This window comes from Arcobacter sp. L (assembly GCF_000284235.1).
Classification (GTDB): Bacteria; Campylobacterota; Campylobacteria; order Campylobacterales; family Arcobacteraceae; genus Aliarcobacter; species Aliarcobacter defluvii.
The window spans coordinates 2,133,847-2,191,517 of the sequence record NC_017192.1 but is presented as its reverse complement, the minus strand read 5'-3'; the positions used below and the strand labels follow the sequence as shown (position 1 = coordinate 2,191,517).

The following is a 57,671-nucleotide window of genomic DNA, read 5'->3' as shown; positions in this document are numbered from 1 at the left end:
GATATTATGAATATAAAAAATATGTAATTTTAACTCAAAAAGAACAGACAGAAATGTCTTTATATGAGATTGTTAATAATGATTACAAATTAGTTTTAAGAAATAGTGTGATAGTTGGAGAAAATTCTGGTGATAAATATACAGAAGGTGACAAGAAAACACCTGAAGGAGCTTATGAATTAATCGAGAAGAAAAGCCAAGTTGATCAATTTTATGGTCCATTTGCATTAGTTACTTCATATCCAAATTCATTTGATAAAAGTTTAGATAAAAAAGGTTCAGGAATTTGGATTCATGGTATGCCATTTGATGGGGATAGAGAAAAATTTACAAAAGGATGTATAGCTTTAGATAATACTGAATTAGAAAATTTAGAAAAAAACATTGATTATAAAAAAACAATTTTATTAACAAGTGAAGGTGATTTTCCAAAAGCTTCAAAAGATGATGTTGCTTTGATTTTAAGTTCAATATATAAATGGAAAGATGCATGGAAATATTCAAAAATTGAAGATTATTTATCTTTTTATTCTAAAGATTTTAAAAGAGCTGATAAATCAAATTTTAATCAATTTAGAGATTATAAAGAGCAAATATTTGCAAAAAATGAAAGTAAAACAATAAATTTCTCAAATATAGATATATCACCTTATCCTAACTCTTTAGGTAAAAAAATGTATAAAGTTTTAATGGATGAAGAGTATCTAAGCCCAAGTGTTAGATTTTACGGAAAAAAAGAGTTGTTTTTTGAAGTTGCAAATAATGAGCTAAAAATTCTATCAGAAGATTAAAAAAATATTTAACTCTTTTTAGATATAATCGCCATTAACTTAACAACCATATTTTAAGGCGAAAGATGCAAAAACAAGAGATGAACCTTCAAGAGATAGCACTTGCTCACTCTTTAACACTTGAAGAATTTGAAAATATCAAAGAAATTTTAGGAAGAGAACCAAACTATGTAGAAATTGGTATCTTCTCTGCTATGTGGTCTGAGCATTGCTCATATAAATCAAGTAAAAAATATTTAAATGGTTTCCCAACAAAAGCTCCTTGGGTTATTCAAGGTCCAGGTGAAAATGCTGGTGTTATTGACATTGGTGATGGATATGCTGCTGTATTTAAAATGGAATCACATAATCATCCATCATTTATTGAGCCTTATCAAGGTGCAGCAACAGGTGTTGGAGGAATTTTAAGAGATGTATTTACAATGGGAGCAAGGCCAATTGCAAATATGAACTCAATTAGATTTGCTTCAATTGAAGGAAATAGTGAAACTGCACAAAAACACAGATTTTTATTAAGAGGTGTTGTTGCTGGAATTGGTGGATATGGGAATTGTATGGGAGTTCCAACAATTGGTGGAGAAACTACATTTGAAGAGTGTTATGCTGGGAACAACCTTGTAAATGCCTTTACTTTAGGTTTAGCAAAAGCAGATGAAATTTTCTATGGAAAAGCTGAGGGTATTGGAAACCCAGTAATGTATGTTGGGAGCAAAACAGGACGAGATGGTCTAGGTGGTGCAGTAATGTCAAGTGCAGCTTTTGATGAAGATTCTGAGTCAAAAAGACCAACAGTTCAAGTTGGAGATCCATTTACTGAAAAATTATTACTTGAAGCTTGTTTAGAACTGTTTAAAGCAGATTTAATCGTTGGTATTCAAGATATGGGAGCTGCTGGTCTTACTTCAAGTTCTTTTGAAATGGCTGGAAGATCTGGTTCTGGAATGATTATGCATTTAGATAAAGTTCCAGCACGTGAAGAGGGAATGACTCCTTATGACTTTATGCTTTCTGAGTCTCAAGAAAGAATGCTTATTTGTGCTAAAAAAGGTTGTGAACAAGCAATTATTGATATTTTTGAAAAATGGGAATTAGATGTTGCTGTTATTGGTGAAGTAACTGCAACTGGAAATATGGAATTATTCTGGCATGGTGAAAAATGTGCAGAAGTTCCTGTTCAACCTGTAAGTGAACAAGCACCAGTTTTAGATAGACCAACAAAAAAACCAGCTTATTTAGATGGCATTGAAAATATTAAATTAGATAAAGAAATTTCAAATCAAGTTGCATTTGATGATTTATTCTCAGATATGGAAGTTGTTGATAAATCTTGGGTTTATTCTCAATATGATTCAATGGTTCAAACAAACACTATTAAAGGTCCAGGTAAACTTGATGGTTCAAGTATAAGAATCAAAGAGACTGGAAAAGCTCTTTCTATGAGTGCAGATTGTAATACAAGACTTTGTTATATTAATCCAGAATTAGGAGCAGCAGCAGCTGTTATGGAATCAGGAAGAAATGTTGCTATGACAGGTGCTGTTCCAAAAGCAATCACAGATTGTTTAAATTTTGGAAATCCAACGAATCCAGAAGTTATGTGGCAATTTGCTGCTTCTTGTGAAGGTATTAAAAAAGCTTGTAAAGAATTAAATACTCCTGTAATTGGTGGAAATGTTTCACTTTATAATGAAACAAATGGAGTTGGGGTTTTCCCAACACCTTCAATTGCAATGGTTGGAGTAAATGAAGATGCAAATAAAGTATTACCATCAAGTGTGCAAGAAAATGGAAATATTTTATATATTTTAGGTGAAACAAAATCAGAATTTGGTGCATCACTTTATATGAAAAAAATGTATGGAAAAGTTGCTGGAATTCACCCTGAAGTAAACTTTGAAAAAGAGTTAGCTCTATGGAATACAGTAATTGAAGCAAATAAATTAGGTTTATTAAAATCTGCAAAAGATGTAAATATTGGTGGTATTGCAATTAGTGCAGCTAAAATGGCAGTTGTGGGTAATAAAGGAATTGAAATCTCTATTTCATTAAATGATTCAAAAGATATTTTCTCTGAATCATTAAGTAGAGCTATCGTTGAAGTAAGACCTGAAAACTGTGAAGCATTTGAAAAAGTAGCAAAATCATTTAATATTGAATGTAGCAAAATAGGTCAAGTTGGTGGAGATAAAATTTCTATCAATGATATCTATAAAGATTTAGATAAAGCTAGTTTTATCTATTTTAATAGATTCAAACAAGTAATTGAGCAAGATTTATAATAAATAAAGTCTATTCGGAAAGTAAAATTTCCTAATAGACATAAACTTTATTTCTTCCAGTAGATTTTGCTTGATATAAGGCTTGATCCGCTTTTTTAAATATATCCTCGAATGTATCATTTTTATTTTTAAATTCGCTTATTCCAATTGAAATGGTTACTTTGTTAACAGTTTTAAATTTAAAAATTTCAACTTCTTTTCTTATGTTATCAGCAATGTTTTGAGCTTGAAGTAAATCAGCTGTATCTAAAATTAATACAAACTCTTCTCCTCCCCATCTAGCAAAAATATCTGTACTTCTAATTTTGCTTGAAATTAATGCTGCTAAATCTTTTAATACATAATCTCCAACATCATGTCCATAATTATCATTAATTAATTTAAATTTATCTATATCTATTATTGCAAGAGTATATTTATTATTTTTTTCCATAAGTTTTTTTAAAAGTCCATTTCTATTTAAAATTTTTGTTAAATTATCATGGTATGCTTTGACACTTAAATTTTTATTTGAATTTCTAAGTTCCGCATTTTTTTCTCTTAAAATATTTAATAAATAATTGAAAAATTTTGAAACTATTCCAATTTCTGTATCTCTTTCTTCATAAATTTTTTTATCAATATTACCTGTTTTCATTATTTGTATAATACTTTGTATAGTGTCAACCCAAGGTAATTTTGCATTATGTTCACTTCTATTTAATCCTAAAACTTCATGTCTTTTTTTAACTCTTAATAGATTAATTTTATATAGAAAAAAGAAAATTAATAAACCAAAAGTGAAAGCAAAACAAAAAGCAATAATTACTCCTAATGTTTGAACATATATAAAATGAAATCTAGTGAAATTTTCTGGTAAATCAGCAAAAATTCCAACTGCAATAGTTCCCCAAGCGCCAACAAAGCCATGAATACTTACTACGCTTAATGGATCATCTATTTTTAATTTTTTTGTTAAAAAAATATCAGAAAAATGCATTATAAATGAAGAAATAAAACCAATAAATGCAGATTGTATTGCATTTAGTTCATAACAACCAGCTGTAATTCCTACAAGTCCTGCAATTATTCCAAAACTAAAAATTTCTACGCCAACTTTATCTTTACTAAATAAAGTGATAATCCAAGCACTAAATCCACCAAATACACCAGCAAGTAGGGTATTTAATAAAATAGAAGTTACAATAGTTTCAAAAGACAACAAACTTCCAGCATTAAAACCAAACCATGCAAAAAATAGTATAAATACTCCAAAAACTATAAAATTATGATTACTTGGAGCAAAATATGTTGTTTTCCCTTTTCTAAATTTTCCAAGTCTAGGACCTAAAACTATTGCACCTGCAAGTCCAATCCACGCACCAATTGAATGAACAACAGTTGAACCTGCAAAATCAATAAAACCTAAATTATTTAACCAACCATTATCATTCCAAGCCCAGTGACCAAAAATAGGATAAATAATGGAACTTACAATAATAGAGATTATGATGTAACCATTAAACTTAATTCTTTCAGCAACTGCACCAGATACAATAGTTATTGCAGTTGCAGCAAACATAGCTTGAAAGAAAAAAAATCCATTTATATTAAAATTCTTTCCATCTATTAAAAAATTTGTTGTTCCAAATAATCCAAACTTATCTAATCCAAACATAATTCCAAAACCAAATAACCAGAAAAAGATAATACTAAAAACAGTATCAATAAGATTTTTCATAGCTACATTAATAGTATTTTTACTTCTAACAACACCTGTTTCAATTAAAGCAAAACCTAGTTGCATCATAAAAACTAAAAATGCACAAACTAATATCCACAGAAGATTCAAATCTTTAAAATTTTCCAATATTAAACTCCTCTTATAATAGCTAGAAATACCATTTTATCACAGAAAATAATTTATTGGTAAATAAAAAATATACAATTTTTGATGAAGCAAGTCCTAATTGGTTTTTTTGTATAATCACAAAAAATTATAAGACTTGGGGAAAAAAATTGAGAGCATTAATTAGTGTAAGTGACAAAAGTGGTGTTGAAAATTTTGCCAAAGAATTAGTATCATTGGGTTATGAAATTATTTCAACAGGTGGAACATATAATAAGTTAAAAGATGCAGGAATAGCTGTAATTGAAGCAAATGAAGTTACAAAATTTCCAGAATGTTTTGAAGGAAGAGTTAAAACATTAAATCCGTATATTCACGGGGGTATTTTACACAGACGTGATAAACAATCTCATCTTGATCAAGCAAAAGAACTAGGAGTTGAAGGTATTGATTTAGTTTGTGTAAATTTGTATCCATTTAAAGCAACTATTGAAAAAACTGATGATTTTGAAGAAATAATTGAAAACATTGATATTGGTGGACCAGCAATGGTGAGAAGTGCTGCTAAAAACTTTGATTCAGTAATTATTGTTACTGATGTTGCTGATTATGATTTAGTTTTACAAAATTTAAAAAATGAGACAAACACAGTTGAGTTTAGAAGAGATTTAATGATTAAAGCATATGAGCATACAGCTGCTTATGATTCTATGATTGCAAACTATATGAATAAAAGATTCAACAACGGTTTTGGAAATAAACAATTTATTGTTGGTTCTAAAGTATTTGATACTAGATATGGTGAAAATCCACATCAAAAAGGTGCTTTATATGAGTTTGATTCACAATTTACAAACAAGTTTAAAACTATAAAAGGAGAAGCAAGTTTCAATAATATGGGTGATATTAGTGGAGCTGCTAGAATTGCTGCTGCTTTTGGAAAAGAAAAAGCTATTTGCATAGTTAAACATGGAAATCCTTGTGGATTTGCAATTAAAGATACATTATTAGAATCTTATGTTGAAGCATTAAAATGTGACCCAGTTTCTGCTTTTGGTGGAGTAGTTGCTGTTAATGGTTGTGTTGATAAAGAATTAGCAGAAAAAATGAATGAAATTTTCTTAGAAGTTATTTTTGCTGCAAGTTTTACTGAAGATGCAATTAAAGTATTTGAAGCTAAAAAAAGAATCAAATTATTTGAACAAGGAACACAATATTTAGAACTTGCAAATGATAAAGTTGACTTCAAAAGAGTTGATGGTGGATTTGTATTTCAAGATGCAGATAAAGTACAAGAAGATGAAGTAAGAAATTCAAAACTTATGTCAAAAAGAATTGCAACTGAACAAGAAGTAAAAGATATGGAAATTGCTTATAAAATTGCTTCTTTAACAAAATCAAATTGTGTAGTTTATGTAAAAAATTCTGCAATGGTTGCTGTTGGTATGGGTATGACTTCAAGAGTTGATGCATCAAAAGCAGCTTTAAGAAAAGCAGAAGATATGGGACTTGATGTAACTGGTGCAGTGTTGGCATCTGAAGCATTTTTCCCATTTAGAGATAGTATAGATGCAGCTGCAACTGCTGGTGTTAAATGTGTAATTGAACCAGGTGGAAGTATCAGAGATGATGAGATTATTGCTGCTGCTGATGAATATGACATGGCTTTATATTTCTCAGGAATTAGACACTTCTTACACTAAAAATAAATTTTAATTTAAATTGCTTATAAGAGAAAATTGATAAATTATTTTTCAATTTTCTCTTTTTTTATTAATTAGTTATTTATATATGATAATCAGTTTTATTTTGGATAATTACTTTTCTTATTTTGTCATAATTTAGACATTTTTTATTTACTTTATAAATTATTTTTTGATATACTCAATAACAATTATATTGAGGTTAAACTTGAAATTTATAAAATTCTTAAAATCTTTTTTCTATATATTATTATTTATTTCTACAATATCTTATTCGCAAGAATTAAAAAAAGTAACATTGCAACTTTCTTGGTTTGATCAGTTTCAATTTGCTGGTTATTATATGGCGAAAGAAAAAGGTTTTTATAAAGAAGTTGGTTTAGATGTTGAAATAAAACCTTTTGAGTTTGGAATAGATATTCCTAAAGAAGTTAGTGATGGAAAAATTGATTTTGCAGTTGGTCGTGAAACTTTAATACTAGAACGAACTAAAAATAGAAATATAGTTGCTTTATATGCTCTTTTTCAGGCAACTCCTTTGATTTTAATAAGCACAATGGATTCGGGAATAAATAGTATAAATGATTTTTCTAATAAAAAAATTATGACAACTATTGATGATGCTAGTGAAGTATCTTTAAAAGCAATGATAATTTCAAATAAAATAAAAATCGATAATTTAAAGTTTATGAAACATACTCATAATATTAATGATTTAATAAACAAAAAAACAGACATTATTTCAGGATATATTTCTAAAGCACCATATGAACTCCAAAAAGAAGGTATAAAATATAATATTTTTGATCCTAAAAGATATGGTTTTGATATGTATAGTGATATGTTATATACAAGTGAGAATCTAATAAATAGTGATTTAAACACAGTTTTATTATTTAAAAAAGCCTCTTTAAAAGGTTGGGAATACGCATATTCAAATATTGAAGAGAGTTCAAATGTTATTATAAATAAATATGATACTCAAAATTTAAAAAAAGATGAACTTATTTATGAAGCTAAAGAGTTAAGAAAACTCTCTTATTTTAATACAGTAAATTTAGGAGAAATAAAAAAAGATAAAATACAAAGAATATATGATTTATATAATCTTATGGGATTAATTCCAAAACCAATTGATTTAGATAAATTTGTTTTTGATTTAAATAATTTAAGAAATTTAACTTTTTCTGAATCTGAATTAAAGTATTTAGAACAAAGAGATATTATTAATATGTGTGTTGTTCCTAATTCTATGCCTTATAGTGATATAAAAGATGGAAAATTTGTTGGTTTTGTTGCTGATTATATCTCTTTAATTGAAAGTAGAATAAAAAAACCTATAAAATTGATTGAAACTGAAACTTGGCATGATTCTTTAGAATTGGCTAAAAATAAGAAATGTGATATCTTATCATCTGCTATTTGGACTAAAGATAGAGAAAAGTTTTTTAATTTTACGAAATCCTATTTGAGTATTCCATTGGTTCTTTTGACAAAGAGTGATGTTTCTTTTATAAATAATTTATCTTCTTTAAAAAAGAAAAAAATATCAATTGTTGAAGATTTTGCACTTATTAATACTTTTAAAGAAAAATATAAAAATATAGATTTTGTAACTGTTAAAAATATAGATGAAGGAATAAAAAAGCTTTTAAATGAAGAAACATTTGGTCATATAGATACTATTTCCACATCTTGGTATAAAATACAAACAAAATATCTTACAAAAATTGCCATTTCAGCAAAATTAGATGAGACAATGGATGTTTCAATTGCAATTAATAGCAGTGACAATATTTTGTATGGAATAATTCAAAAAGCTGTTTTAAGTATTGATGATTTAGTTAAAAATGAAATTTTAAATAAATGGATTTTTACTGAACATAAAAAAGAGTTTGATTATTCTATTATTTGGAAAGTATCATTTGTTTTATTTATACTTTTTTTAGGAATTTTATATAGACAAAGACTTCTAAAAAAATTAAATGAAAAATTACAAAATGTTGTTAATGAAAAAACAAAAAAATTAAAAGAAATAAATAATCAATTAGAAGATAGAATCAAAGAAGAAGTTGAAAAAAATCTAAAAAAAGATAGGATTTTATCTCAACAACAAAAAATGATTTCTATGGGACAAATGATAGAAAATATTGCCCATCAATGGAGACAACCATTATCTTTAATAACAACAAATGCAAGTGGAATTAAATTAAAAAAAGAAGTTAATGACTTAGATGATGAGTTCTTTTATAAAACAATTGATTCAATTTTAAATACATCAAAATATTTGTCAAATACAATAGATGATTTTAGATATTTTTTTAAACCACAAAAGGAAAAAGAGGATTTTTATTTAGAAAAATGTTGTAAAAAAACAATTGATTTATTAAGTGCAAATTTCATAGAAAATAAGATAAAAATAATTTATAATATAAATGATATAAAAGTAAATGGATATGAAACAGAATTAATACAAGTATTGATAAATATTTTTAATAATGCAAAAGATGCATTATTATCAGTAGAAAATGGAAATAGATTAATATTTATTGATATTACAAGAGAAAATGGAAAAGCTTTGATAAAAATAAGGGATAATGCAGGAGGAATTCCTCCTGCAATTATAGAAAAAGTTTTTGAACCATATTTCACTACAAAACACCAGCATCAAGGTACAGGAATTGGACTTTATATGTGTCAAGAAATAATTCATAAACATATGGATGGGTATATTGATATTTCAAATACTGAGTTTGAATATAATAATGAAAAATATAAAGGTACATTACTTTTAATTATCTTAGATTGCGTAGTGTAAAAGATTTATCAATTTTGTAATAATCTTTAGATATAATTTAACCAATTAAAATATAGGAAAACTATTTGAATTGGTTAGATATAGATAATATACACGTTTGGCATCCTTATAATGCTCTTCCTAGCAAAACAAAAATTCTTCCAGTAAAAAAAACAAATAATACAACAATTTTTTTAGAAACAGGTGTTGAATTAATTGATGGTATGAGTTCTTGGTGGAGTGCAATTCATGGTTATAATCATCCAAAATTAAACGAAGCGATAAAAAAACAAGTTGATATTATGCCTCATATAATGTTTGGAGGATTAGCTCATGAACAAGCTTCAATCTTATGTGAGAAATTGGTAAAATTAACAGGATTAAATTCAGTTTTTTTATGTGATAGTGGTTCAGTTTCTGTTGAAGTTTCATTAAAAACGGCAATTTTATATCAAAAAGCAAAAGGTTTAAATAAGTATAAATTTTTGGCATTGGAACATTCTTATCATGGAGATACTTTAGGGGCGATGAGTGTTTGTGATCCTTTAAATTCAATGCATTCTATATATGGTTCATATTTGAGTAAAAATATTTTTACAACTGCTCCTGCTCTTGGATTTGATAGTGATTGTTCAAAAGAGATTAAAGATTTAGAAAATATTTTAGAAAAACATCATCAGGAAATTGCAGGATTTATTCTTGAACCAATTGTACAAGGTGCAGGTGGAATGAGAATTTATAATCCTAGTTATTTAGAAAAAGCAAGAGAACTTTGCGATAAATATAATATTTTATTGATTTTCGATGAAATTGCAACAGGTTTTGGTCATACTGGGCGTATGTTTGCATTTGAATGGACAAATATTAAACCAGATATTATCACCGTTGGAAAAGGTTTAACAGGTGGTTATATGACAATGGCTGCTATGATTACTTCAAAAGAGATAAGTGGTACTATCTCTGATAGTGAAATTGGTGTTTTAATGCATGGTCCAACGTTTATGGCAAATCCACTTGCTTGTAGTGTTGCAAATGCTAGCATTGATTTACTTCTAAGTTCTTCTTGGCAAAAAAAAGTAAACAAAATAGAAGAAATTTTTAAAAAAGAATTAGAAACAATTAAAGGTTTAGATTTAGTAAAAGATGTAAGAAATATAGGTGCAATAGGAATAATAGAATTAAAAGAGGATTGTTTTGCACAAGAAATTCAAGATTATTGCGTAAAAAATGGTGTTTGGATAAGACCTTTTGGAACACTTGTTTATTCAATAGTTGCATATACAATAGAAGAAAAAAATTTAATAAAAATAATTAGAACAATGTGTGATGCTATAAAATCTATAAAGAAAAAATAAATGAAAAAAAATAATTTAAAAAAATTAGTATCAAAACTTCCAAAACATCCAAATGTTTTGGGAAGGGATAGATTTTTTAATAGTGCTGTATTAATACCACTTGTAAAAATAGATGGTGAATATCATTTGATATTTCAAAAAAGAGCTGCACATATTAGACAAGGTGGAGATATTTGTTTCCCTGGTGGTGGTTTTGAATCAGATGTTGATAAAGATTTTAAAGATACAGCTTTAAGAGAGACTTATGAAGAGTTAGGAATTCCTAAAAAAGATATAAAAATTTTAGGACAACTTGATACTTATGTAGCTCCAATTGGTGCAATAATTGAATCTTTTGTTGCAAGAGTTAAGAAAAAAGCTTATAATAATATGAAGATTGATCATAATGAAGTTGAAAAAACGATAGTTATTCCTATCTCTTTTTTTAAAGATAATGAACCAAAAGAGTATACTTTAGCTCATGAAATTCAGCCATATAAAATAGATGAAAATGGAAATAAAGAGATATTTTTCCCTGTTGAAGAACTTGGGCTTCCTGATACTTATAAAAAACCTTGGGGAAATAAAAGACATAAAATTTGGGTTTATGAGTATGAAGGAGAAGTAATTTGGGGAATTACTTCAGTTTTAATAAAAGATGTTATTGATAAATATTAAATAGTCATAACAGCATAAGTATCATCTTTTAATGCACTTGTTAAAAGTTCACCTGTATGAGTAATTTCTATATTTAATTCTTCCAAAATAGAAGTTGCTTCATAGTCTTCTACACAGACAATACAAGCGCTCATTTTTACACCTGTTTTTTGTATTTTTTTTAGTTGTTCTTGGATTTGTGGATTGTTTTTTGCTAATAAAATAGATGGTCCCCATAGCATTAAATGGGCTGTTTCCCAATATCCTCTATCTAATATAACAGAAGAGTATAAAAGTGGAAATTTATTTGCAACTTCAATATCACCATTTGTCCAAACAATTAATAAATTATTTTTCATTTTTTAACCTTATAATAGATTTTTTTAATTATATAATAATCAGTATATTTTTTATATATAAGTTATAACATAATAATACAGTGTTATAATTTCTATCAATATATATTATATTTTAGGTATTTAAATGTTTGGATTAGAATTTTTAATTGCTTATGCTTTATTAGGTATTATAGTAGGGATAGCAGCAGGTTTATTAGGAATAGGTGGAGGTGGAATAATAGTTCCAGTATTGACATCTTTATTTTTAGCACAAGGGATTTCTAGTGAAAATGTTGTACATTTAGCACTAGGAACTTCAATGGCAACTATTGTTATTACTTCAATCTCTAGTTTAAGAGCACATAATAAAAAACAAGGTGTTCTTTGGGATGTTGTTAAGATGATGGCACCTGGAGTTTTAATAGGAACATTTTTAGCTACCTTTTTAGCTTCAATTTTAAGTTCGTTATTTTTGGCCATATTCTTTTCAGTTTTTATGGCATATGTTTCTATTCAAATGTTTTTAAATAAAAAGCCAAAACCAAGTAGAACTCTTTTCTCTCCTATTATTCAGTTTTTTTCTGGTTCTTTAATTGGAGCAATTTCAGCAATGGTTTCTATTGGTGGAGGTTCTCTTAGTGTTCCCTATTTATTATGGCAAAATGTAGAACTTAAAAAAGCTATAGGTACAAGTGCTGCTATTGGTTTACCAATAGCAATAAGTGGAACATTAGGTTATATGATAAATGGTTGGTCTCACACAAATTTGGATGATTTAATTTTAGGTTATGTATCTTTGCCTGCATTTGCAATAGTTGCTTTTTTTAGTTTTCTAACTGCACCAATTGGTGTTAAATTGGTACATATTTTACCAGTTGGAATTGTAAAAAAAGTATTTGCTTGTTTATTAATGCTTTTAAGTATTAAAATGTTACTTACATTTATTTAAAAGAAGAGAAAATTATGAATAAAATATTTTTAGATGATATTGAAATAATTCCATCAAAAGTTGTTTGTATTGGAAGGAATTATATGGATCATATAAATGAACTTAATAACGAAGTTCCAGAAGATATGGTATTTTTTATTAAACCAAATTCAGCAGTTTCAAATAGATTAATTTTTCCTAAAAATCAAAATTCTTGTCATTATGAAGCTGAGATTTCATTTTTAATTGAAGATGATAAAATAAGCGCTGTTGGATTTGGTTTAGATTTAACACTAAGAGAAGTTCAAAGTAAATTAAAAGCAAAAGGTTTACCTTGGGAAAGAGCAAAGGCTTTTGATGGAGCTGCTGTTTTTTCAAAATTTATTAGTTTTGATAAAGATATTTCAAAATTAGAAATTGAACTTTACATAAATGGTGAATTAAAACAAAAAGGTGATTATTCTTTGATGATAAATAAACCAAATGAGATTATAAATGAAGCAAAAACATTTTTAAGTTTTGAAGATGGTGATATTTTAATGAGCGGAACACCTAAAGGTGTTGGTTCATTTAAAGTTGGAGATGTTTTTCTTGGAAGAATACTTTTTGATAATAAAATAATTTTAGAAGAAGAGTTTATAGTTTTTTAAAAAATATTTTTTTATGTTATAATATTTTGTTTTAACTTTTAAAGAAAGGCTTAAAATGAAATATATAACTTTTTTACTACTATTTGTTTCTGTGCTTTTCTGTAATGTTGAAAGAGATAATAATTTAATTTTTACAAAAGAAGAATTAACTTGGATAAAAAATAATCCCAAAATAAAAGTAGGGGTAGATGCAAATTGGCCTCCTTTTGACTACATAGATATAACTGGTCAACATCAAGGAGTCTCTTCTGAATATTTAAATCTTATAACTAAATATACAGGTTTAAGATTTGATATATATTCTGATGCTTGGATAAATGTATTAGATAAAATTCAAAAAAAAGAGCTAGATTTATTAGCTTGTGCTGCAAAAACTTCTCAAAGAGAAAGTTATCTTAATTTTACAGATTCTTATTTAGATGTTGAAATCGTTGTTGTTGGAAGAAAAGATTTAAAACTTAATACTTTTGATGAAATAAAAAATTATAAAGTAGCTGTTCAAAAAAACAATTATATATATGAAGATTTATCTAGAATGTTTCCTAATATGAAGTTTTATTTTGTTAAGTCAAATGAAGAAGCTTTTAAAGCTATTTCTTATGGAAAAGCAGATTTTTATTTAGGAAATTTGGCTGTTGTTACATATTTTATAGAAAAAGATTTACTTACAAATTTAGAAATAAAGATGAAATCAGATTTTGAAAGTGCAAAGTTATCAATAGCAGTTTTAAAAGAGAATAAAATTTTATTTGACATAATTCAAAAAGTTCTTGATAGTATTAGCGAAGAAGAAAAAGATAAAATAAATAAAAAATGGATATTAGAAAATGAATCAAAAGAAAGATTAATAAATTTTTCAAAAGAAGAATTGGATTGGTTAAAACAAAATCCAATAATATATTTATCTGGTGATCCCAAATGGCCACCTTTTTCTTTTTATGAAGATGGCAAATATGTTGGAATTATTCCTGATATGTTAAATTTATTAAAAGAAGTTAGTGGAATTAATTTTTCACATCTTGATACAAATAGTTGGCAAGATTCTGTTAATTTACTAAAAAATAAAGAAATAAAAATACTTGATGCTGTCACAATAACTCCTTCAATGTCAAAAATCTTAGATTTTACTTCAAAATATTTTTCTTCTCAAATTGTAATTATTGGAAATAAAAAAAATGAAAGATATATAAGTTCTATAAAAGATTTAGAAAATATAAAAAATAAAACACTAGGTTTGGTTGAAGGGCATTTTATAACTGAAATGATAAAAAGAGATAATCCTGATTTAGAAATTTTTGGTACTTTTAAAGATATACCAGAAGGATTAAAAGCATTATCTACAGGTATGATAGATTATTTTATATTAGATATTCCAACTTTTGATTATTACAGCAAAATATATAGTTTAAGTAATTTAAAAATAGTTGGAATTACTGGATACAACACTGAATATAGATTTGGTGTTGAAAAAGATAATATTATTTTAGTATCAATTATGAATAAAATTTTAAAACATATTCCTCAAGATAGAAAAGATGAAATTTATAGAAAATGGATAAAAATTGATAGTGGAAAAAATATTGATTATGATTTAATCTGGAAAATAAGTGTTATATCTTTTATTATTCTAAGCATAATTTTTTATTGGAATAGAAAACTAAAACAAGAGATAAAAGAAAAAGAAAAAATCCAAAAAGAGCTAGAAAAAGAGAGAAATAATATAAATTCTTTAAATGAAGAATTAAAAAAAGCAAAAGACGTAGCTGAAAATATTGCTAGACAAAAGAGTGAGTTTTTGGCAAATATGAGCCATGAAATAAGAACTCCTATGAATTCTGTTATTGGATTTACAGAAATTCTAGATAAAGAGATACAAAATCCTTTACATAAAGAATATTTGAGTTCTATAAAAAAAGGAGGAGATTCTTTATTAAGAATTATAAATGATATTTTAGATCTTTCAAAAATTGAAGCAGGAAAACTTGAAATAAAACAAGAATCAATAAATCCTACAAATATGTTTTTAGAAATTGAATCTATTTTTCATTCAAAAATTATAAGCAAAAATATAACTTTTATTGTAGAAATTGATAAAACAATTCCAAAGTATATAATAATGGATGGGGTAAGAATAAGACAAATACTCTTTAATTTAATTGGAAATGCAATTAAATTTACAGAAAAAGGTCATATAAAACTAAAAGTTGAGAATGTATATAAAGATAATATAAAAAGTAAAATAGATTTAATTTTTAGTGTTGAAGATACAGGAATTGGTATAGATGCAAATAATTTAAAATCAATTTTTAATGCTTTTGAACAAGTGAAAAATCAAGATGTTGCAAAATATGGTGGTACAGGTTTAGGTCTTGCAATTTGTGCCAAACTTGTTCATATGATGAATGGTGAAATAGAAGTTCAAAGTGAAAAAAATAAAGGTTCTATTTTTAGAGTAATTTTGCGAGATATTCCTGTTAGTTCTATGGAAGAAGAAATAATTTCAAATAAATTATCAGCTTCAAATATTGCTTTTGAAAAAGCTCAAATATTAGTTGTTGATGATGTAGAAGAGAATAGAAAATTAGTACAAGCAAGTCTGAAAGATTATGATATAGATTTGATAATGGCTAATAATGGACAAGAAGCTTTAAATAAATTAAAAAATATAAGTGTTGATTTAATACTTATGGATTTAAGAATGCCTGTAATGGATGGGTATGAAGCTGCTATGATAATAAAAAATGATGAAAGATTAAAAAATACTCCTTTGATTGCTCTTACAGCTTCTGTAATGGGAAAAGATTTAGAAAAAGTATCAAAATATGGTTTTGATGGATATTTAAGAAAACCTGTTATTTTAGATGATTTAATAGAAGAATTAGGTAAATATCTAAAATATTATTTTGTAAACGAAGATTTCTTAGAAAAAGATATATATAAAGTTATTGATATTAAAAAACTACAAGAGGTTATTGAAAAATTAGAAAATGAGTTAAGAGATGAATGGAAAGAGATTAAAGATGGAGGAGATTTTTCTTTAATTGAAGAATTTGCACAGAAATTATATGATTTATCTATACAAAAAGATATCTATTTATTAAAAGATTATTCTTCAGAATTATTAAAAAATATTGAAGCTTTTGATATTGAAAAAGTTGATTATTTAATGAATACTTATATAGAATTAATTGATAACTTAAAGGTAAAACTTGAAAATGGAAAGTAAAATATTGATAGTTGATGATGTACCTAAAAATATTCAAATGGCAATGAATATTTTAAAAAATGAAGGTCATAAAATGTATTATGCAAAAAGTGGAGAAATGGCATTGAAACTTGTAAATGAACATGATTTTGACTTAATTTTACTTGATATTATGATGCCTGATATGAATGGTTTTGCTGTTTGCTCAAAACTAAAAAGTGATGAAAAAACAAAAAATATTCCAGTAATTTTTTTATCAGGAAAAGATTCGACACAAGATATAGAACAAGCCTATGAAAGTGGTGGACTTGATTATGTAGTAAAACCTTTTATCAACATAGAGTTAATTACAAAGGCAAATTCATATGTAAAACTTAAACAATTAGAAGATAAATTTAATAGATTATAAAAGGTAAAAGATGCATAAAAAGTATGAAAATAAGATTTTATTAGTAGATGACGACCCTAAAAATTTACAAGTTGCTATGAGTATTTTAAGAGATTATAATGTAATTTATGCGCAAAATGGAGATAAAGCTTTAGAATTATTGGAAAAAAATCAATTTGATTTGATTTTGCTTGATGTTGTAATGCCAATTATGGATGGTTATCAAGTATGTTCAAAAATTAAATCTAATGAAAATACAAAAAAAATACCAGTTATTTTCTTAACAGTAAAAGATGATGAAAAAGATATAGTAAAAGGTTTTGAATTAGGTGCAGTTGACTATATAACAAAACCGTTTTATAGTGAAGTTTTACTTAAAAGAGTTGAGGTTCACCTAAAATTAGCAAGTGTTATGCAAGAATTAGAACATATGAATAAAAATCTAAATCAAAAGGTAAAAGAGCAAGTTCAAGAGCTAAGGCATAAAGATGAAATAATAGTCCAACATTCAAAAATAGATGCAATGGCAGCAATTATTGATGTGATTTCTTTACAATGGAAAGAACCAGTTGATAAAATAAGGCTTTATTTACAATCTTTAGATTTTAAATTTTCGGATAATGAAGATTTTAAATCAGATAACATTTTCAATAAAACATTAGTAGAAGTAAAAAAGTTAGATGAAATTATGGGTGATTTTCATAAGTTCTTTAATAATCATAAAAATAAAGAAGATGTGAATTTAAAAGTATCTTTAGATAATGCACTTTTTTTACACAGAGATGAAATAAATAATTTGAATATAAAAATAAATATAAAAGGCGATAATTTAATATCATTAAATATTGTATTTGATGAAATAAAACATATTTTTACTAAATTAATTTCAAAATCAATTGATAGTTTTAAATCTGCAAATTTAGTTACAAATAAAATAATAGATATTTCTTTTGAAAATATTGATGAATCAGTTTATATAACTTATGAAGATAATTCAAATAATTACGATGAACTTCAAATAAAAAAGTTTTTTGCATCTCCAAATTTATTTAAATATGATAATTTTGATTTAGGTTTTTATTTAGTAAAAGTATTTATTGAAAAAAATTTTGGATTATTAAATATAGAAAAAACTCAAGATGGAATAAAATATAGTATAAGATTTGATAAATAAAAAGGAAAATATAATGAAATATAATGAATTAACTCAAGAAGAAAAATATGTAATTGAAAATAAAGGAACAGAATATCCATTTACTGGAATTTATAATGATTTTTATGAAGAAGGTATTTTTACATGTAAAAAATGTAACGCACCTTTGTATAAAAGTGAAGATAAATTTAAATCAGGTTGTGGTTGGCCTAGTTTTGATGATGAAATAAAAGGTGCAGTAAAAAGAATTTTAGATAAAGATGGAAGAAGAATAGAAATAGTTTGTGCTTCTTGTGGAGGACATTTAGGTCATGTTTTTGAAGGAGAAGGATTTACATCTAAGAATACTAGACATTGTGTAAATTCAATTTCTTTAAATTTTGAAGCAAAAGCTTAAAATTTTGTATATTTCTTAAAAAAAAGAGTAAAAGCTTGCTTTTATTTTTTTTTTCAGATAAAGTACTAAACTTAAAGATAACCAATTGTAATAAATTCTTTGACTTGATTTTTAGTAACCATACAAAACTCTCAAAAATTAATAACTCAATTTTAGCTTTATATATATTAACTTTATACTTTTTAATAAAAGAAGTATAATAAACAAGGAAAATCTATGAACGATAGATATAACGGAACTGTAAAATGGTTCAACAATGAAAAAGGTTTTGGATTTATTCAATTAGATGATAGTGATAAAGATTTATTCGTACATCATAGTGAAGTAAAAAAAAGTGGATTTGGTAGAGTTTCATTAGAAGATGGTCAAAAAGTTACTTTCTCAATTGGAACAGGTGTTAAAGGTGAACAAGCTAAAAGTGTAGAAACAATCTAATCAACTTTTGATTTTTCGCATATTCATATAAATAACATCTAAATGTTATTTATATGATGATTTAAAATTAATTTAATTCGTAGTTAAAAGGGATGGTTAAAGTAACATCTTTTTGTGGAGCTACAAACTCTTTAGAAGCTTTCGTTAAAATTTCTATACTATTCTCATCCAACAAATTATGTTTTGAGCCTTCTAATATTTTTATATTTATAAGTTTTCCACTTGTAGTAATTGTACATTGAATTAAGGTTTTTCCTGTCATTCCTCTTTTTTTAGCTTGTAGAGGATATTTTTTATATTTTTTTATAGCTTTAATAATACTAGCAAGATTGTCATCTAGATATTTTTGTTGATAGTTTGGTTCTGTTTTAACTTTTTCAATCTTTTTTATTTCTTCTTTTGTTATAACTTTTTCTGTGATTTCTTCCATTTTTTTAGATTCTTCTATTTTTTTTAGAGGTTTAATTTTTGGTTTTTCAGTCTTTTTTTCTATTTTTTTAGGAATCTCTTTTTTTATTGGAGTTGGTTCTTTTATAGGTTCAGGTTCTATAACTTTTTCTTCAATTTTCTTTTCAATTTCTGGTATTTGTTGAATCTCTTGTTTTTGAACTTGGGATATATTTTGAATCATATTCATATTTAAGATTATAAGCTCTTTCTTTTCTGGCTTTGGTTCTTCAAAATTGAATATCATTGCAAATAGTGAGGCATGAATTAACAAAGAAATTATAAAAGCTTTTAGTGAATTATTCATCGTTGTAACTCTGTAATTATAGATATTTTATCCATTTTTAACTCTTTAAAAATATCTATTATTTGTACAAAAGTTTTAAAAGGAGTATTTTCATCAGCTTTTAAAGATATAGGTGTATCTTTTGGAAGAGTTTGTAGTAATTGTTTTAATTGTTTTATTTCAAGATTTTCTTTTTCAAATACTAATTGACCATTTGCATCAATAATTAACTCTTTAAATTTTAAATCAGTTTGTTCATTTGTAGATGCTTTTGGTAGAGTTATTTCTATTCTACCTTGTGCAATAAAGGTAGAAAAAATTAAAACAATAGCTAATAAAACAAGAATAATATCTATAAATGGGATTACATTCATAGAGTCAAATTTTTTAACTTTCATTTAAATCTCTCCATCTTGCCATTAAAACATCGATTTTTCTAGCTATTGCGTTATAAATGATTGTTGTAAAAATAGCAACTAAAATACCTAAAGCCGTTGCTTTTAAAGCTAAAGCTAATCCCATCATCACACTATTTGTATCAAAATTAGAACTTTCAGAAATTTTATAAAAAGTTATCATTATTCCACAAACAGTTCCAAAAAGTCCAATATAAGGAGCATTTGAAGCAATAGTATATAAAGTAGTGATATTTTTTGTTAAATCATTTTCTAATTCACCAACTTTTTTATAATCTTCTAGTTTTATTTTTGAAAGAAAAAAGTATCTTTCAAAAGCAAACCATAGAGTTAAAAAACTCATAAGTGCTAAAACACCAATAATGCTATACTCAATATAAATTTTTAGTGTATCTATCATAATATTTCTTCCTTTTTTATTTCTATTGTTGCTTTAATATCTTTTAAATTAATCTGTTCTGAAATAGGTCGTAAAATAATCTCTTCAATTCCTAGATTTTTAAAAAACTCAATTTTTTCTTTTATCTCTTTTGAAGAACCAATCAAACTCTCATCAAAAATTGTTTCATCCAAAATTTTTGTTTCATGATTTTTATTAAATTTTTTTACAAGTTCTTTTTGCTTTTGCATCTTTTTTTTGATTGAACTGATAATATTTTGCTTATCATTTGTTGGGCAAAACATTCTTGAAAGAATGATTTTTGGTTTTTGATTTTTTTTGTGAAAAGATTGATAAGTGTAAATTAAATCTTCAATTTTTTTTATACTCCATTTATGTCCAGCCATCAAAGGTAAATCATTTTGTGCAGTAAATTTAATCAATTTATCATGTAAAGAAGCAACAGAAAATTCAATTTTATTAGTTACTTTAGGAGAGATAAAAAATTCTTTTTTCTTAAATGAAATAGTTTTATTATCAAGTAAAGGTTTCACAACTTTATATTTTTTTATAAGATTTTTTCTTGCAAGTTTTTCATTTAAATTTAAATGAGAATTTTTTACTTCACTTCTTCCACCTTTTGCGATTCCTATGAAAAGTTTTCTATTTGTTAAATTACCAAGCATTGATATATTTTCACTAATGTAAACAGGATCATATAAACCTAAAAGTAGGGTTGCAACTCCTAAGTTTTTATTTGTATGAGTTGCAAGATGATTAAGTAACATCAAAGGAGTTGAATTAATCCTCAATGGATTATAATGATGCTCGGTTACCCAAATAGTATCTATAAAATCATCATATAGTTTTATTAATTCAAGCTGTTTTTTTAAACTATTTTGAAAATCTTCTTCATATTCAAATAGTAATAATAATCCAAATTTCATCTAAAATCCTTTTTTTATTTTTTCATATAGAGCCAAAATCCACTCTCATTATCTATAATTTCAAAATATGTTGGTTTTAAATCTTTTATGATTTTTGGAAGAGTCTCTTTTTTTTCTTCCAATCTATCTTTAAAAGAGTTTCTCCAATTTGGTTCTTTTTCTTCCATTTTTTTTCGTATTTGATTTCTTAGATTTTTGTTTCCAAAACCACCACCAATATAAGCTTGACCTCCAATTTTTAAGATTCTAAAAATTTCATCATAAGCTTTAGACCAATCATCCCAAAATGGAGTTGAGCCACGACTTATAACTAAATCAAAGCTTTCATTTTCACAAGGAATATCATGAATATCACCAAATAGAAATGAACTACGATTAGATAGATTTTCATCATTTACATACTGTTTTGAAAGATTTAACATCTCATGTGATTTATCAAAAAATGTGATTTGCATTTTTGTTTTTTTCGCAAAAGCTCTTCCTAATGCTCCAGTTCCACAACCTGCATCAAGGCATTTACCTTCAACTAAAGAGGTTTTTTCTATAATTTGTTGTGAAATAACTGGATATATTGGTGCGAAAATTTCTTTTACAATATTGTCAAAACCTTTAGGATCTTTTGCTCCTTTTATATGTGCATTCATTATTTTCCTTTTATAAATCATTTAAGATGTTTGATATTTGTTCATCTGTAATTGATACATTTAAAAATAGTTTATAAAACTTTTTGATTTCTTCATTTTTATTAAATATGTAATACTCTGGATATAAGTTTGCCATTAGCCATTGAAGTCCCAAAATTCTCATAAATGAAGGTGGTCTATCAAACCAATTAAATGGTTTTTTAGGAATTAAAAATACTTTATTATTTTTTACAGCTTTTATATCTTTCCATAGTTCAGAATTTTTTATATTTTCAAAAAATATTTTTTCTTGAATTAGTATTACATCGGGATTGTATTGAATAACTTTTTCCATAGAAATTTTTTCAAAACCTTTATGGCTTGAAGTTTGACATCTATGAATATTTACGTCTCCTACAATTTGTAAAAGTTCCACATGAATTGAATCATTACATTCTGTTGCAAGTCCATCTACACCTTGGGCATAATAAACTTTTGGACGTTTTTCATTGGGAATTTTCTTTAAGGTTTTTTCAACTTTATTAAAAACATTTTGTGTATAAGAAGCTAATTCTTCACCTCTTTTTTCTAAATTGAGAGTATCTCCTAAAAATTTAAAAATATTTGGATAATCAAATAGATTTTTTTCCTTTACATAAATAATTGGGGAGTTTAAAAGTTTTAGTTGTTCCTCTTCTTTTTGTGAAATTTCATCATTATGCGACCACATAAGTATTAAATCAGGATGTTGGGATAATAAAACTTCTAAATTTGCTCTTTGTCCTGTTCCAAAAACTCTTCCAATAACTGGAAGAGTTTTCATATTTTCACTTAAATACGGATAGTTTTTTGAATCAATTTCAAAAATCCATCCTGCAAGTAAAGATGAATCCATCGCATATAATGCAAGTGAGCCATAAGGTGATGGAGCATAAATCTTTTTTACTGTTGAGGGAATTTCAACCTCTTTATTGAACATATCAATAACTGTTTTTATTTGAGCTACTAACATAATTTGAAAAACCACACTTATAATAAAAATACGTAACATTATAAAGCCTTAAAATAATAGGCTTAATTCAGCACCTATTACTCTTCCTCTATCATAGTAATAACCTGTTGTATATCTAGTTGCATAGTTTTCATCAGTAATATTTCTTCCATAAAGTTTAAATATAGAATCAAAATTAAAGATTTTAAAATCTTTTGAAACATTTGCATCAACTCTTATATAATCTCCTAAGTCACCATTTGTAGAAGTTCCCATTGCACTAGATGAACTTGTATAATCACTAACTTTTTTAGCTGAAACATTAAATGTATAACTATCCCAAGTATGACTTATCATAGCTGTGTAAAGATCTCTTGGTGTATCAATACCAATACTATCTTCATTATCTGTTGTGTTATCTAACATTCTTGTATAAGAGAGTTTATATGTTGTTGCGCCATTTATTGTACCTTTTATGGCAAATTCTAAACCTTTTCTTCTTGAGTCTTCTTCGTTATAATAATAGTATTCATTTCCACTTGAATCAGTGTAATATAGTGTATTACCACTAGAATCTGTTGCAACACTTTTTTCATTTTTTATATCAACATCAAAATAAGTTATCATTGGATTAAAAGCTTTTGAATATTTCCCTTCTATTCCAACTTCAAACCTATCTTGTTTCTCTTCATGAAGTTCTGAACCATCATTTGTAATTAAATCAAAATCTCCTCCACCTTCATTTGCTTTTAAATATCTAACACTAAGTGAATGTATATTGTCAAAGTTATACATCGCTCCTAAAGCTAGAACTTTTGCTTCAGGAAGGTCACTATTGTTATTAGCATCTTTTAAATTATTGTAGGAAGTTTGATTTTTTGCTGATGTTGAATGATCAATCTTTTTTTGATCAATTCTATATCCAGCATTTAAAATTAAGGAGTTATCAAATAATCCTTGCTCTATAGATATTGCACCACCATATACACTTGTATCATATGAATTATAGGTATATGATAAATTAGAACCATCTCCTTTACTATTTGTTATTTGTCCTCCAAGTTGTATTAAAGTATCATCAAAAGTCATATTATGTCTTAAACTATATGTTTTTGTTTTTTCTTCATAATCTTTTGCATTTGGAGTATATTCTGTATGTTTATATTCACTATTTGATAAACTAAATAGAGTTATTTGATTTTCATTCCAAGCATAATTACCATCAAGTGAAAGAATAGTTGTTTTTAAAGGGTCATAATACCATTCAACTGTGCTAATAGCTCCTGTTTTATCCACACCTTTTTGAAATTCAAACATCCCTTCATCTTTATAACCCATAAGATTCATTTTTAATTTATTATAAGTAAATCCTGCATTTATCATACCTGATTTTGCATCACTACCATCAAACCATTCATTATTACTAGGTCTATCATATCTTGATACCATCCCTCCAACAAATCCACTTAAATCATCAGATTTAGCAAAAGTTGTCCCTGCATATATATTTTGACCATTTGCACTTGGATGACTTTCGCTTTTTTCATAGTATGTAGAAATAACACCTTCAGTTTTTTTAGGTTGTTTTGTTCTGATTATAATAAATCCAATACTATTTCCTGAACCACTATTTGATGCACCAATATCTATTGAAGGAGCTAAAGTTAAAGATGTTGAACTTTTTACTATTTGGATCTCTTCAATTGCACTCATAGGAAGTTTTACTAAAATTCTATCAGCAGTACCAGTTAAAATTGCTCCATCTAAAATATAAGTGATATTCCCTCCACCTCTCATATTTACAAAATATGGATGTTTTCTTCCTTGATAAGTAACATCTAATCCAGCAGTTTTATTTAATAAATCAAAAATATCTTTTGGATTTTGAGCTTTTATCTCTTCTTGTGTTATTACTTCTGTACCAAATTGTGCAGTTTTTTCAACCCTATAAAGATTTTTTGTACTTGATAGTTTTAAATCTTCTCTAGATTCATAATCACTGTAACTACTATCTTCTATATTGATTTGATCTATTGCAATATTTGTTTCATCTGCTTGTAAAGTTGTTACATTATTAGCTAATAAAATTGCAGTTGTTGCAACTAAATTAAAAGTCTTATTTCTTAAATAATTGGTTTTCATTTTTTCCCTTTTTTTCAATCTAAATTGTTAGAAGCTATATTTCATATTGAAAAAGTATTCTCTACCTGGTTCATAAAATCCTAAATCATAGTAATAATTTTCATCAAATAAGTTTTTCACACCAGCTTCAAAAGTTATATCTTTATATTCATATGAAAGTTTTGTGTTAACAGTTGTAAAATTACTTTTATCGTAAGTATTATTTCTATATTGAAGATATATATCTTTTTCATTTTTCAAATTTGCATAAATATACAAATCTTTTAGGATGTCATATTTAGCATAAAGAAAGGTTGCATGTTTAGCTATTCCAGTTCTTTTATATTCGCTATCATCTCTATCTTCAATATCTATATATGTGTAGTTGATTCCTGATGAGAACTTATCAAAGTAACTGTTTAATTCTAGTTCAACTCCTTTGTGTCTAAAATCTCCAATATTTTGATTTTGAGTTAAACTACCAACATTTACTGATTGTATTGCATCTTTATAATCTGATAAAAATAGATTTGTTTTAACATCAAAGTTTGAAGTAAGCATATTTGAATAAGAAATTTCATAATGAGTAGCTTTTTCTGCATCTAAATCAGGATTAGCTAAACCTTCTCCCATTTTTTCAGAATATCTCTCTTTCATTGTTGGTAGATGAGTTTTTCTTGAAATTGTAAAGCTTACTTTTTGTTGTTCGTTTATGTCATAGAAAAGACCAATTTGTGGATTAAAACTATCCATACTTCCTATGTTGAAAGTTCCATCTTCATCCCAGATTTTATCATCATCTAATCTATCATAACTAATTCCTGTAACAAGTGCCAATGAATCAGTTAAAGAGTATGTATCTTCAAGTGCTAGAGAAACTGTTTTGTCTGCATAATCTTCATTTTTTACATCATTTTCATCATAACCTTTATGAGAATCATATTTATAACTAACAGAAGATACTAATTCATGATTTTTAAATGGCATACCAAATTCTACAGATGTTCCATAACTATAATCTTCATATCTACTTCCCCAAGTTACTTTTTTCCAATCTGTGTTATAATTTTCTAAATAATTATCAAATTTATCATAGAACCATCTAGTTTTTAGATAATTATCTCCCAATTTATTATCTGTAAAAGCATAAAATCCTTCTTTATCCCATTGTGGCCAATTCCAATATCTTGAACGGCTTAATGAATTGTCATCTATTGTAGTATTTTGTTGTTCTTTTTCACCATCAATTTTAGAATACATAATTGCATATTCACTCTCATCAGTTGGTGTCCAACCAGCTTTTAAACTATATTTTTTATCATTTGTACTTGAGTGAAGTCTTTCACCTTCTGGTTGATTTGAAGTTGCTTTATAATCATCAGATAAATCAAAATGGTCTCTATCTTTTATACTTCCAGAAAATTGTAAATAATACTTATCTTGTTTTGTCCCTAAGTTTAGAGCAGTTGTATATTGACTTAATCCAAAATCATTATCAAAAGTTGTACCAAGACTTATATCTCCTTCAAACTCTTTTGTAGGTTTTTTTGATACAAGATTTATAACTCCAGCCATTGTATTTGCACCATATTTAACAGATGAAAAACCTTTTGAGATATCAATTTTAGATAAATCAGCAGTTGTAAATCTTCCATAGTCAAAATTACCATCATAAGGAACATACATAGGAATACCATCCATAAATACAGCAACTCTTGTAGAATTAAAACCTCTAATAGAGATTGTTTTTTCAGCTCTTGCTCCTGTATTTGATAAATAAACACCTGATGTGTTACTTAATGCTTCTGAGATATCAGTATAGTTATGTAACTGAATATCTTCACTAAGAATTTCAGTTGAATTATTTACATCTTTTTGTTCACTGATGTCAATTTGTCCTAGTGTAAATTGTTCATTTTCACTAGCACATAAAATAGATGCTATTAGTGTTGAGTAGATAATTGTTTTTTTCATATTTTTCCCTTTTTTTAAAATTTAAGATTTATTGCTAAAGCACCATTTATTCCCGCTTCATTTGGTAAATAATAAGCAGTAGAAGAGGCTTTACTTAAGTGTTCTCTATAATTTTTATCTAAAATGTTATTTAATTCAAAAGAGATATTTGCTGTTTTAAAAATCCCAAAATTAGTAAAACCATAACCAATTGAAGCATTTGTAAGTCCATAACCTGAAGTTGCTTTTTCTCCATTAATACTTGAAATTTTGTCTTGATTATCAACTAATTCTTCTTCTATTCTCCAACTTAAACCTTTTGCTTTTTTTTGTGATAGACTTAAAGTTACTTTTTGTGGAGTTATATAAGCTAATGGAGTGTTATCATCTTTATTTTTTCCTCTTGTATATGTGTAAGAAGCTTCTGCATAAATATCATCAAATAGTTCATATCCAAGCATTAATTCAGCTCCATAAATAGAAGCTTCATCTAAATTTACAAATTGTTTTATAGGTAAATTAGCAGTTGTTTTATATCCTGTATTTACTAATTCAATATAATCTTTATATTCTTGATAATATAAAGCACTCGTATAATAAGCCTTACCAATTTGACCATCAGCTCCAATATCAATACCATATACTTTTTCATTCTCTAAATCTTGATTTGGTATTTGAGAACCATTACTTGGATTATTTCCATATTGTTCATTGAAATAAGGAGTTCTTGTTGCATTTGATAATTTCAAATAAGGTATAAACGCAGTTGAAACTTCATAACCAACAGTTGCACTAAGAGATACTAAGTTGTCTTTCTCATTTGTATTTTCTTTTACAATTTCACCTAAAAGTGCAGTTGGAATTAGTCCATCATTGATATATTTATTTGTATTTATATTAGAAGTTACATCTCTTTTAGCATATTCATAACCAGCAGCTAAGTTAAAAAATAATTTGTCATAATGAATATCATCTGCTAAAGATAGATTATAAGTCTCTATTCCACCACCAGTTATTCCAAATGCACTCATCCAACTACCCCAAGTTTTAGTATTGTAGTTGTAACTTCTTACTCCATTTGTAATGTCCATATCAGAGTAAGTTCCTGCAAGACTTAAATAGTGATTTCCTAACTCTTTATCAACAGAAATTTTGATTCCTTCTGTTGTGCTATTTCTAAATAATTCTTGTTGTTCAGATATAGTAGCTTCTCTTTTTGTATTTAAATCATAATGAGATCTATTATTAAAATATTGAACATCAAAATTAGTAAAACCACCAGCAATTTCATCCTCTCTATAACCTATAAAATAAGTTTTTGCTTCATCATTTGGTCTATCTGTATATGTCCAAAATCCATTTGTAGCATTAAACCATCTTGTATATGGATCTTGTGAATCTGCTTTATCTTTTGTATATCTTGTGTAGATATAACTATCATCTCCTGTTTTTATTGCAAAACTTCCATTATAATTTTGCGTTTCATATTCAGAGTGTAATATCTCATCTGAATTTCCATCTTCATAATTATCAAAATCACTCATTCCTGCACTTAATGAAACGTTGATTAAGTTGTTATATAAACTAGTACCTATTGAGCTTGTATAACCATCATTTGATAAAAATTCATATTTTCCATTTAAAAATCCAGATACTTTAAAATCTTGTGTTGAGTTAAATTCAGGTTCTTTATATTTTACAACAACAGCTCCACTCATAGCTCCCATACCTAATTTTGCACCATTTGCACCTCTATAGACTTCAATTTCGGATACATCAGTCATACTAAATAAATTTGTTGAATCATCATGTCCTGCATTTAATCTCATACCTTCAATGAAAACAGGAACACCTTTATTTCCTCTACCTCTTATATATGGTTCTGATGCATAAGAACTTGATTTTTTAAACTCAACATAAAACTCTTTATCTAAAGCATCATTCATTGAACTAACAACTTTCTCTTCAACATTAATAGTTGATTTTGAACTACTTAGTGATTCTTCTAATAGTGCAGAATCCTTGATTTTAATCTCTTCAATTTTTGTATCTTGTGCTGCAAAAGCAACAAAAGCACACATTTGAATAGTGATTAATGATAATTTCATTTTCATATTTTTCCTTTTAACTTTAATATTTCATTAATTTGTTGTGAACTTAATTTTGTTCCCATAAATTCTTCATAAAATTGTGAAGTCTCTTTTTTCATATCTATATCTTCAAATTTCTCTGGATACATTTTTTTTGCTACCCATAAAATACATAATATTTGTTCAGGTGTATAATGTGTCCAAAAATGTGCTCCCATAGGAATAGAATAAACTTGTTTGTTTTTTACTGCTTTTAAATCTTTGAATTTTGGATTTTCTAAAGCTAATTTCACATCATTTTCTCCCCACACAAATAGGAAATCTGGATTTAAAACATAAAGTTTTTCCATATCTATTGAGATATGTTCTTTTGTTATATTTGAAGTTGCAGATATTCCTCCAGCTTTTTCAAATATAGTATTTGCAGTTGTAACCATAGGAAGAGATAAGTTATTCATTCGAATATAAAGAGCTGTTTTTTTATCTTTTATTGATGAGGTTTTTTCATTTATAAGATTTAGAACTTTGTTATAATATTCATCATAAGCCTTTGATACTTCTTGCATATTAAATAGTTCACCCAAAAAATTCATAGTTCTTTTGATACTATCTTCTCCTTGCCAGTTTATAATTGCAGTTTTATAAGCTCTTTTTTCAAGTAAAGAAGCACCTAAAGTATCATTTACAAGTGCTATATCAAATTTTGTAAGGGCAAGTTTTTCAAATTCTGGTGTCCAACTTGGAGGATTTGATGATACTTGAGGAAGTGAAAAAAGTTTTGGCATAAACCATTGTTGATGTTTCCAAAAAGGCATATTTTTCAGATTTTCATCTTCAACACCATTTTGTATGATATCGGCTTTTTTAAATGCAAATAAAAAAGCATTTAGTGCAGGAGTTCCTCCCACACTTACCACTCCTGAAATTTTATCAGGAACAGTTATCTCTCTATTTTCCATATCAATAATCTTATGTTCTGCAAAAAGATTAACACCTAAAAGTGTAAAGATTAAAAATAGTAGTTTAATTGTTTTCATAATTAAAACTTAACAATCATACTAAACACTGCAGAAAAAGGTGCTCCTTGATAATAATCAGTTGCTCCTGTTCTTGTATCATCTAAACTATTTTTTACAATACCTATATATTTTTTATCAAATATATTTTGTAACGCTAAAGACAATTCAACTTTATCTTTTTGAACTACATATTTTGTGTTAAGATCAAACACTGTATACCCATTTACTTTTTCAGTATTTTCTGCATCTCCATAACGTTTTCCAATATATCTAGCTATTGGTGTAACACTAAATTTATCAAAATCTAAATTTACCCCTAATTTTGCCCCAAATTTTGCAACATCAGGAATTTGATTTCCTTTTGATTTTAAGTATGTATTTGTTGCAAGTAAAATATCATCATCAAATTCAAATTTATTGTAATAAGTAGAAGCAAATAGAGTTGCAGTTTGATTTAAGTTATAACTTCCTTCGATTTCAGCTCCCATAGATGTTGCATTTGAATCACTTTTATAATAACTTAAATCTAAATTTGGATCATATACTGTAACTTGTTTATTTTTGTAATCACCATAAAATAGGGTGTTTTTTAATAAGAAATTTTCATAAGAGTATTTTGCAAATAGCTCAAAATTGTTTGAAGTTTCTAGTTTTAGTTCATCCCATAAATCTTGTAATGTTATCCCAGCAGCTTGAAATTTTGAAGTATTTGAATTATAAACTGACCATAATGGACCTTGCCAAGGATTTGCAAAGTTTTTTGCATAACCTCCACCAACTTTCCAGTTTGGATTTAGTTTTTGTTCAATAACTAAACTTGGTAATAAAACATCTGATGAACTTTCATCAACTTTCATCCCACTTTTTATACCACTTGAAGCAGCAATAGCTTCATCATAAGATAAATCAGTTGTCATACCTGTTGTGTTATATCCAGTAACAGCAGGAAAATCAAACATCATATAACGTAAACCAACATTAAAATATGTATTATTTACAGTTTTATCATATCCTATATAAGGGGAATTTGACGTTCTATCATCAATATCTGTTAACATTCCATAAGATTTAAATTTCAAACTACCATCTGATTGAATACTATAAACTTTTTGTATTTTTGGAGGTGGAGTACTTTCCATTTGTTGATACCACCAACCACCATATAATTTACCTCCTGCTAATGGATAATCTAAATCTAAATTTGCTCCATAAGCCTCTTGCTCAATAGTCATTTTAGTAACTGTACCATTTGTTGCATTTCCAATATATCTAGTACCTTCACTTCCAAAGGTATATGGTTTTAATCTAATTTTTAAATCATTAGCATGAGTATTAAGAGCTATATAATAAAAATATTCATCAAAATCTTGCTTATTATAGTCATAATACATGGCATCAGTTTTTGCAACACCACTTAAAGTAGAGTTATAATCTTTTGAATAATTACTACTTAAAGATTTAGTTTCATCATAAGTTAATGGTTTATATTCATGTCTATCAAATGTATTATATGCTCCAAAAAGTTCAATTTGAGTCTCATCTGTAACATCAATTGTTGTCATTGCATTAAGATTTTTTCTTTTTATTTCACCTTCACCTTTCCATTTATCATTTTCCATATCAGATGCTGAGATAAAAAATCCAACTTTGTCATTTATTTTTCCACTATCAAGTCTTAAAAAAGCTTTTTTATAATGGTCACTTCCACCTGCAATTGATAGCATTCCTCCAAAATCATCTTTTGGTTTTACAATTTTTAAATCTAAAGCTCCTGATGTTGTACCAAGACCAAATCCTTTATTCGAAGGAGTTAATCCTGTTGTAAAATCTAAACTCGAAAGATTTTCTTTATCAACTAAAAGACCTGTTCCTCCATTTCCAACATTTACTCCAAATGGAATACCTTCAATAGTTGTACTTAATTTACTAAAAGTATCTCCTAATTGACCCCTAACTCTTAACATATTTTGATCAACAGTTAAAGCATAAGCATCTTGCGTTTCAATATTTACAGATGGTAAAAGTTGTAGACTTTTAAAATAGTTTGAAGAACTTGTTCCTTGTAATACTGCAGCTGCATCACCTGAAATAGTTTTTGTTTGAGTATTTTCATCTAAATTAAAGAAGTAGTTTTCTAGACTATCTTTTATTTCTATCAATTCTAATTGAATATTTTTAGTTTCATCTGCAAAAGATGAACTACAGAGTAATCCCATTAAAATTAAACTATAAGATTTTATTTTCATTTTTCTTCCTTGTTTTTCTTTATGTAATTATATATATAACGATAATTAAAAAAATTTATATTGCCATACAAATTTTTCTATCATGCAAATGTTCAATTTTTGATTTTAAATTGTAAACTTTTTCAATATTTTCTTCATTGATAATATCTATTGGTTTACCTTTTTCTAAAATTTTTCCTTCATTTAAAAATATTGCTTCATTTGAAGCAAAAAAAACATGGTCTGGATGGTGACTTGTTTTTATAAAAGTTAAATCTTTTTTAGATAACTCTTTTATTTTATTTAGTAGTTTATATTGATTTCCAAAATCTAAACCATTAACAGGCTCGTCCATAATAAATATATCTGCTTGTTGAGCGATAGCTCTTGCTATTAAAATCAACTGTTTTTGCCCACCACTTAAAGTTGTATATATTTCATCTTTTAAGTTGGCAATCCCCATTATTTCCAAAGCTTCTAAAGCAATCTTTTTATCTTTTTTATTAAAATTAGAAAAGAGTGATTTATAAGGCATTCTTCCCATTAAAACTACATCTTTTACTAAGTAGCCAAATGCACCATTGTGAATTTGAGGAATGTAAGCAACTTTTTGGCAAAATTCTTTTATTTTTATTTCTCTTATTGGTCTATTTTCAAAATAAACTTCTCCAGAATTTGGTTTTAAAAAACCTAATAAGATTTTTAATAAAGTTGTTTTCCCACAACCATTTGGCCCTAAAATTGAGATAATATCACTAGAATTAATCTCAAAATCAACTCCTTTTAGAATCTCTTTTTTACCATAAGAAAATTTTAAATTCTCAACTTTAAACATTAAGCCCATCCTTTTTTTACATTTTTTAAAGCATATGCAAAAAATGGAATACCAATAAGCGAAGTTAAAATTCCTATAGGAATTTCCACACTAAATAAAGTTCTTGAAATATTATCAATGATTAGAAGATAAATTCCACCAAGTAGGGCACTAATTGGTACAATAATCATATTATTTGAACCAAATAATAATCTTGCAATATGAGGAATTACAAGTCCAACCCAACCAATCATTCCAGCAAGTACAACAGTAAATGCACTTATAAATGTTGCAATTAAAATAATGACAAAACGAATAAGTTTTACATTTATTCCTAAACTTCTTGCTTCTTCATCACCAAGACTTAAAATATTTAGATATTTTGATAAAAATATCATTAAAAAAATCCCAAGTAATATAGGAATAGTTACTATATAAATAGTATGTTTATCAATTAAAGCTAAACTTCCCATAAGCCAATAAACTATCGCAGGAAGTTGGTCATAAGGGTCAGCCATATATTTTGTAATTGATAAAAGTGAGCTAAAAAAAGCAGAACTTACTACTCCACCTAAAATCAGTAAAATTATTTGATTTTGTTTATTAAACATTGAAATAAACAAAGCAATAAAAACTGCTAAAATTCCAAAAATGAAAGAAGAAGCTTGAATGAAAAGAAAATCTTTAAAAAAAATCATTCCTAAAGCTGCTCCAAAAGAAGCTCCTGATAATACTCCTAAAATACCAGGAGATACCAAAGGATTTCTAAACATTGATTGAAATGCAACTCCTGAAATTGCTAAAGATGCACCTATTAAAATAGCACCAACTATTCTTGGAAATCGTATTTCTACAATTATGTTTTGTATCAATTGGGAATTTGGTATATTTTCAAATCCCAATTTGTACAATAAAAATTGAACAATTTGTTTTATTGATAAATCATATTGTCCTAAAGTTAGTGAAAATAATGAAAGTATAATAAGAATTATAAATAATACTATAATAGCTTTCATCGTAAGTATTCACCAAAATATTTATTATATTTAAAATTAAATAACAATCTTTTTCCCCCTGATTCTGTTTTTTTAATCTATTTAAGATTTATTATAAAAAGCTATAAAAAATCTTTTCATTTTCAAACTAGATACATTTTTCGCTATTTATACTAATATACAACGAAAAAAAAGTCAATTAAAACAACATAAAACCTGTATAAAAAATATCATTTTCTAAATTTTATAAAGCACCTTTTGAAATATTTTCTAAAGTTTTTTCATCTAAATCAAAATTAAAGAAAAGTTTATAAAACTTTTTAATTTCTTCTTTTATATCTTTTTTATAATAATCTTTATACATAATAGAACTTAACCAGTGAATACCTAGTAATCTCATAAAAGAGGGTGGTCTATCAATCCAATTAAATGGAACTCTTGGTACTAAATATACTTTTTTTTGTTTTACTGCATCTAGCATTTGCCAGTTGGTATCTGTAAAAATTTGTTTATAAAATTGGGGAGATTGAACAATAATATATTCTGGATTTGCTTTTAAAATAGTTTCAAAACTTAAATTTTCCATTCCAACAATATTTTTTTGTACACATTCAAAAATATTTTTTGCTTTAATAAATCTAAATTGTGTTGTATGAAAAGAATCTTGACAATCACTTTGTAAACCATTATGTCCTTGAGCATAATAAAAGCTTACTTCTTTGTCTTTTGAAATATTTTTTGTCATTTCTTCAATATAATTTAAAGTCTCTTCTGCATAACTTGCTAACTCTTCACCTCTTTTTTGATTATCAAGTAATTCTCCTAAAAATCTAAAAGTTTGGGGTGTTTTAGGTAAATTATCTGCATCAATCATAACAATTGGAATATCAATTTTTCCAAGGCTATTTTCGACTTTTTGGAATAAAAAGTTATTTTGCCAAGCCAAAATAATTTGAGTATTTAAACTTAAAAGTTTTTCTAAATTTGCACCTTTTTGATTTCCATGCCAACCACCAATAACAGGAAGATTCATAAAATATTTTCCTAAATATTTTTCATCTGCAATATTGTTTTCATTAATTGCTGGAAAATTTAATCCAACTAATAAATTTGGATTATATAATGCAACTAAAAATGTTGTAGGCGGTGCTGAACCAAATATTCTTTCTATTTTATTTGGAACTTCAACTTTTGTATTACTCATATCTACAATAGTTTTTGAATACAAAGAGATATTAAATATTATAAATAATAGAAATAAAAATTTAGTTTTCATCTTTCTCTCCTTTTTCAAATTCATGAGCAATATCTTTATAAGGGTATCTTTTAGGTGCTTCCATCATAGTTCTTCGATTTATCATTCTTAAAGATAAAGATTCAATCCATTCCCAAAATTCTTTAATATATGCTTTTGGAAAATTCACTTCTTTTAATGTTTTTTTATAAAACATTAACCATATATCTCTTGCTTGTTCATCTATAGAAAATGGAAAATGTCTTGATCGAAGATGAGGATGTCCATATTGTGAAGTATATCTTTCTGGTGCTCCTAAAGCTTCCATGAAAAATTCTGCTGTTCTATTTGTTACAATTTCAAACATTTCATCATTTTGAGAAAAAAGATGACCAATAGAACTTTTTTTTAATAGATTATGATGATGAAAAACCATTTTTTTTATATTTTCTTCTCCAAACTCTTTAAAAATTGTTTTTGGAGGAAATGGTACTTCTGGATAGATAAAATCAATCATGATAGGTTTTACACCATCAGCATTAAATTTTTGTGTAGGATCACAGTTACTAAAACTTTTTATATCTGTGATTGTTTCGTGTTTTAAATTAATGAATACATTATTTGGTTCCATTTTATTCCTTTACTTATTATATTGATGTGAAAAATGTAAATAGTAAGTAAATGAATTACGTAGTATATTTAAATAAATAACGCAAGTCAATAGAATAAACTAAAAAAAGTTTTGTTAGAATAAAATATAAAAATAGGAGTTAATATGATAAATAAAGCATATTTCGCAGCAGGTTGTTTTTGGGGAGTAGAGTATCATTTTGAAAAATTAAAGGGTGTAATTAGTGCAATTTCTGGTTATATGGGTGGAAGTATTCCTAATCCAACTTATGAAATAGTTTGTAGTGGTTTTTCAGGACATTTAGAAGCAGTAGAAATAACTTATGATGAAACAATTGTAAGTTTTGAGGAATTAGCTAAGTTGTTTTTTGAAATACATGATTTTACTCAAACTAATGGACAAGGTCCAGATATTGGAAGTCAATATTTATCAGCAATTTTTTATTTAGATGAGAAACAAAAAGATATTAGTGAAAATTTAATTTGTGAACTAGAAAATAAAGGGTTTAAAGTAGCTACTTCTGTTTATCCTTATACAACTTTTTATGAAGCAGAAGAATATCATCAAAATTACTATGAAAGACATCAAAAGATGCCTTATTGTCATAGTTATAAAAAAATATTTTAGATAGTTCCTAAAATATAGTATATAGGTTTATTATCTAATCTTTGAAGTTTTACATTGTATTTATTAGCCCAATGTGAAACTTCATCATGAAACTCTTGTAAAATCTCTTCAGAGTCATTTTCATCACATTTAATTTTTAAATAATTTGTTTTATTTGATAATCCAACATAAGCGTTCATTTTTTTTAAATGATCATTTAATGTTAAAATATGTTTTGCAAACTTGTCAAAATTTGTTGTAGATTCAATCATTTTTTCAGCTTGTTTCAATGAAGCTTCACTTTTTGAATAACCTAATTGAGATAATATAACTTCTTCAGATACGTCTAACTGCATTTCAATCCTTATTTTTTTAATTATAATATATGTTATCAAAATTATTTTTAATTATGATTAAAAAATAGATAATAAAAAATTATTATTTGTTTATTTATTAAGCTTTTTATCTTTTTTATGTAAGATAAAATAAAAAATCAAAGGTAATTAAAATGAGTATTTTAATGGAAATGAGTATGTTCCCTACAGATAAAAGTGAAAGTAAAAGTAAAGAAGTTGCTGAAGTAATAAGAATAGTAAGAGATAGTGGAGCAAATTATCAGTTAACAGCTATGGCAACTATTATTGAAACAAATACTTTAAAAGAGGCTTTAGAATTAGTAGAAAAATGTTATTCAAAATTGGAAGAATTAGGTTGTAATAGAGTATATGCGACACTTAAATTTGATATTAGAAAAGGTCATGAAAATAGACTTAAAACAAAAATAGAATCAGTTGAAAAACATATAGGAGAAGTTTCAAAATAGTCTAAAATAGACTTTTTTGAATACCTATTTCAACTTCACCTAAAGCTTTTAGTTTAAAACTGATTCTATGAATATCGCTTTTTCCAAATTTTTTAATTGCTTCAATATGAGCTTTTGTTCCATAACCTTTATGTTTATGAAAATCATAATTTGGATAGAGTGATGAAATATCATCCATAAATCTATCTCGGCTTACTTTTGCTAAAATTGAAGCTGCACTTACTTCTTTTATTGTTGCATCAGCTTTTATTTTGTGTTGTAAAGTTGTAATTCCAAAAGAAGTATTTCCATCCATTAAAAATTCATTGCTAAATTCTTTTAATTTTTCCATAATTTCAAGAATTGAATTTTTTAAACAATAACTAATTCCTTTTTCATCAATCATTTTAGCATCACTAAAGACTATATGATATTTTGATTTTTCAATTATTTCTTCAAAAAGTTTTTCTCTTTTTTTTTCAGTTAAAACTTTTGAATCATTTAATCCTTCAATATTTTCAAGAAGTATTGCTCCTGCAACTACTAAAGGACCTGCAATTGGTCCGCGTCCTGCTTCATCAATGCCACATAACATATTAAAAATCCTTATTAAATTTGATTTATTATAACATTCTATAAGAAAAAACTATATAATGTTTTTTAATATTATATTATCTGGAAATAAGATGAAAAAAAGTTATTTTCTAATCATATTTACTTTATTCCTTTTTATAATAACGATATCATATAGTTATTTTTATAAAAAAGAAGATGTGATAAAAATTGGATTTGTAGGAGCTCTAACTGCAAAATATTCTGTTTTAGGAAATGCAATGATGAATGGAATTATTTTAGCTTTTGAAGAAGAAAATTACAAAATAAATGGAAAAGAAATAGAACTTATTTTTAAAGATGATAAAAAAGATATAGAAGTAAATAAAAAAATCGTAAATGATTTTATAAATCAAGGAATAAAAATAGTCATAGGAAATGTAACAAGTAGTATGACAAAAATTTCAATGTCAATAATCAATGAACATAAAGATATGTTTATGATTTCAGCAGCTTCAGCAAGTAATGAATTTTCAGGAATTGATGACCAGTTTTTTAGAGTTCATGTAGCAAATAATGAACAAAGATTTTCAAGTTTTGCAACATATATAAAAGATTCAGGTTTTAAAAAAATTTATGGAATTTATGATCCTGAAAATGTAACATATACAAAAGATTATTTAGAAAATTTTGAAAAAAGTTTTTTACTTCATGGAGGAAAGAAGTTTATACAGTATTCAAAGATAGGAAATTTAGATTTTTTATTAAAAGATATAAAAGAAAAAAATCCAGATTTATTACTTATTTGTGCAAATTCAGTAGATGCAGCAAGAGTAGTACAATATTTAAGAATAAATGGAATTTTTACTCAAATTGCTTCATCTGAATGGGCAATGACTTCTACATTTATAGAAAATAGTGGTAAATATAGTGAAGGAATAATTTTTAATATCGATTATGATGAAAACTCAAAAAAAGATGAGTTCGTAAAATTTGTTAATAATTTTGAGAATAAATATAAAACTTTTCCTTCGATGTACGCGGTTAAGGGATATGAATTAGCCAAAATAATTATTGAACTTCTAAAAATGGGAAATGAAACAGAACTTAAAAAAAATATTTTATTAAAAAAAGAGTTTAATGGACTTCAAAATACTATAACTTTTGATGAATTTGGTGATGTTGTAAGAGAATTTAATACTTATAAAATAATTGATGGAAAGTTTGAAAAAATAAAATGAAAAAAGAGATAAGCTTAAAAAAGCATATTCAAAATATTTTAATATCTTTTTCTATTTTTATAACTATTGCTATTAGTTTACTTTCAATAATAAATTTTTATTTTTCAAAACTTACGATAATAGAACATAATCAAAAACAAATTTTATTTCAAATTGAATCAGAAGTAAAAAAATTTTTAACTCAAATTTATAATATATCATTGTATATAAAAAACAATTATAAAGATAATAACAGTCTTTTAAAAAATATAGTTGAAACAAATACAAATATTTCAAGTATTTTAGTTTTAGATGATAGTGGTGTAATTAAAGATTTTTATGCAACAACGAATTTAAATATTTATAAAGGATTTGATTATTCAAAACAGAACTACTTTCTTGGCTTGAAAAAAGGAAAAAGTGATTATTGGTCTAATGTTTTTTTATCAACAGTTGATGAAGAACCAGCAATTTCTTATAGTTTTAAATTTGATAATAAAGTTGTTGTATTGATGATAAGATTAAAAGAAATTTCTGAATTTATTTCAAGATTTAAAAATCAAAATGATACTCATATGGTAAAAATATTTGATGAAAACGGAATTTTAGTTTTAAATCCGAATAACCCAGATTTAGTGTTACAAAGATTTAATGAGAAAACAAAAGAAGTATTTACAAAATTAATAGATAAATTGCCATCATATTATTTTACAATATTTAATAGTAGTCTTAATAATGAAAATTTATATGGAACATATACAACTATAGAAAAAACAGATTGGAAAATAGTTGTAAGTGAGAGTTATGATTTGATATTGAAGTCTTTATCTGGCATTGTTTTGGTAATGTTTTTGAGTATGTTGATATTCATTTTATTAGCAATTAGTTTATCATTAAAAATTTCAAAAAGAATTTTTAACTCTTTTGATGAATTACAAAAAACTACAACAAATATTTCAAATGGAAATTATGATATTCATATCAAAGATTCATATTACAATGAATTTAATTTATTATTAAATAGTTTTAATAAAATGAAAATAGAGATTGATAAAAGAGAAGAGTCTTTGGAAGCTTCGTTAGATAGTTTTAAATCTTTATTTAATTCAACTATGGAAATTATGATAATTCATGATAAAGGAATTTGTGTAGATGCAAATAATGTGGCAATTAAATTTTTACAATTAAATAATAAAGATGAATTATTAGGTAAAAATCTTTTAGAGTTTGTTGATGAAAATTATAAAGAATTATTAATAAAAAATTATGAAAAAAATACTTTACCATATGAATTTGAAATAGTTATAAATAATCAAAAATTTACTTGTCTAGGACAAGGAAAATTTTTAAAATTAAATGGTAGAGTTGTTAAACTATCAACTTTGATAGATATTACAGAGTTAAAAGATAAAGACAAATTACTTTCTCAACAATCAAAAATGGCTGCAATGGGTGAAATGATAGAAAATATTGCTCATCAATGGCGACAACCTTTAAGTTTGATAAGCACTTGTGCAAGTGGAATCAAATTTGAAAAAGAGTTCAATAAAACTATTAGTGATGAAAGATTGGTGGAATCTTTGAATTTAATAGTTGATAATACACAGTATCTTTCTAAAACGATAGATGATTTTAGAAATTTTTTTAAAGCTGATAAAAATATTGAAAATTATTGTGTAAATAAAAGTATTAATAAAGTATTAAACCTTTTGAAATCGAGTATTGAAAATCATAATATAAAAATTGAAACAAAAAATATTGAAAATTTAATAATAAATGGTTATCCAAATGAATTTTTACAAGTAATAATAAATATTTTAAATAATTCAAAAGATGCTTTATTAAATCAAGATAAAAATAAAAGATTTATTGATATAAATACTTATATAAAAAATAAAAAATGTTTTGTAGAAATATCTGATAATGGTGGTGGACTAGAAGATGAAGTGATATCAAAAGTTTTTGAACCTTATTTTACTACAAAACATAAATCTCAAGGAACTGGAATAGGATTATATATGTCTCATCAAATTATTGTTGAGCATATGAAAGGAGGAATAGATATTAAGAATATGGATTTTATAAAGAATGATGAAGTATATAAAGGTTGTATGGTTATCTTAGAAATTCCAATAAATGAAAAATATAATTTGGATTTTCATATATAACTTGACAAAGAAAGACTAAAGTTGTATAATTTTATTAGCAGTTAAACTTAAGGAGTGCTAAATGAGTAATAATATTTTTGAAAAAATGACGAATCAAATGCAAGAAACGATAGATTCAAGTGTTGCACTTGCATTACATAATAAAAATCAAGAAGTAGAAGTTGTTCATCTACTTTGGGCTTTATTGACAAACACAAATTCTGTATTAAATCAATTATTAAATAAAATGAATGTTAATAAAGCAGCAATTGAACTTGAAGCGAAATCAAATGCGCAAAAACTTCCAAGTGTAAGCAGTGTAACAAAAGAGAATATAAAATTATCTAGAAATTTACTTTCAAGTTTACAAAAAGCAGAAGGTCAAATGGCAAGTAATGGTGATAAATTTATAGCTATTGATACTTGGCTTATATCAAATTTTGATTTACCAATAATGAAAGAGATTTTAGGAAAATATATAGATTTAAGAGAAGCAAAAAAAGAACTTGAAGCAATGCGTGCTGGAAAAACAATTGAAAGTAATAGTGCTGATGATAATTTAGAAGCTTTAAATAAATATGGAATAGATTTAAATAAAAAAGCTATTGATGGTGAACTTGATCCTGTAATTGGAAGAGACGAACAAATCAATAGAATGATGCAAATTTTAATAAGAAAAACAAAAAATAATCCGATTTTGTTAGGAGAACCTGGAACTGGTAAAACAGCGATTGCTGAAGGATTAGCTCAAAGGATTGTAAATAAAGATGTTCCAACAAGTTTACTAAATAAAAGAGTTGTAAGTCTTGATATGAGTGCACTAATTGCTGGTGCTAAATATAGAGGAGAGTTTGAAGATAGATTAAAATCAGTTGTTGATGAAGTAAAAAAAGCTGGAAATATAATTTTATTTATTGATGAAATTCATACAATCATTGGTGCAGGTGCTAGTGAAGGAAGTATGGATGCAGCAAATATTTTAAAACCTAGTCTTGCTCGTGGTGAATTACATACTATAGGTGCAACAACACTAAAAGAGTATAGAAAATATTTTGAAAAAGATGCAGCAATGCAAAGAAGGTTCCAACCAGTTAAAGTTGATGAACCAACAGTAAATGAAGCTTTACAAATTTTAAGAGGTATAAAAGAAAAACTTGAAACTCATCATAATGTAACTATAAATGATAGTGCATTAGTTGCAGCGGCAAAACTTTCAAATAGATATATTACAGATAGATTTTTACCAGATAAAGCAATAGATTTAATTGATGAAGCAGCAGCTGAACTTAAAATGCAAATAGAGAGTGAACCAACAGCACTATCTCATATAAAAAGAGAGATTCAAACATTAAATGTTGAAAAAGAAGCTCTTAAAATGGAAAAAAATAAAAAGAATGAAGAAAGAATTGAACAAATTGAAAAAGAGTTAGCTAATAAAAATGAAGAAAAACAAAGTTTAGAAGCACAATTTGAAAATGAAAAACAAACTTTTAATGCAACAAGTGAATTAAAAACAAAAATAGAAGAGCTAAAAACAAAAGCAAATATCGCAAAACGTGAATCAAAATTTGATGAAGCAGCAAGAATAGAATATGGAGAAATACCTGCACTTGAAGCAAAAATTAAAGAAAATGCTGAAAAATGGGACAGAATGCAAAAAGAAGGAACACTTCTTAGAAATTCAGTTGATGAAGAAGCAATAGCAAGTATTGTTTCAAGATGGACTGGAATTCCTGTAAATAAAATGATGGATAGTGAAAAACAAAAAGTTTTAAAAGTTGAAGAAGTTTTAAAACAAGATGTTATTGGACAAGATGAAGCAATAAAAGCAATAAGTCGAGCAATTAAAAGAAACAAAGCAGGATTAAGTGAAACTTCAAGACCAATAGGAAGTTTTTTATTTCTTGGACCAACAGGAGTTGGTAAAACTGAAAGTGCAAAAACTTTAGCTAAGTTTTTATTTGATGACCCAAAATCACTTATTAGATTTGATATGAGTGAATATATGGAAAAACATGCAGTTTCAAGACTTGTTGGAGCAGCACCTGGATATGTTGGATATGAAGAAGGTGGTCAATTAACAGAAGCAGTAAGAAGAAAACCTTATAGTGTTATTTTATTTGATGAGGTAGAAAAAGCACATCCTGATGTATTTAATATTTTATTGCAAGTATTAGATGATGGAAGATTAACTGATAATAAAGGTGTTACAGTTGATTTTAAAAATACAATTATTATTTTAACTTCAAATATAGGAAGTGCAAGAATAATTGAGATTAGTGATAAAGAAGAAAGAAGAAAAGCAGTTTTAGATGAGTTAAAATCTCATTTTAGACCTGAATTTTTAAATAGACTTGATGATATTGTTATTTTTGAACAATTAAATCTAAGTGCTATTACAAATATTGTTGATATCTTATTTAATAATATTAAGAAAAAAGTTGAAGAAAAAGATATAAAAATTTCTTTAACACAAAATGCAAAAGAGTATATTGCAAAAATTGGATTTGACCCAGTATATGGAGCAAGACCATTAAAACGAGCTATTTATGAGATTGTTGAAGATAAACTTGCTGATTTAATTTTAGAAGATAAAATAGGAGAAGGAAGTAGTGTTGAGTTTGATGTGAAAGATGATGAAGTTTTAGTAAACATTGCCTAAAGAATATTTAAGTAAAACTTAACTATAATCCACAACTTATTTAGTGAATATAGAGGAAATCTAAGATGAAAAGAACGTATCAACCACATAATACTCCAAGAAAAAGAACTCACGGGTTCAGAGTAAGAATGGCTACTAAAAATGGTAGAAAAGTAATTAATGCAAGAAGAGCTAAAGGTAGAAAAAGATTAGCTGTTTAAGCAAAGACCACAGACTTAATAGTCCAAAAGACTTTAATAGACTATATAAAAGCGGCAAAAGATGGCATACTACCAGCTTTGTCGCTTTTTTTAGTTCTAACCCTACATTAAAAGCTGCTTTTGTTACTTCAAAAAAAGTTGGAAATGCAGTAAATAGAAATAAAGCAAGACGAAGAATGCGTGCTTTATTTGCTTCTTATGAAAAACAATTAGTAATTGGTAATTATATATTTGTTGCAAAAATAGCCTTACATGATAAAAATTTTTTAGAATTGAAAAAAGATTTTGATTTTGCTTTAAAAAGATTAGAAGTTTTAAAATGAAGCTTATTTTTAAATATTTGATAAGATTTTATCAGAAATATTTAACAGTTTTATCTTTTGGATCATGCAGATATTATCCCACTTGTTCCCAATATGCATTGTGGCAATTGGACAATAATACTTTTTTTAAGGCGATTTATTTTACAATATTGCGCATATTAAAGTGTAATCAACTTTTCGATGGTGGATTTGATTATCCAATTATAAAGTTGAAAGCAAATCAAAATATCAATTATAAAAAAATCAAAATAATATATTGGTATGTTCCATTAAAAAATGGGAAGTATTTAGTAGTAAAGAATCGGGAGTGGAAAAAGAAGAATGAACAACATGAATCAAAATAACGGTATGCAAAAACGAATGTTAATCATGACATTGGTAGTTTTTGTATTTTTTATAGCTTATGAATTTTTAGTTTTAAAGCCACAGCAAGAAGCAAGAGCTCAAAAAGCAAAAGAAGAATTAGCACAAAAACAAAATGCTGCACCTGATGTTAATACAGTTGCAACTCAAACGTTATCAACAGATGTGAATGGTAATCCAGTTGATATGTCAAAATCAGCTGATGCACTATCTTCAAAAGCAATAGCTAGTTCTCAAATTGTTTCTGTTATAAAAACAGCTAAAAATGTTATTGAAATTGATACATTAGGAAGAGTTGCACAAGTTACTTTACTTGAAAAAAAATATAAAGATGAAAATACAAATCAAATAAAGTTATTGGAATCAAATCAATTAAGACCTTTAGAAGTTAGATTTGCAGATGCAAATTTAAATACAGAAGCATTTAAAGTTAATGTAATTGCAAGTTCATCAAATGTTGATGCAACAACACAAGTTCAAGAATTAATTTTAACTCAAAACTTAACAAATTCTATTTTAACAAAAAAGTTTACTATATATCCAGATGGTCATTACGATTTAACAGTTAGTACTACAAATGATAAACAATTCTTTATCTCAAATGGATTTAGACCAAATGTATTAGCTGATATGTATGCTGTTCATGGATTTATTAGTAAGTTAAATGATAATACTTTAAAAACGATAGAAGATGGTGATTTAGATAAAAATGAAAATATAGTTGGAGCTAAGTTTATATCTAATTTTGATAGATATTATGCAACAGTAATTTATAATTTTGAAAAATCATTAAATGTTACAGTTATGCCTGATTCTTCATCTAATCCACAAGGTTTTATTCACGGTGGAAATAGTATCTCTTTTTCAGGATATATTGGACCAAAAAATCATAGAGATTTAGAAGCTTTAAATCCTGAGTTAATAGATGTTATTGATTATGGTTGGTTTACGTTTATAGCAAAACCAATGTTTTTATTATTACAATTCATTCAAGGTTATATTGGTAACTGGGGTTGGACAATTGTTATTCTTACAATTTTAATTAAATTAGTTTTATATCCTTTATCATATAAAGGTATGGTTTCTATGCAAAAATTAAAAGATTTAGCTCCAAAAATGAAAGAAATTCAAGCTAGATATAAAGATGATAAACAAAAACAATCTATGCATATGATGGAACTTTATAAAAAACATGGTGCAAATCCAATGGGTGGATGTTTACCATTAATTTTACAAATTCCAGTATTTTTTGCTATCTATAGAGTTTTATTAAATGCTATTGAATTAAAAGGTGCACCTTGGATTTTATGGGTACATGATTTAGCTGAAATGGATCCTTATTTTGTTTTACCTATTTTAATGGGTGCAACAATGTATTTACAACAAAAAATTACACCTAATACTATGCAAGATGAAATGCAAAAGAAAATATTCCAGTTTTTACCAGTTGTTTTCACATTCTTCTTTTTATGGTTCCCAGCAGGTCTAACGTTATATTGGTTTATAAATAATTTATTTACAATTGGTCAACAATACTACATTAATAAAGTATTTGAAAGAAAAAGAGCAGAAAAAGCATAGGAAAACTCATGAAAAAGTTTGAAGCAAATTGTTTAGAAAAAGTTTATGAATTAGCCACAGCAGAATTTAAATGTTCTATAACAGAATTAGAGATTGAAGTTATCCAACAACCAAGTAAAGGTTTTCTTGGTTTTGGAAAGAAAAATGCAATTATTGAAGTATGTTTTAAAGATAATTGTAAAAGGTATGTTCAAGAAACAAAAACTTTTAAAAACAAAGATGTAAGAATCGAAGAAGTTTCTGAAAGAATTGAATATTCAAATAAATTTGAAGAAGAAAAAATCAATAATTATGGGAAGAAAGAAGTTTTATCTAAAGTTCCAACAGCTGGTGCAAAAGATAAAATATTTGATAATTTTTATAATGAAGAGTCTTCACAATCAGAAATTTCAAAAATTGTAATTAAAAAAGATAGAGATAAAATTCTACAAGAAGTAAGAGAAGGAATAAATCTTTTATTTGATAATACATGTTATCAAATTGAAGAAATAAATGTAGAGTTTTATGATGATGAAACTTTATATATAGAATTCTTAGGTGAAGATTCAGCTTTATTAATTGGTAAAGAAGGTTATAGGTATAAAGCTTTATCATACATTTTATTTAATTGGATAAATGAGAAATATGGTTTAATGTTAAGATTAGAAGTTGCACAATTTTTGAAAAATCAAGAAGAAGCAATTCATGCTTATTTAGAGCCAATTATTGAAATAATCAAAGAAAAAGGCACATTTAAAACAAAACCACTTGATGGTATTTTAGTTCATATTGCTTTAAAAAGATTAAGAGACGAATTTCCTGATAAATATGTTGCAGTAAAAACAAATGTCCGAGGTGACAAATACGTACTTGTAAATGAGTACAGAGCAAGAGAAATATAGTCTTGTTCGATGATGCTACAATTGTTGCAATTGCAACAGCAAATGGAATAGGTTCTATTTCAATAGTTAGAATTTCAGGAGTAAATGCTCTTGAAATAGCTAAAAAAATTTCTAAAAAAAATACTTTTCAACCAAGACTTGCAACACTTTCATATATTTATGATGAAAATAATGAAACTATTGATGAAGCAATAGTTTTATATTTTAAAGCACCATTTTCTTTTACTGGAGAAGATGTTGTTGAGTTCCAATGTCACGGTGGTGTGGCAATTGCAAATATAATTGTTGATGAAGTTTTAAAATATGGTGCAAGATTAGCAAATCCAGGTGAATTTTCAAAAAGAGCATTTTTTAATAATAAAATAGATTTAACTAAAGCAGAAGCAATATCAAAAATCATAGAAGCAAGAAGTGCGGATGCTGTTAAATTACTTGCTCGGCAATTAAAAGGGGAGTTAACAAATTTTGTAAATGAAATTAGAGAAGATTTACTTTTTATGTTAGCTTATACAGAAGTATCTATTGATTATGCAGAAGAGGATTTACCTTCTGATATTTTTGAGCAAATAGAGAATAAAATTCAAAAAATTATTTTAAAACTATCAAATACCTTGGAAGCTAGTCGTAGACGAGAAGGAATGATTGAAGGGTTTAAAGTAGCAATTATTGGAAAACCAAATGTTGGGAAATCTTCACTTTTAAATAAACTTTTAAACTATGATAGAGCTATTATTAGTGATATTGCAGGAACAACAAGAGACACAATAGAAGAATCAGTAAGAATTGGTACACATATTATCAAAATAGTTGACACAGCTGGTATTAGAACAGCGAGTGACATAATTGAAAAGATTGGAATTGAAAAATCAATTCAAACAATAAATGAAGCAGATATTGTAATAGCTTTATTTGATAATAGTAAAATTTGTGATGATGAAGATAAAAAAATATTAGAATTAATAAATGAAAATTTAAATAAAGAGATAATAAAAGTTTTAAATAAATCTGATTTAGAAAATAAATTTGATAAGTCAAATCTTATGGATTTTATTGAACTTTCAACAAAAGAAGATATAAATCCACTTATAAAAAAAGTTGAGAATTTTTTAGATTCAAATACACATAGTGATGAAATGACTTTAATCTCAAAAAGACAAGTTAAATCAGTTGAAGATACATTGTATAATATCAATCTTGCTAAAGAACCTTTAGTAAGTGGGGAATTAGAATTTTTTGCTCACTTTATAACAGAAGCCTTAGGAAATATTTCATCAATTACTAGACCTTATGAAAATGATGAAATGTTAGATGTTATGTTTGGTGAATTTTGTTTAGGTAAATAAAAAGGTTAATAAATGAAAAAAAGTTTATTTTTTATTTTTATGGTATTTAGTTTTTCTACTTTATTTGCTGATCAATGGGATGGTTTTTTTAAAGAAACAGGCTTTCCAAGGAAAGTTATTGATGATGGTTCTATTGTAAAAGGTAAATTATATCAGGCAAAAGTAAGTTATCAAATATCAAATAATGATGGAATAAAAGGTAATTTTGAAAATAATGATAGTGCAAAAGTTACTATTACAAATAGCAAAGGTAAAGTTTTATCAACAAAGAAATTTATGACAGCAATTGAACTTAGATCTTGGGCAAGGGAAAATTTTACAGAGATATTTTCATCAGTTGTTGGAGAACAAGAATTAAATAAAGAAACATTAAAAGAACTTACAAAGTTAGCTTCAGTTGTTCTTTTGAATAAAAATTTGGAATAAATAAGAAAAAGTTTTTAACTTTTCTTATTTAATTTGATAAAGTATAATTTATCAGTTTTGCGTTTTCTTTAGAAATATTAATCCAACTATTACAATCAAATTCTATTTCCATAATTGCTCCCATTTCAAATTTCTCTTTAAAACCAACTAAAGTTATAGCAAGAGCTGTTAATGATGGATTATGTCCTACTATTATCATAGAATCAACAGTATCATAGGTATAAGATATTGTTTCAAGTAATTCATTTACAAATGCCATATATAAAACTTCATTTAGCATAATACTTTTATTATAATTTAATATTTCTGCAAATATTTCTGCTGTTTGTCTAGTTCTTTTTGCTGGACTTGAAACTATTAAATCAATATTAGGCTTTTTTTTTGCAAACTTTATAGCTATTTTTTTTGCTTCTTCAATCCCTTCTTCTGACAATTCTCTATCATAATCATCTTGGTTTAAATCTTCATTTTCTTTTTTTGTATGTCTTATAATGTAAAGTTTTTTCATATTCTCTCTTACTTAAAAATTATCTTTGATTTTAAATGATTTATGCTTTTTTTTCTATAAAATTTGTATAATAAAAAAAATATAAGGATACTATTTTGGGATATGATTTAAATAAAAAATTAGTTATTGCAATTTCCTCAAGGGCTTTATTTAATTTAGAAGATGAAAATAAAATATTCGAAGAAAAAGGTCTTGATGAATATTATAAATATCAAATTGAAAATGAAGATATACAACTTAAAAAAGGGACAGGTTTTAGACTTGTAAAAAATTTACTAAGAATAAATAATGATTTTCCAAATGATAAACAAGTTGAAGTTATTATTATGTCAAGAAACAATTCAGCAACAAGTTTAAGAATTACTAAATCAATAGAAAAATATAAACTTGATATTGCAAGATCAGCTTGGAGTGGAGGAAGTGATATTTCAAAATATCTAAAACCATTTAAAGTTGATTTATTTTTATCTGCAAATGAACAAGATGTTCAAGATGCAATAAATGAAGGAATAGCAGCAGCTAGAATATTACCTTATGAAAATGAGGAAGATGAATTTTCAAATCAAGTAAAAATAGCTTTTGATGGAGATGCAGTTTTATTTTCAGAAGAATCAGAAGTTATTTACAAAACACAAGGATTAAACGCATTTTTAGAATATGAAAAACAAAATGCTTCAAATCCTATGAAAACAGGACCTTTTGCTCAATTATTAAGAGTTATTTCAAACATACAAGCAAAATATTCAGAAGAACAAACACCAATAAGAACAGCTTTAATAACGGCAAGAAATTCACCTGCACATGAAAGAGTTATACGAACTCTTTCTCAATGGGGAGTAAGACTTGATGAAGCATTTTTTTTAGGTGGAGTTGATAAATATGAAGTTGTCAAAGCTTTTGGAGCTGATATTTTCTTTGATGACCAAGATGTACATCTTGAAACTACTTCAAAAGTAACTCCTAGTGCGAAGGTTCCTTATAAAAAAGAGTCAATTTTAAATAATATTTAGTTTAATTTTTATTAACTAATATTTGTTAAAATGTTGAAAATTAAGGAGGATACTATGGAACAAATAAAAACAGTTTTTTTACTTACATTTCTAACGGTATTATTCGTATTTATAGGTTATTCATTTGGTGGAACAAATGGTATGTTAATAGCATTTTTGATTGCTGGTGGTATGAATTTTTATGCTTATTACTATTCAGATCAACAAGTGTTAAAACATTATGATGCTACACCTTTAGATGATGTTCGGCATCCAGTTTATAGAATTACACAAAAATTAACACAAAAAGCTGGACTCCCTATGCCAAAGGTATATTTGATACCTGATCATACACCAAATGCATTTGCAACAGGAAGAAATTATGAGCACGCAGCTGTTGCTGTTACAATGGGATTATATGAGATGTTAAATGAAGAAGAACTTGAAGGTGTTATTGCACACGAGTTATCTCATATAAAACATTATGATATTTTAATTGGTACAATTGCAGCTGTTTTTTCAGGAGCCATTGCAATGATTGCAAATATGATGCAATTTGGTGCAATGTTTGGAAATAATAGTGATAGACAAAATTCAAATCCCATTATGATGATAGCTATGGCTATTTTACTTCCTATTGCTGCTTCAATTATTCAAATGACAGTTAGTAGAAGTAGGGAATTTATGGCTGATGAAGGAGCTGCTAGACTTACAGGAAACCCAGCTGGTTTACAAAGTGCTTTATCAAAACTTGAGAATTATGCAAGAAGTGGACATCAAATTCATAATGCAACAGAGCAAACAGCTCATATGTTTATTATAAATCCATTTTCAGGATTAAAATCAAATATTGCAAATTTATTTAGAACACATCCAACAACTGAAGATAGAATAGCAAGACTTGAAGAGTTAAAAGCTGAATTAAAAAGAAGATAAATAAAAAAAGCAACCCTTGACCAAAGAGTTGCTTTATATTTGTATTATATTTAAAAAAAGTTAAATGCTTCTTTAATTGAGAAGTTCAGGACGATATTCAAAATGCATAGTATCATAGTGATACCATCTACCTCCCCAAATAAATCCATATTTTTCAAAAATTTCTACTATCAGTAAAGGAATTTTATTTTTGTAAGTAAAATTATCTTTTTCTTTGTCCCATAACCAATAATGCGAATCTTTTACATTTAAATCAATTGCAATACCAAAACTGTGAACACTCAGTCTATTTGTATTACTTATTTTCCTCCAATTAAATACTCCACTTGGATGCTGTGCAAAAATTTTAATATTTTTGGGAAGTTTTTCAATTTCATTTGAAATAGCTTCTAATTTTTTATCTATATTATTTATTTTACTAACCCAAATATTTTTTTTTGCACTATTAGGAAGCCATACAATTTTTACAAGATTTTGTTTTACTTCTTTTTCATTATGTCCGTACATTTTTTTAAAGAATGGTTCATATCTTATTCTTCCAGAATCTTCATTTTTAGATGGAATGTAGTTTTTATTTTCTGAAACTTTTATATATGGAATATCAAGTTGATTTTTTAATGAAGCATTTTTTAGTGTTTCTTTAAAAGTTTTATTTTCAATTTTGTCATCAAAAATCATTTTTTCATTATCATTCCAGATTAAATAATTGTTTGAATACTCTTTTATATAATCTGGATAAGCTTGAACAAATTTATTTGCATCATTTGCTAATAAATCGAAAGAAAGAATAAGCAAAAAAGAAAAATTAGTTATTATAGACTTTTTTAACATTTTCCATTTTTGATGACATATTAAGTAATACCATATCAGCAAGAACTAAAGCCATCATTGACTCAGCAACAACACTTCCACGTACAGCAACACAAGGATCATGTCTTCCTTTTAGTTTGCATTCTACTTCATTATTATTTATATCAATAGTTTCTTGTTCTATAAAAATTGATGGAGTTGCTTTGAAATAAACTTTTACATTTATATCATCACCATTTGAAATACCACCAAGAATTCCACCACTATGATTTGTTTTAAATCCAGATTTTCGTATTTGGTCATTATTATCATAACCTTTTACTCTTGAAGATAATGCTCCATCTCCAATTTCAACAGCTTTTACTGCATTTATTCCCATCATTGCATTTGCTATTTGAGAATCAAGTTTAAAATAAAGTGGTTCACCAAGACCAATAGGAGCATTTGATACATTTATAAGTGCAACTCCTCCAACACTATTATGTGAATTTTTAGCTTCTAAAATAGCATTTTTTTGTGCTTCTTCAACATTTTTATCTAAGGCAAATATTTCAGAATTAGAAACATTCTCAAAATCAAAAGTTGAAGCTTGAATACCATCTATTTCACAAATTCCACTTTTGATATCTATATTTAACTCTTTTAATAGAAGTTTAGCAATAGCACCAGCAGCTACTCTAGCAGCTGTTTCTCTAGCACTACTTCTTCCTCCACCTCTATAATCTCTTGTTCCATATTTATTAAAATATGTAAAATCTGCATGTCCTGGACGGAATAAATCTTTTACGTTTGAATAATCACTACTTTTTTGATTTTCATTGAAAATTACCATAGAAATAGGAGTTCCAGTAGTTATTCCTTCAAAAACTCCACTTAAAATTTCTACAACATCACCTTCTTTTCTCGCAGTTGCAAATTTATTTTGACCAGGCTTTCTTCTATTCATTTCACTTTGGATAAATTCTTCATCTATTTTAATTCCAGCTGGAACGCCATCAACTATGCATCCAAGAGCTTTCCCATGAGATTCACCAAAAGTTGTAAACCTAAATCTATGACCAAATGTATTCATATTGGTTATTCTCCTTTTAGTTTTTCAATTGCAATTTTAGCAGCTGCTTGTTGAGCTAGTTTTTTACTTTTACCACTAGCATAACCATAATTTACTCCATCAATCCAAATTGATACTTCAAACTCTTTTTTATGGTCTGGTCCATATGAACCTTCTATTTTATATTCAGGAATTGATGCAAATTTTGCTTGAGTTATCTCTTGAAGAGCTGTTTTATAATCACTAAATAATACATCAAGATTTATTTTGACATAAGATTTTTCAAGTAATTTTAAAATAATAGGTTTTAAAACGTCAAGTCCTGATTCTAAGTAAACAGCACCCATAATTGCTTCAAAAGCATCTGATAAAATAGAAGCTTTAGTTCTTCCTTTATTTCTTTCTTCCGCTGTAGAAATAAAAATATAATCGCCTAATTTTATCTCATTTGCAAGTCTTGTAAAACCTGTTTCATTTACTAAACTAGCTCTAATTTTAGAGAGTTCACCTTCATTTGATTTTGGGAATTTTAAATATAAATATTCTCCAACAATTAGATTTAAAACTGCATCACCTAAAAACTCTAAACGTTCATTATTGTAAGGTTTTTTATAACTTTTATGTGTAAGTGCTTCGATTATCAGATTTTTATTTTTAAACTGATAATCCAAACACTTTTCTAACTTAGAATAATCACTCATTTATTTCCTTTTTTTTAATTTCTTTGGAAGTATATCACATATTTTATTATGTTATATCTAGTTATTTTTTTATTTTTACATTATTGTAAAGATTGATAAGATTCATAAAACGATTTAGTTAAATGATGTTTTACATTAAATGTTAAAATATTATGACAATGAGGACATCTTGTGTCAAATACAGGATGAGAGTGTTTACAAGAACTACAAATAAATTCAAAATCTAAAGAAGCTTTGATTTTATGTTCATGTTGATTTATAAGAATTAAAATATCTAAATCGAAATCATCACTGTGTTTTATTGTGTTTAAGTAACCTTTTGCATTGTAAAGTTCAACTAAAAATTTATTTTCTAAAACTTTTTCAAAATTAATGTCATCAAAGTTTAAATACCACATAACATCAATAAATTTTGAACAGTCAAATTCTTTTATATGTTCCCAAAAAAATTGTTTATTAAATTGAATTAAAAAATTAATAAAAATTCTTTCAATAATTTTATTTTCTTTAAAAATTTCATATAAAAGTTCTGTTCTTCTTTCAAACGATAAAATTGAATCATTTAAAATTATTAGTGAATCTAGATAAATTTTGTCAGTTTCCATATTTGCATCTAATTCTTCTAATGAAGATGTAATTTCTTTTGCTTTTTTAAAATCTTTTAATTTTTCATTTATCAATAATAGATAAGTTAATGCATTTTTATTATGAGGAGAAAATTTTAATATTCTTAAAAATATCTCTTTTGATCTTTGTAAAAATCCACCTTTAAAATATGTTGTTCCTAAAAGTTCTAATAATTCTTCTTTTTTTACTCTTTCATTAACATGTTCAAGAAGTGTTAAATAAACAGATATAGCTTTATTATAATCACCTTTATGTAAAAAAGTTGAAGCTAAAAGTAATATAGAATCAAAAGGAAGATTATAAGTTTTATATAAATGAACATAATCTTCTTCTTTTAATTTTCCAAGTTCAAATCTTAATGAAAGTTTTCTATAATCTTTTCTTGCATTTCTTTCTTTATAAATACCATAAGAATATGTAATAAATGAAATTACAAAAATTAGAGCAACAATAAGTATTATTCCAAATAGAGGGTCCCTATATTCTAAAACTATATTATCCAAAAAAAACCTTTGTTATCTATCTTAAAAGTAGTGCATATTAACATAAAAGTTCATATAAAATAATAAAAGAGTATAATCCAATTTATGATAAAAAAAGAATCGATTGAAAACTTAAAAAACCATCTTGATGTAGTTGATGTGGTTTCACAATTTATAGAATTAAAAAAATCTGGAGCAAATTTCAAAGCATGTTGCCCTTTTCATGGTGAAACAACTCCATCTTTTGTGGTTAGCCCAGCTAAACAAATATATCATTGTTTTGGATGTGGGGCAGGTGGAGACTCTATAAAATTTGTTATGGAATATGAAAAATTATCATATCCTGAAACAATAGAAAAATTAGCTTCAATGTATAATTTTAATTTGGAGTATGACAATAATAATGAAAAACAACAAGATATTAAAGTATTAGAAGAAGTTAATAAATTTTATCAAAAACTTTTTGTAAATAATTCTGTAGCAAAAGAGTACATAAAAGATAGAGGAATTTCTGATTTTTCAATAGAAAAATTTGAAATTGGTTATGCTCCAGTTTCTATTGATACAATAAATTTTTTAAAATCAAATCATTTTAATTTAACTGAAGCAATTGATTTAGGAATAATAGATACAGGAACAAATGGACTTTATTCAAGATTTATAGAAAGAATAACTTTTCCAATATATTCCATAAATGGTAAACTTGTAGGTTTTGGCGGAAGAACAATAACTGGACATAATGCAAAATATGTAAATTCCCCACAAACAAAACTTTTTAATAAATCAAGACTTTTATATGGGTATCATTTAGCAAAAGAAAAGATTTATAAAAATAAACAAATAATTGTTTGTGAAGGTTATTTAGATGTAATTATGCTTCATCAAGCAGGATTTAATTCAGCAGTTGCAACACTTGGAACGGCACTTACAACGGAACACTTACCGCTTCTAAGACGAGGTGAGCCAAAAGTAATACTTGCTTATGATGGAGATAAAGCTGGGCTTGCTGCAGCTTTTAAAGCATCTGTAATGCTTAGTCAAAGTGATTTTGAAGGAGGAGTTGTAATTTTTAGTGATGGACAAGATCCTGCTGATATGGTTAAGGGAAAAAAGATTGAAGAATTAAATAATATTTTTATAAATCCAATATCTTTTATTCCTTATGCTATAGATTATATTATTTCAAAATATGATATAAATGAACCTAGTCAAAAACAAAAAGCATTAAATGAAACAAATGATTATTTAAAAAGTTTAAGTCTATTAAATCAAGATGAATATAAAAGATATTTAGCACAAAAACTGAATATAAGAGAAGATAGAATAAAAATTAGTGGAGATAAACACAGAATAAATGATGTTAATTTATCAAAAATAGATATTGCTGAACTTTGTATAATAAAATCAATACTTGAAAAACCAAAAAGGTTAGATTCAGTTTTAGATATAGTTGATACTTCTATGTTTGAATTTCATAAAAATGAATTTGAATTAGTCTTAACTGATATAGAAAATCCATCTTTAAATTCGATTATTTTAAATGAAAAACTTGAAAATTATGATGATGAAAGACTTAATCAAGAACTTCTTACATTGGTATATAAATTTTATACAAATAAATTAACAGCAATTTCATATGATAAAAGTCTAGATTTTAAACAAAAAGCAAATTTGATTAGAAAAATTAAAGATAATATTTATCAATTAAAACAAGGAAAACTTGTAAGTTATAATCTATGAAAATTAATTTTTAAAATTAATTTTATTAGTAGTTTATTTTTTGTAAAATTCCAAAAAGTTATTTTAACTTCTTAAGGAAAATAAGGAAAATCCGATGAAATTTATTGAAAGTGACAATTTACCACAAGCTATAGGACCATATTCACCTGCTGTTAAGGTAAATGGTATGATTTATACATCTGCTCAAGTTCCAGTAACTTTAGATGGTACAATGATTGAAAGAGATATAAAAGTTCAAACAAGACAAGTATTAACAAATCTTAGAACACTTTTAGAAGATGCTGATAGTGGCATGGAAAAAGTAGTGAAAATATCAGTTTATTTAGAAAATATAGATGATTTTGGAGTAGTTAATGTTTTATTTGCTGAAGCATTTGGTGAACATAAACCAGCAAGAAGCACAATTTCTGTAAAAGGATTACCAAAGAATTCTTTGATAATGGTAGATGCAATTGCTTTAGCAAATGATTATCATTGAAATCTTAGGCTTAAAGAAAGTTTAAACTAAATTAAGATACTATTCCGGTTCGAAAAATAGAGTTAATATGAAAAAGTATCGACTTATGCATATAGAATTGAATTAGAGGAAGAAAGATGTACGCAATTATCAAGTGTGGTGGAAAACAGTATAAAGTTTCTGAGGGTGATATCTTAGATGTTGATTATA

54 protein-coding genes (2 of these 54 only partly in view) are annotated in these 57,671 nt (G+C 26.2%); 30 read left to right on the top strand and 24 right to left on the bottom strand.

Annotated features, from left to right (window positions below):
• Both ABLL_RS10825 and purL read left to right on the top strand, forming a co-directional pair.
• Positions 1-791: the 3' portion of a murein L,D-transpeptidase family protein gene (locus ABLL_RS10825; protein WP_014474846.1), read on the top strand. 169 nt of this gene lie to the left of the window's left edge; only the last 791 of its 960 coding nucleotides appear in the window; its start codon lies off the left edge, out of view; it ends in the stop codon at positions 789-791.
• A 65-nt stretch (positions 792-856) separates the two neighbouring features.
• A complete protein-coding gene (gene purL / locus ABLL_RS10820; protein WP_014474845.1) occupies positions 857-3,070 on the top strand; it encodes a phosphoribosylformylglycinamidine synthase subunit PurL in 2,214 nt (737 codons plus the stop codon).
• A 31-nt stretch (positions 3,071-3,101) separates the two neighbouring features.
• Here purL and amt read toward each other — a convergent pair whose 3' ends face one another.
• The gene (gene amt, locus ABLL_RS10815; protein WP_014474844.1) at positions 3,102-4,919 is read right to left on the bottom strand and encodes an ammonium transporter; all 1,818 of its coding nucleotides are present in this window, start codon (positions 4,917-4,919) and stop codon (positions 3,102-3,104) included.
• Positions 4,920-5,068: 149 nt separating this feature from the next.
• On the opposite strand from amt, the gene purH reads away from it, so the two are divergent.
• From purH to ABLL_RS10795, 4 genes are all read left to right on the top strand, one after another.
• On the top strand, positions 5,069-6,601 hold the full coding sequence (purH, locus tag ABLL_RS10810) for a bifunctional phosphoribosylaminoimidazolecarboxamide formyltransferase/IMP cyclohydrolase (RefSeq protein ID WP_041655285.1): 1,533 nt from the start codon (positions 5,069-5,071) through the stop codon (positions 6,599-6,601).
• Positions 6,602-6,809: 208 nt separating this feature from the next.
• The gene (locus ABLL_RS10805) at positions 6,810-9,419 is read left to right on the top strand and encodes an ABC transporter substrate-binding protein (protein WP_014474842.1); all 2,610 of its coding nucleotides are present in this window, start codon (positions 6,810-6,812) and stop codon (positions 9,417-9,419) included.
• Positions 9,420-9,484: 65 nt separating this feature from the next.
• On the top strand, positions 9,485-10,753 hold the full coding sequence (gene bioA / locus ABLL_RS10800) for an adenosylmethionine--8-amino-7-oxononanoate transaminase (protein WP_014474841.1): 1,269 nt from the start codon (positions 9,485-9,487) through the stop codon (positions 10,751-10,753).
• A complete protein-coding gene (locus ABLL_RS10795) occupies positions 10,754-11,410 on the top strand; it encodes a CoA pyrophosphatase (RefSeq protein ID WP_014474840.1) in 657 nt (218 codons plus the stop codon).
• On the opposite strand, the gene ABLL_RS10790 is transcribed toward ABLL_RS10795, so the two are convergent.
• Complete coding sequence (locus ABLL_RS10790; protein ID WP_014474839.1) at positions 11,407-11,748, bottom strand: DsrE family protein; 342 nt, start codon at positions 11,746-11,748, stop codon at positions 11,407-11,409. The genes ABLL_RS10795 and ABLL_RS10790 overlap by 4 nt on opposite strands.
• 124 nt (positions 11,749-11,872) lie before the next feature.
• On the opposite strand from ABLL_RS10790, the gene ABLL_RS10785 reads away from it, so the two are divergent.
• From ABLL_RS10785 to ABLL_RS10755, 7 genes are all read left to right on the top strand, one after another.
• Positions 11,873-12,676 carry a sulfite exporter TauE/SafE family protein gene (locus tag ABLL_RS10785; protein WP_014474838.1) on the top strand — a complete coding sequence of 268 codons (804 nt, stop codon included), beginning with the start codon at positions 11,873-11,875 and terminating at the stop codon, positions 12,674-12,676.
• 14 nt (positions 12,677-12,690) lie between these two features.
• Complete coding sequence (locus ABLL_RS10780; RefSeq protein WP_014474837.1) at positions 12,691-13,305, top strand: fumarylacetoacetate hydrolase family protein; 615 nt, start codon at positions 12,691-12,693, stop codon at positions 13,303-13,305.
• A gap of 55 nt (positions 13,306-13,360) precedes the next feature.
• Positions 13,361-16,531 (top strand): transporter substrate-binding domain-containing protein, encoded by a 3,171-nt coding sequence (locus tag ABLL_RS10775; protein WP_014474836.1) that lies wholly within the window; start codon positions 13,361-13,363, stop codon positions 16,529-16,531.
• Positions 16,521-16,919 carry a response regulator gene (locus ABLL_RS10770; RefSeq protein WP_014474835.1) on the top strand — a complete coding sequence of 133 codons (399 nt, stop codon included), beginning with the start codon at positions 16,521-16,523 and terminating at the stop codon, positions 16,917-16,919. The genes ABLL_RS10775 and ABLL_RS10770 overlap by 11 nt, the downstream gene beginning before the upstream one ends.
• Before the next feature lie 10 nt (positions 16,920-16,929).
• On the top strand, positions 16,930-18,072 hold the full coding sequence (locus ABLL_RS14775) for a PleD family two-component system response regulator (RefSeq protein WP_014474834.1): 1,143 nt from the start codon (positions 16,930-16,932) through the stop codon (positions 18,070-18,072).
• A 13-nt stretch (positions 18,073-18,085) separates the two neighbouring features.
• Positions 18,086-18,448 carry a methionine-R-sulfoxide reductase gene (locus ABLL_RS10760; RefSeq protein ID WP_014474833.1) on the top strand — a complete coding sequence of 121 codons (363 nt, stop codon included), beginning with the start codon at positions 18,086-18,088 and terminating at the stop codon, positions 18,446-18,448.
• 216 nt (positions 18,449-18,664) lie between these two features.
• Entirely contained in the window at positions 18,665-18,883 is a 219-nt protein-coding gene (locus tag ABLL_RS10755) for a cold-shock protein (protein WP_014474832.1), read from the top strand.
• 67 nt (positions 18,884-18,950) lie between these two features.
• Here ABLL_RS10755 and ABLL_RS10750 read toward each other — a convergent pair whose 3' ends face one another.
• The 15 genes from ABLL_RS10750 to ABLL_RS10680 form a co-directional block, all read right to left on the bottom strand.
• Positions 18,951-19,637 (bottom strand): energy transducer TonB, encoded by a 687-nt coding sequence (locus tag ABLL_RS10750; protein WP_014474831.1) that lies wholly within the window; start codon positions 19,635-19,637, stop codon positions 18,951-18,953.
• Positions 19,634-20,014 carry a biopolymer transporter ExbD gene (locus ABLL_RS10745; RefSeq protein ID WP_014474830.1) on the bottom strand — a complete coding sequence of 127 codons (381 nt, stop codon included), beginning with the start codon at positions 20,012-20,014 and terminating at the stop codon, positions 19,634-19,636. Before ABLL_RS10745 ends, ABLL_RS10750 begins: the two co-directional genes overlap by 4 nt.
• Positions 20,004-20,432 carry a TonB-system energizer ExbB gene (gene exbB / locus ABLL_RS10740; protein ID WP_014474829.1) on the bottom strand — a complete coding sequence of 143 codons (429 nt, stop codon included), beginning with the start codon at positions 20,430-20,432 and terminating at the stop codon, positions 20,004-20,006. The genes ABLL_RS10745 and exbB overlap by 11 nt, the downstream gene beginning before the upstream one ends.
• Positions 20,429-21,358 (bottom strand): LLM class flavin-dependent oxidoreductase, encoded by a 930-nt coding sequence (locus ABLL_RS10735; protein ID WP_014474828.1) that lies wholly within the window; start codon positions 21,356-21,358, stop codon positions 20,429-20,431. Before ABLL_RS10735 ends, exbB begins: the two co-directional genes overlap by 4 nt.
• A gap of 14 nt (positions 21,359-21,372) precedes the next feature.
• Positions 21,373-22,002 (bottom strand): class I SAM-dependent methyltransferase, encoded by a 630-nt coding sequence (locus ABLL_RS10730; RefSeq protein ID WP_014474827.1) that lies wholly within the window; start codon positions 22,000-22,002, stop codon positions 21,373-21,375.
• A gap of 10 nt (positions 22,003-22,012) precedes the next feature.
• Positions 22,013-23,032: an ABC transporter substrate-binding protein gene (locus ABLL_RS10725; protein ID WP_102043413.1), complete on the bottom strand. Its 1,020-nt coding sequence runs from the start codon at positions 23,030-23,032 to the stop codon at positions 22,013-22,015.
• Positions 23,033-23,041: 9 nt separating this feature from the next.
• Positions 23,042-25,114, bottom strand: coding sequence for a TonB-dependent receptor plug domain-containing protein (locus ABLL_RS10720; protein WP_014474825.1), 2,073 nt, complete (start codon positions 25,112-25,114; stop codon positions 23,042-23,044).
• Positions 25,115-25,141: 27 nt separating this feature from the next.
• A complete protein-coding gene (locus ABLL_RS10715; protein ID WP_014474824.1) occupies positions 25,142-27,067 on the bottom strand; it encodes a TonB-dependent siderophore receptor in 1,926 nt (641 codons plus the stop codon).
• Positions 27,068-27,081: 14 nt separating this feature from the next.
• The gene (locus ABLL_RS10710; RefSeq protein ID WP_102043412.1) at positions 27,082-29,160 is read right to left on the bottom strand and encodes a TonB-dependent receptor; all 2,079 of its coding nucleotides are present in this window, start codon (positions 29,158-29,160) and stop codon (positions 27,082-27,084) included.
• Positions 29,157-30,173, bottom strand: coding sequence for an ABC transporter substrate-binding protein (locus ABLL_RS10705; protein WP_014474822.1), 1,017 nt, complete (start codon positions 30,171-30,173; stop codon positions 29,157-29,159). The genes ABLL_RS10710 and ABLL_RS10705 overlap by 4 nt, the downstream gene beginning before the upstream one ends.
• A 2-nt stretch (positions 30,174-30,175) precedes the next feature.
• The gene (locus tag ABLL_RS10700) at positions 30,176-32,401 is read right to left on the bottom strand and encodes a TonB-dependent receptor (protein WP_014474821.1); all 2,226 of its coding nucleotides are present in this window, start codon (positions 32,399-32,401) and stop codon (positions 30,176-30,178) included.
• Positions 32,402-32,456: 55 nt separating this feature from the next.
• On the bottom strand, positions 32,457-33,215 hold the full coding sequence (locus tag ABLL_RS10695) for an ABC transporter ATP-binding protein (protein WP_014474820.1): 759 nt from the start codon (positions 33,213-33,215) through the stop codon (positions 32,457-32,459).
• Positions 33,215-34,210: an iron ABC transporter permease gene (locus ABLL_RS10690; RefSeq protein WP_014474819.1), complete on the bottom strand. Its 996-nt coding sequence runs from the start codon at positions 34,208-34,210 to the stop codon at positions 33,215-33,217. Before ABLL_RS10690 ends, ABLL_RS10695 begins: the two co-directional genes overlap by 1 nt.
• A gap of 223 nt (positions 34,211-34,433) precedes the next feature.
• Complete coding sequence (locus ABLL_RS10685) at positions 34,434-35,465, bottom strand: ABC transporter substrate-binding protein (RefSeq protein WP_014474818.1); 1,032 nt, start codon at positions 35,463-35,465, stop codon at positions 34,434-34,436.
• A complete protein-coding gene (locus tag ABLL_RS10680) occupies positions 35,455-36,054 on the bottom strand; it encodes a globin (RefSeq protein ID WP_014474817.1) in 600 nt (199 codons plus the stop codon). The genes ABLL_RS10685 and ABLL_RS10680 overlap by 11 nt, the downstream gene beginning before the upstream one ends.
• Positions 36,055-36,198: 144 nt before the next feature.
• Between ABLL_RS10680 and msrA the strand changes: the two genes are divergently transcribed.
• Positions 36,199-36,681: a peptide-methionine (S)-S-oxide reductase MsrA gene (msrA, locus tag ABLL_RS10675; RefSeq protein WP_014474816.1), complete on the top strand. Its 483-nt coding sequence runs from the start codon at positions 36,199-36,201 to the stop codon at positions 36,679-36,681.
• Here the strand turns inward: msrA and ABLL_RS10670 are convergent.
• Entirely contained in the window at positions 36,678-37,016 is a 339-nt protein-coding gene (locus ABLL_RS10670; protein WP_014474815.1) for a hypothetical protein, read from the bottom strand. The genes msrA and ABLL_RS10670 overlap by 4 nt on opposite strands.
• Before the next feature lie 152 nt (positions 37,017-37,168).
• Here ABLL_RS10670 and ABLL_RS10665 point away from each other — a divergent pair, with 152 nt between their 5' ends.
• Positions 37,169-37,483 (top strand): MTH1187 family thiamine-binding protein, encoded by a 315-nt coding sequence (locus ABLL_RS10665; protein WP_014474814.1) that lies wholly within the window; start codon positions 37,169-37,171, stop codon positions 37,481-37,483.
• A gap of 1 nt (position 37,484) precedes the next feature.
• On the opposite strand, the gene ABLL_RS10660 is transcribed toward ABLL_RS10665, so the two are convergent.
• Positions 37,485-38,057, bottom strand: a complete 573-nt coding sequence (locus tag ABLL_RS10660; protein ID WP_014474813.1) for a ribonuclease HII — start codon at positions 38,055-38,057, stop codon at positions 37,485-37,487.
• A gap of 178 nt (positions 38,058-38,235) precedes the next feature.
• Here ABLL_RS10660 and ABLL_RS10655 point away from each other — a divergent pair, with 178 nt between their 5' ends.
• From ABLL_RS10655 to ABLL_RS10610, 10 genes are all read left to right on the top strand, one after another.
• Positions 38,236-39,255, top strand: a complete 1,020-nt coding sequence (locus tag ABLL_RS10655) for an ABC transporter substrate-binding protein (protein ID WP_014474812.1) — start codon at positions 38,236-38,238, stop codon at positions 39,253-39,255.
• Positions 39,252-41,402, top strand: coding sequence for an ATP-binding protein (locus ABLL_RS14770; RefSeq protein WP_014474811.1), 2,151 nt, complete (start codon positions 39,252-39,254; stop codon positions 41,400-41,402). The genes ABLL_RS10655 and ABLL_RS14770 overlap by 4 nt, the downstream gene beginning before the upstream one ends.
• A gap of 61 nt (positions 41,403-41,463) precedes the next feature.
• Positions 41,464-44,043: an ATP-dependent Clp protease ATP-binding subunit gene (locus ABLL_RS10645; RefSeq protein ID WP_014474810.1), complete on the top strand. Its 2,580-nt coding sequence runs from the start codon at positions 41,464-41,466 to the stop codon at positions 44,041-44,043.
• A gap of 65 nt (positions 44,044-44,108) precedes the next feature.
• On the top strand, positions 44,109-44,243 hold the full coding sequence (gene rpmH / locus ABLL_RS10640; RefSeq protein WP_014474809.1) for a 50S ribosomal protein L34: 135 nt from the start codon (positions 44,109-44,111) through the stop codon (positions 44,241-44,243).
• Positions 44,231-44,566: a ribonuclease P protein component gene (gene rnpA / locus ABLL_RS15025; RefSeq protein WP_041654857.1), complete on the top strand. Its 336-nt coding sequence runs from the start codon at positions 44,231-44,233 to the stop codon at positions 44,564-44,566. The genes rpmH and rnpA overlap by 13 nt, the downstream gene beginning before the upstream one ends.
• Positions 44,563-44,910: a membrane protein insertion efficiency factor YidD gene (gene yidD, locus ABLL_RS10630; RefSeq protein WP_041654855.1), complete on the top strand. Its 348-nt coding sequence runs from the start codon at positions 44,563-44,565 to the stop codon at positions 44,908-44,910. Before rnpA ends, yidD begins: the two co-directional genes overlap by 4 nt.
• Positions 44,888-46,510 carry a membrane protein insertase YidC gene (yidC, locus tag ABLL_RS10625; protein ID WP_041654853.1) on the top strand — a complete coding sequence of 541 codons (1,623 nt, stop codon included), beginning with the start codon at positions 44,888-44,890 and terminating at the stop codon, positions 46,508-46,510. Before yidD ends, yidC begins: the two co-directional genes overlap by 23 nt.
• A gap of 8 nt (positions 46,511-46,518) precedes the next feature.
• Positions 46,519-47,391, top strand: a complete 873-nt coding sequence (locus tag ABLL_RS10620) for a Jag N-terminal domain-containing protein (protein ID WP_014474805.1) — start codon at positions 46,519-46,521, stop codon at positions 47,389-47,391.
• Between the two features lie 2 nt (positions 47,392-47,393).
• The gene (gene mnmE, locus ABLL_RS10615) at positions 47,394-48,734 is read left to right on the top strand and encodes a tRNA uridine-5-carboxymethylaminomethyl(34) synthesis GTPase MnmE (RefSeq protein WP_014474804.1); all 1,341 of its coding nucleotides are present in this window, start codon (positions 47,394-47,396) and stop codon (positions 48,732-48,734) included.
• Positions 48,735-48,746: 12 nt separating this feature from the next.
• Positions 48,747-49,160, top strand: a complete 414-nt coding sequence (locus ABLL_RS10610) for a hypothetical protein (protein ID WP_014474803.1) — start codon at positions 48,747-48,749, stop codon at positions 49,158-49,160.
• Positions 49,161-49,188: 28 nt separating this feature from the next.
• Here ABLL_RS10610 and ABLL_RS10605 read toward each other — a convergent pair whose 3' ends face one another.
• A complete protein-coding gene (locus ABLL_RS10605) occupies positions 49,189-49,668 on the bottom strand; it encodes a histidine phosphatase family protein (protein WP_014474802.1) in 480 nt (159 codons plus the stop codon).
• A gap of 95 nt (positions 49,669-49,763) precedes the next feature.
• On the opposite strand from ABLL_RS10605, the gene ABLL_RS10600 reads away from it, so the two are divergent.
• Both ABLL_RS10600 and htpX read left to right on the top strand, forming a co-directional pair.
• Entirely contained in the window at positions 49,764-50,678 is a 915-nt protein-coding gene (locus tag ABLL_RS10600; protein WP_014474801.1) for a 5'-nucleotidase, read from the top strand.
• A gap of 54 nt (positions 50,679-50,732) precedes the next feature.
• Positions 50,733-51,593, top strand: a complete 861-nt coding sequence (gene htpX / locus ABLL_RS10595; protein WP_014474800.1) for a zinc metalloprotease HtpX — start codon at positions 50,733-50,735, stop codon at positions 51,591-51,593.
• 72 nt (positions 51,594-51,665) lie between these two features.
• Here htpX and ABLL_RS10590 read toward each other — a convergent pair whose 3' ends face one another.
• From ABLL_RS10590 to ABLL_RS10575, 4 genes are all read right to left on the bottom strand, one after another.
• Positions 51,666-52,424, bottom strand: coding sequence for a M15 family metallopeptidase (locus tag ABLL_RS10590; protein WP_014474799.1), 759 nt, complete (start codon positions 52,422-52,424; stop codon positions 51,666-51,668).
• Positions 52,399-53,475, bottom strand: a complete 1,077-nt coding sequence (aroC, locus tag ABLL_RS10585) for a chorismate synthase (RefSeq protein WP_014474798.1) — start codon at positions 53,473-53,475, stop codon at positions 52,399-52,401. The genes ABLL_RS10590 and aroC overlap by 26 nt, the downstream gene beginning before the upstream one ends.
• A gap of 5 nt (positions 53,476-53,480) precedes the next feature.
• On the bottom strand, positions 53,481-54,155 hold the full coding sequence (gene rnc, locus ABLL_RS10580) for a ribonuclease III (protein WP_014474797.1): 675 nt from the start codon (positions 54,153-54,155) through the stop codon (positions 53,481-53,483).
• Between the two features lie 80 nt (positions 54,156-54,235).
• On the bottom strand, positions 54,236-55,285 hold the full coding sequence (locus ABLL_RS10575) for a lipopolysaccharide assembly protein LapB (RefSeq protein ID WP_014474796.1): 1,050 nt from the start codon (positions 55,283-55,285) through the stop codon (positions 54,236-54,238).
• 84 nt (positions 55,286-55,369) lie between these two features.
• On the opposite strand from ABLL_RS10575, the gene dnaG reads away from it, so the two are divergent.
• The 3 genes from dnaG to rplU all read left to right on the top strand — a co-directional run.
• Positions 55,370-57,004, top strand: coding sequence for a DNA primase (gene dnaG / locus ABLL_RS10570; RefSeq protein WP_014474795.1), 1,635 nt, complete (start codon positions 55,370-55,372; stop codon positions 57,002-57,004).
• A 94-nt stretch (positions 57,005-57,098) separates the two neighbouring features.
• Positions 57,099-57,482, top strand: a complete 384-nt coding sequence (locus ABLL_RS10565; protein WP_014474794.1) for a Rid family detoxifying hydrolase — start codon at positions 57,099-57,101, stop codon at positions 57,480-57,482.
• Positions 57,483-57,598: 116 nt separating this feature from the next.
• Positions 57,599-57,671, top strand: the start of a protein-coding gene (gene rplU, locus ABLL_RS10560; protein WP_014474793.1) for a 50S ribosomal protein L21. 245 nt of this gene lie beyond the right edge of the window; only the first 73 of its 318 coding nucleotides appear in the window; it begins with the start codon at positions 57,599-57,601; the stop codon falls past the right edge of the window.

Excerpts from the sequence above, each read along its gene's own strand:
- ABLL_RS10795 (WP_014474840.1), top strand. The coding sequence starts at position 10,754 with ATGAAAAAAAATAATTTAAAAAAATTAGTATCAAAACTTCCAAAACAT.
- ABLL_RS10780 (WP_014474837.1), top strand. The coding sequence starts at position 12,691 with ATGAATAAAATATTTTTAGATGATATTGAAATAATTCCATCAAAAGTT.
- rnc (WP_014474797.1), bottom strand. The coding sequence starts at position 54,155 with ATGAGTGATTATTCTAAGTTAGAAAAGTGTTTGGATTATCAGTTTAAA.
- ABLL_RS14770 (WP_014474811.1), top strand. The coding sequence starts at position 39,252 with ATGAAAAAAGAGATAAGCTTAAAAAAGCATATTCAAAATATTTTAATA.
- msrA (WP_014474816.1), top strand. The coding sequence starts at position 36,199 with ATGATAAATAAAGCATATTTCGCAGCAGGTTGTTTTTGGGGAGTAGAG.
- ABLL_RS10680 (WP_014474817.1), bottom strand. The coding sequence starts at position 36,054 with ATGGAACCAAATAATGTATTCATTAATTTAAAACACGAAACAATCACA.
- yidD (WP_041654855.1), top strand. The coding sequence starts at position 44,563 with ATGAAGCTTATTTTTAAATATTTGATAAGATTTTATCAGAAATATTTA.
- ABLL_RS10645 (WP_014474810.1), top strand. The coding sequence starts at position 41,464 with ATGAGTAATAATATTTTTGAAAAAATGACGAATCAAATGCAAGAAACG.
- ABLL_RS10710 (WP_102043412.1), bottom strand. The coding sequence starts at position 29,160 with ATGAAAATGAAATTATCATTAATCACTATTCAAATGTGTGCTTTTGTT.
- ABLL_RS10660 (WP_014474813.1), bottom strand. The coding sequence starts at position 38,057 with ATGTTATGTGGCATTGATGAAGCAGGACGCGGACCAATTGCAGGTCCT.
- ABLL_RS10750 (WP_014474831.1), bottom strand. The coding sequence starts at position 19,637 with ATGAATAATTCACTAAAAGCTTTTATAATTTCTTTGTTAATTCATGCC.
- ABLL_RS10720 (WP_014474825.1), bottom strand. The coding sequence starts at position 25,114 with ATGAAAACCAATTATTTAAGAAATAAGACTTTTAATTTAGTTGCAACA.
- ABLL_RS10620 (WP_014474805.1), top strand. The coding sequence starts at position 46,519 with ATGAAAAAGTTTGAAGCAAATTGTTTAGAAAAAGTTTATGAATTAGCC.
- ABLL_RS10790 (WP_014474839.1), bottom strand. The coding sequence starts at position 11,748 with ATGAAAAATAATTTATTAATTGTTTGGACAAATGGTGATATTGAAGTT.
- htpX (WP_014474800.1), top strand. The coding sequence starts at position 50,733 with ATGGAACAAATAAAAACAGTTTTTTTACTTACATTTCTAACGGTATTA.
- ABLL_RS10735 (WP_014474828.1), bottom strand. The coding sequence starts at position 21,358 with ATGAAATTTGGATTATTATTACTATTTGAATATGAAGAAGATTTTCAA.
- ABLL_RS14775 (WP_014474834.1), top strand. The coding sequence starts at position 16,930 with ATGCATAAAAAGTATGAAAATAAGATTTTATTAGTAGATGACGACCCT.
- rpmH (WP_014474809.1), top strand. The coding sequence starts at position 44,109 with ATGAAAAGAACGTATCAACCACATAATACTCCAAGAAAAAGAACTCAC.
- yidC (WP_041654853.1), top strand. The coding sequence starts at position 44,888 with ATGAACAACATGAATCAAAATAACGGTATGCAAAAACGAATGTTAATC.
- ABLL_RS10770 (WP_014474835.1), top strand. The coding sequence starts at position 16,521 with ATGGAAAGTAAAATATTGATAGTTGATGATGTACCTAAAAATATTCAA.
- aroC (WP_014474798.1), bottom strand. The coding sequence starts at position 53,475 with ATGAATACATTTGGTCATAGATTTAGGTTTACAACTTTTGGTGAATCT.
- ABLL_RS10700 (WP_014474821.1), bottom strand. The coding sequence starts at position 32,401 with ATGAAAATAAAATCTTATAGTTTAATTTTAATGGGATTACTCTGTAGT.
- ABLL_RS10610 (WP_014474803.1), top strand. The coding sequence starts at position 48,747 with ATGAAAAAAAGTTTATTTTTTATTTTTATGGTATTTAGTTTTTCTACT.
- dnaG (WP_014474795.1), top strand. The coding sequence starts at position 55,370 with ATGATAAAAAAAGAATCGATTGAAAACTTAAAAAACCATCTTGATGTA.
- exbB (WP_014474829.1), bottom strand. The coding sequence starts at position 20,432 with ATGATAGATACACTAAAAATTTATATTGAGTATAGCATTATTGGTGTT.
- ABLL_RS10685 (WP_014474818.1), bottom strand. The coding sequence starts at position 35,465 with ATGAAAACTAAATTTTTATTTCTATTATTTATAATATTTAATATCTCT.
- ABLL_RS10730 (WP_014474827.1), bottom strand. The coding sequence starts at position 22,002 with ATGAATGCACATATAAAAGGAGCAAAAGATCCTAAAGGTTTTGACAAT.
- ABLL_RS10715 (WP_014474824.1), bottom strand. The coding sequence starts at position 27,067 with ATGAAAAAAACAATTATCTACTCAACACTAATAGCATCTATTTTATGT.
- ABLL_RS10745 (WP_014474830.1), bottom strand. The coding sequence starts at position 20,014 with ATGAAAGTTAAAAAATTTGACTCTATGAATGTAATCCCATTTATAGAT.
- ABLL_RS10665 (WP_014474814.1), top strand. The coding sequence starts at position 37,169 with ATGAGTATTTTAATGGAAATGAGTATGTTCCCTACAGATAAAAGTGAA.
- ABLL_RS10590 (WP_014474799.1), bottom strand. The coding sequence starts at position 52,424 with ATGTTAAAAAAGTCTATAATAACTAATTTTTCTTTTTTGCTTATTCTT.
- purL (WP_014474845.1), top strand. The coding sequence starts at position 857 with ATGCAAAAACAAGAGATGAACCTTCAAGAGATAGCACTTGCTCACTCT.
- ABLL_RS10695 (WP_014474820.1), bottom strand. The coding sequence starts at position 33,215 with ATGTTTAAAGTTGAGAATTTAAAATTTTCTTATGGTAAAAAAGAGATT.
- ABLL_RS10785 (WP_014474838.1), top strand. The coding sequence starts at position 11,873 with ATGTTTGGATTAGAATTTTTAATTGCTTATGCTTTATTAGGTATTATA.
- ABLL_RS10670 (WP_014474815.1), bottom strand. The coding sequence starts at position 37,016 with ATGCAGTTAGACGTATCTGAAGAAGTTATATTATCTCAATTAGGTTAT.
- ABLL_RS10760 (WP_014474833.1), top strand. The coding sequence starts at position 18,086 with ATGAAATATAATGAATTAACTCAAGAAGAAAAATATGTAATTGAAAAT.
- ABLL_RS10565 (WP_014474794.1), top strand. The coding sequence starts at position 57,099 with ATGAAATTTATTGAAAGTGACAATTTACCACAAGCTATAGGACCATAT.
- ABLL_RS10690 (WP_014474819.1), bottom strand. The coding sequence starts at position 34,210 with ATGAAAGCTATTATAGTATTATTTATAATTCTTATTATACTTTCATTA.
- ABLL_RS10725 (WP_102043413.1), bottom strand. The coding sequence starts at position 23,032 with ATGTTACGTATTTTTATTATAAGTGTGGTTTTTCAAATTATGTTAGTA.
- ABLL_RS10775 (WP_014474836.1), top strand. The coding sequence starts at position 13,361 with ATGAAATATATAACTTTTTTACTACTATTTGTTTCTGTGCTTTTCTGT.
- ABLL_RS10605 (WP_014474802.1), bottom strand. The coding sequence starts at position 49,668 with ATGAAAAAACTTTACATTATAAGACATACAAAAAAAGAAAATGAAGAT.
- ABLL_RS10755 (WP_014474832.1), top strand. The coding sequence starts at position 18,665 with ATGAACGATAGATATAACGGAACTGTAAAATGGTTCAACAATGAAAAA.
- ABLL_RS10705 (WP_014474822.1), bottom strand. The coding sequence starts at position 30,173 with ATGAAAACAATTAAACTACTATTTTTAATCTTTACACTTTTAGGTGTT.